The 55,397-nt window shown below is 71.9% G+C and carries 53 protein-coding genes and 1 tRNA gene (1 of these 54 running past the window's edge); 29 read left to right on the plus strand and 25 right to left on the minus strand.

What is annotated here, in order from left to right; translation table 11 throughout:
• Positions 1-198: 198 nt before the first annotated feature.
• Positions 199-1,368 carry a steroid 3-ketoacyl-CoA thiolase gene (locus tag ACZ6Y1_RS34135; protein ID WP_469639263.1) on the minus strand — a complete coding sequence of 390 codons (1,170 nt, stop codon included), beginning with the start codon at positions 1,366-1,368 and terminating at the stop codon, positions 199-201.
• A 242-nt stretch (positions 1,369-1,610) separates the two neighbouring features.
• On the opposite strand from ACZ6Y1_RS34135, the gene ACZ6Y1_RS34140 reads away from it, so the two are divergent.
• Both ACZ6Y1_RS34140 and ACZ6Y1_RS34145 read left to right on the plus strand, forming a co-directional pair.
• Entirely contained in the window at positions 1,611-2,855 is a 1,245-nt protein-coding gene (locus tag ACZ6Y1_RS34140; RefSeq protein WP_469639266.1) for a cytochrome P450, read from the plus strand.
• A 228-nt stretch (positions 2,856-3,083) separates the two neighbouring features.
• Complete coding sequence (locus ACZ6Y1_RS34145; protein ID WP_469639269.1) at positions 3,084-4,502, plus strand: FAD-binding oxidoreductase; 1,419 nt, start codon at positions 3,084-3,086, stop codon at positions 4,500-4,502.
• A 22-nt stretch (positions 4,503-4,524) separates the two neighbouring features.
• Here ACZ6Y1_RS34145 and ACZ6Y1_RS34150 read toward each other — a convergent pair whose 3' ends face one another.
• The gene (locus tag ACZ6Y1_RS34150) at positions 4,525-6,552 is read right to left on the minus strand and encodes a bifunctional glycosyltransferase 87/phosphatase PAP2 family protein (RefSeq protein ID WP_469639272.1); all 2,028 of its coding nucleotides are present in this window, start codon (positions 6,550-6,552) and stop codon (positions 4,525-4,527) included.
• A 133-nt stretch (positions 6,553-6,685) separates the two neighbouring features.
• On the opposite strand from ACZ6Y1_RS34150, the gene ACZ6Y1_RS34155 reads away from it, so the two are divergent.
• Positions 6,686-7,015, plus strand: coding sequence for an antibiotic biosynthesis monooxygenase family protein (locus ACZ6Y1_RS34155; RefSeq protein WP_365179898.1), 330 nt, complete (start codon positions 6,686-6,688; stop codon positions 7,013-7,015).
• Between the two features lie 213 nt (positions 7,016-7,228).
• Here the strand turns inward: ACZ6Y1_RS34155 and ACZ6Y1_RS34160 are convergent, their stop codons facing one another.
• A complete protein-coding gene (locus ACZ6Y1_RS34160) occupies positions 7,229-7,624 on the minus strand; it encodes a nuclear transport factor 2 family protein (protein WP_469639275.1) in 396 nt (131 codons plus the stop codon).
• A gap of 105 nt (positions 7,625-7,729) precedes the next feature.
• On the opposite strand from ACZ6Y1_RS34160, the gene ACZ6Y1_RS34165 reads away from it, so the two are divergent.
• The gene (locus tag ACZ6Y1_RS34165) at positions 7,730-8,227 is read left to right on the plus strand and encodes a GNAT family N-acetyltransferase (RefSeq protein ID WP_469639278.1); all 498 of its coding nucleotides are present in this window, start codon (positions 7,730-7,732) and stop codon (positions 8,225-8,227) included.
• 36 nt (positions 8,228-8,263) lie between these two features.
• On the opposite strand, the gene ACZ6Y1_RS34170 is transcribed toward ACZ6Y1_RS34165, so the two are convergent.
• Positions 8,264-10,333, minus strand: a complete 2,070-nt coding sequence (locus ACZ6Y1_RS34170; protein WP_469639281.1) for a DHA2 family efflux MFS transporter permease subunit — start codon at positions 10,331-10,333, stop codon at positions 8,264-8,266.
• 734 nt (positions 10,334-11,067) lie between these two features.
• Here ACZ6Y1_RS34170 and ACZ6Y1_RS34175 point away from each other — a divergent pair.
• Together ACZ6Y1_RS34175 and ACZ6Y1_RS34180 are read left to right on the plus strand one after the other, a co-directional pair.
• Positions 11,068-11,976, plus strand: a complete 909-nt coding sequence (locus ACZ6Y1_RS34175) for a peptidoglycan-binding domain-containing protein (RefSeq protein WP_469639284.1) — start codon at positions 11,068-11,070, stop codon at positions 11,974-11,976.
• Positions 11,977-12,122: 146 nt separating this feature from the next.
• Positions 12,123-12,839: an HAD-IA family hydrolase gene (locus ACZ6Y1_RS34180; protein WP_469639286.1), complete on the plus strand. Its 717-nt coding sequence runs from the start codon at positions 12,123-12,125 to the stop codon at positions 12,837-12,839.
• A 935-nt stretch (positions 12,840-13,774) separates the two neighbouring features.
• Here the strand turns inward: ACZ6Y1_RS34180 and ACZ6Y1_RS34185 are convergent.
• A complete protein-coding gene (locus ACZ6Y1_RS34185; protein ID WP_469639289.1) occupies positions 13,775-14,356 on the minus strand; it encodes a TMEM165/GDT1 family protein in 582 nt (193 codons plus the stop codon).
• A gap of 528 nt (positions 14,357-14,884) precedes the next feature.
• Between ACZ6Y1_RS34185 and ACZ6Y1_RS34190 the strand changes: the two genes are divergently transcribed.
• From ACZ6Y1_RS34190 to ACZ6Y1_RS34205, 4 genes are all read left to right on the plus strand, one after another.
• Positions 14,885-15,529: an HNH endonuclease family protein gene (locus ACZ6Y1_RS34190; protein ID WP_469639436.1), complete on the plus strand. Its 645-nt coding sequence runs from the start codon at positions 14,885-14,887 to the stop codon at positions 15,527-15,529.
• A gap of 105 nt (positions 15,530-15,634) precedes the next feature.
• Positions 15,635-17,302, plus strand: coding sequence for an alkaline phosphatase D family protein (locus tag ACZ6Y1_RS34195; protein ID WP_469639292.1), 1,668 nt, complete (start codon positions 15,635-15,637; stop codon positions 17,300-17,302).
• A 161-nt stretch (positions 17,303-17,463) separates the two neighbouring features.
• Positions 17,464-18,087, plus strand: a complete 624-nt coding sequence (locus ACZ6Y1_RS34200; protein WP_469639296.1) for a DedA family protein — start codon at positions 17,464-17,466, stop codon at positions 18,085-18,087.
• Between the two features lie 412 nt (positions 18,088-18,499).
• A complete protein-coding gene (locus tag ACZ6Y1_RS34205; RefSeq protein WP_469639299.1) occupies positions 18,500-19,090 on the plus strand; it encodes a hypothetical protein in 591 nt (196 codons plus the stop codon).
• Between the two features lie 273 nt (positions 19,091-19,363).
• On the opposite strand, the gene ACZ6Y1_RS34210 is transcribed toward ACZ6Y1_RS34205, so the two are convergent.
• Entirely contained in the window at positions 19,364-19,597 is a 234-nt protein-coding gene (locus ACZ6Y1_RS34210) for a DUF2277 domain-containing protein (protein ID WP_469639302.1), read from the minus strand.
• A gap of 7 nt (positions 19,598-19,604) precedes the next feature.
• On the minus strand, positions 19,605-20,270 hold the full coding sequence (locus ACZ6Y1_RS34215; protein WP_469639305.1) for a TRADD-N-associated membrane domain-containing protein: 666 nt from the start codon (positions 20,268-20,270) through the stop codon (positions 19,605-19,607).
• 94 nt (positions 20,271-20,364) lie between these two features.
• Here ACZ6Y1_RS34215 and ACZ6Y1_RS34220 point away from each other — a divergent pair, with 94 nt between their 5' ends.
• The 3 genes from ACZ6Y1_RS34220 (at position 20,365) to ACZ6Y1_RS34230 (ending at position 22,573) form a co-directional block, all read left to right on the plus strand.
• Positions 20,365-21,657: a TerD family protein gene (locus ACZ6Y1_RS34220; RefSeq protein WP_469639308.1), complete on the plus strand. Its 1,293-nt coding sequence runs from the start codon at positions 20,365-20,367 to the stop codon at positions 21,655-21,657.
• Between the two features lie 46 nt (positions 21,658-21,703).
• Positions 21,704-21,778: a 50S ribosomal protein bL37 gene (locus tag ACZ6Y1_RS34225; protein WP_099895366.1), complete on the plus strand. Its 75-nt coding sequence runs from the start codon at positions 21,704-21,706 to the stop codon at positions 21,776-21,778.
• A gap of 189 nt (positions 21,779-21,967) precedes the next feature.
• Positions 21,968-22,573: a hypothetical protein gene (locus ACZ6Y1_RS34230; protein WP_469639311.1), complete on the plus strand. Its 606-nt coding sequence runs from the start codon at positions 21,968-21,970 to the stop codon at positions 22,571-22,573.
• Positions 22,574-22,766: 193 nt separating this feature from the next.
• On the opposite strand, the gene ACZ6Y1_RS34235 is transcribed toward ACZ6Y1_RS34230, so the two are convergent.
• Positions 22,767-22,841, minus strand: a tRNA-Val gene (locus ACZ6Y1_RS34235).
• Between the two features lie 65 nt (positions 22,842-22,906).
• On the opposite strand from ACZ6Y1_RS34235, the gene ACZ6Y1_RS34240 reads away from it, so the two are divergent.
• The 3 genes from ACZ6Y1_RS34240 (at position 22,907) to ACZ6Y1_RS34250 (ending at position 25,452) form a co-directional block, all read left to right on the plus strand.
• Complete coding sequence (locus ACZ6Y1_RS34240) at positions 22,907-24,199, plus strand: hypothetical protein (protein ID WP_469639314.1); 1,293 nt, start codon at positions 22,907-22,909, stop codon at positions 24,197-24,199.
• 329 nt (positions 24,200-24,528) lie between these two features.
• Positions 24,529-25,056, plus strand: coding sequence for a DUF4383 domain-containing protein (locus tag ACZ6Y1_RS34245; protein WP_469639439.1), 528 nt, complete (start codon positions 24,529-24,531; stop codon positions 25,054-25,056).
• Positions 25,057-25,230: 174 nt separating this feature from the next.
• On the plus strand, positions 25,231-25,452 hold the full coding sequence (locus ACZ6Y1_RS34250; RefSeq protein WP_469639317.1) for an FmdB family zinc ribbon protein: 222 nt from the start codon (positions 25,231-25,233) through the stop codon (positions 25,450-25,452).
• 24 nt (positions 25,453-25,476) lie between these two features.
• Here ACZ6Y1_RS34250 and ACZ6Y1_RS34255 read toward each other — a convergent pair whose 3' ends face one another.
• Genes ACZ6Y1_RS34255 through ACZ6Y1_RS34270 form a run of 4 tightly spaced genes read right to left on the minus strand, consistent with a single transcriptional unit; the run spans position 25,477 to position 30,651 of the window.
• Positions 25,477-26,139 (minus strand): O-methyltransferase, encoded by a 663-nt coding sequence (locus ACZ6Y1_RS34255; protein WP_469639320.1) that lies wholly within the window; start codon positions 26,137-26,139, stop codon positions 25,477-25,479.
• A complete protein-coding gene (locus tag ACZ6Y1_RS34260) occupies positions 26,136-26,957 on the minus strand; it encodes an HAD family hydrolase (protein WP_469639323.1) in 822 nt (273 codons plus the stop codon). Before ACZ6Y1_RS34260 ends, ACZ6Y1_RS34255 begins: the two co-directional genes overlap by 4 nt.
• Complete coding sequence (locus ACZ6Y1_RS34265) at positions 26,954-29,476, minus strand: phosphoribosyltransferase (protein ID WP_469639327.1); 2,523 nt, start codon at positions 29,474-29,476, stop codon at positions 26,954-26,956. Before ACZ6Y1_RS34265 ends, ACZ6Y1_RS34260 begins: the two co-directional genes overlap by 4 nt.
• 8 nt (positions 29,477-29,484) lie before the next feature.
• Positions 29,485-30,651 carry an HpcH/HpaI aldolase/citrate lyase family protein gene (locus ACZ6Y1_RS34270; RefSeq protein WP_469639330.1) on the minus strand — a complete coding sequence of 389 codons (1,167 nt, stop codon included), beginning with the start codon at positions 30,649-30,651 and terminating at the stop codon, positions 29,485-29,487.
• A 194-nt stretch (positions 30,652-30,845) separates the two neighbouring features.
• Here ACZ6Y1_RS34270 and ACZ6Y1_RS34275 point away from each other — a divergent pair, with 194 nt between their 5' ends.
• Positions 30,846-31,592, plus strand: a complete 747-nt coding sequence (locus ACZ6Y1_RS34275) for a TerD family protein (RefSeq protein WP_469639333.1) — start codon at positions 30,846-30,848, stop codon at positions 31,590-31,592.
• A gap of 76 nt (positions 31,593-31,668) precedes the next feature.
• Here the strand turns inward: ACZ6Y1_RS34275 and ACZ6Y1_RS34280 are convergent, their stop codons facing one another.
• From ACZ6Y1_RS34280 to ACZ6Y1_RS34305, 6 genes are all read right to left on the minus strand, one after another.
• Positions 31,669-32,409 carry a TerD family protein gene (locus tag ACZ6Y1_RS34280; protein WP_469639336.1) on the minus strand — a complete coding sequence of 247 codons (741 nt, stop codon included), beginning with the start codon at positions 32,407-32,409 and terminating at the stop codon, positions 31,669-31,671.
• 99 nt (positions 32,410-32,508) lie between these two features.
• Positions 32,509-33,630: a DUF475 domain-containing protein gene (locus ACZ6Y1_RS34285; protein WP_469639339.1), complete on the minus strand. Its 1,122-nt coding sequence runs from the start codon at positions 33,628-33,630 to the stop codon at positions 32,509-32,511.
• 25 nt (positions 33,631-33,655) lie between these two features.
• On the minus strand, positions 33,656-34,231 hold the full coding sequence (locus tag ACZ6Y1_RS34290; RefSeq protein WP_384579681.1) for a TerD family protein: 576 nt from the start codon (positions 34,229-34,231) through the stop codon (positions 33,656-33,658).
• A 214-nt stretch (positions 34,232-34,445) separates the two neighbouring features.
• On the minus strand, positions 34,446-35,021 hold the full coding sequence (locus ACZ6Y1_RS34295; protein WP_384579680.1) for a TerD family protein: 576 nt from the start codon (positions 35,019-35,021) through the stop codon (positions 34,446-34,448).
• A 102-nt stretch (positions 35,022-35,123) separates the two neighbouring features.
• Positions 35,124-35,582, minus strand: coding sequence for a peroxiredoxin (locus ACZ6Y1_RS34300; protein ID WP_384746165.1), 459 nt, complete (start codon positions 35,580-35,582; stop codon positions 35,124-35,126).
• A 161-nt stretch (positions 35,583-35,743) separates the two neighbouring features.
• Positions 35,744-36,169: a DUF3052 domain-containing protein gene (locus ACZ6Y1_RS34305; protein WP_371678684.1), complete on the minus strand. Its 426-nt coding sequence runs from the start codon at positions 36,167-36,169 to the stop codon at positions 35,744-35,746.
• Between the two features lie 454 nt (positions 36,170-36,623).
• On the opposite strand from ACZ6Y1_RS34305, the gene aceE reads away from it, so the two are divergent.
• Entirely contained in the window at positions 36,624-39,356 is a 2,733-nt protein-coding gene (gene aceE, locus ACZ6Y1_RS34310; protein ID WP_469639345.1) for a pyruvate dehydrogenase (acetyl-transferring), homodimeric type, read from the plus strand.
• A gap of 71 nt (positions 39,357-39,427) precedes the next feature.
• Complete coding sequence (locus ACZ6Y1_RS34315; protein ID WP_469639348.1) at positions 39,428-40,219, plus strand: potassium channel family protein; 792 nt, start codon at positions 39,428-39,430, stop codon at positions 40,217-40,219.
• Here ACZ6Y1_RS34315 and ACZ6Y1_RS34320 read toward each other — a convergent pair.
• Together ACZ6Y1_RS34320 and ACZ6Y1_RS34325 are read right to left on the minus strand one after the other, a co-directional pair.
• Positions 40,200-40,580, minus strand: a complete 381-nt coding sequence (locus ACZ6Y1_RS34320) for a peptidase inhibitor family I36 protein (RefSeq protein ID WP_469639351.1) — start codon at positions 40,578-40,580, stop codon at positions 40,200-40,202. The genes ACZ6Y1_RS34315 and ACZ6Y1_RS34320 overlap by 20 nt on opposite strands.
• A gap of 209 nt (positions 40,581-40,789) precedes the next feature.
• Positions 40,790-42,382 (minus strand): MFS transporter, encoded by a 1,593-nt coding sequence (locus ACZ6Y1_RS34325; RefSeq protein ID WP_469639354.1) that lies wholly within the window; start codon positions 42,380-42,382, stop codon positions 40,790-40,792.
• Positions 42,383-42,501: 119 nt separating this feature from the next.
• On the opposite strand from ACZ6Y1_RS34325, the gene ACZ6Y1_RS34330 reads away from it, so the two are divergent.
• Positions 42,502-43,155, plus strand: a complete 654-nt coding sequence (locus ACZ6Y1_RS34330; RefSeq protein WP_469639356.1) for a TetR family transcriptional regulator — start codon at positions 42,502-42,504, stop codon at positions 43,153-43,155.
• Between the two features lie 417 nt (positions 43,156-43,572).
• Here the strand turns inward: ACZ6Y1_RS34330 and ACZ6Y1_RS34335 are convergent, their stop codons facing one another.
• The gene (locus ACZ6Y1_RS34335; RefSeq protein WP_469639359.1) at positions 43,573-43,695 is read right to left on the minus strand and encodes a hypothetical protein; all 123 of its coding nucleotides are present in this window, start codon (positions 43,693-43,695) and stop codon (positions 43,573-43,575) included.
• A gap of 18 nt (positions 43,696-43,713) precedes the next feature.
• On the opposite strand from ACZ6Y1_RS34335, the gene ACZ6Y1_RS34340 reads away from it, so the two are divergent.
• Positions 43,714-44,943: an alpha/beta hydrolase gene (locus tag ACZ6Y1_RS34340; RefSeq protein WP_469639442.1), complete on the plus strand. Its 1,230-nt coding sequence runs from the start codon at positions 43,714-43,716 to the stop codon at positions 44,941-44,943.
• 135 nt (positions 44,944-45,078) lie between these two features.
• Positions 45,079-45,912, plus strand: a complete 834-nt coding sequence (locus ACZ6Y1_RS34345; protein ID WP_469639361.1) for a DUF4429 domain-containing protein — start codon at positions 45,079-45,081, stop codon at positions 45,910-45,912.
• 119 nt (positions 45,913-46,031) lie between these two features.
• On the opposite strand, the gene ACZ6Y1_RS34350 is transcribed toward ACZ6Y1_RS34345, so the two are convergent.
• On the minus strand, positions 46,032-47,051 hold the full coding sequence (locus tag ACZ6Y1_RS34350; protein ID WP_469639363.1) for an aldo/keto reductase: 1,020 nt from the start codon (positions 47,049-47,051) through the stop codon (positions 46,032-46,034).
• The gene (locus ACZ6Y1_RS34355) at positions 47,048-47,431 is read right to left on the minus strand and encodes a MerR family transcriptional regulator (RefSeq protein WP_469639366.1); all 384 of its coding nucleotides are present in this window, start codon (positions 47,429-47,431) and stop codon (positions 47,048-47,050) included. The genes ACZ6Y1_RS34350 and ACZ6Y1_RS34355 overlap by 4 nt, the downstream gene beginning before the upstream one ends.
• Positions 47,432-47,509: 78 nt before the next feature.
• On the opposite strand from ACZ6Y1_RS34355, the gene ACZ6Y1_RS34360 reads away from it, so the two are divergent.
• Positions 47,510-48,337, plus strand: coding sequence for a serine hydrolase domain-containing protein (locus tag ACZ6Y1_RS34360; protein WP_469639445.1), 828 nt, complete (start codon positions 47,510-47,512; stop codon positions 48,335-48,337).
• A 168-nt stretch (positions 48,338-48,505) separates the two neighbouring features.
• Here ACZ6Y1_RS34360 and ACZ6Y1_RS34365 read toward each other — a convergent pair whose 3' ends face one another.
• On the minus strand, positions 48,506-49,162 hold the full coding sequence (locus ACZ6Y1_RS34365; protein WP_469639369.1) for a pirin family protein: 657 nt from the start codon (positions 49,160-49,162) through the stop codon (positions 48,506-48,508).
• 80 nt (positions 49,163-49,242) lie between these two features.
• Between ACZ6Y1_RS34365 and ACZ6Y1_RS34370 the strand changes: the two genes are divergently transcribed.
• From ACZ6Y1_RS34370 to fabF, 5 genes are all read left to right on the plus strand, one after another.
• Positions 49,243-50,463 carry a PucR family transcriptional regulator gene (locus ACZ6Y1_RS34370; protein ID WP_469639372.1) on the plus strand — a complete coding sequence of 407 codons (1,221 nt, stop codon included), beginning with the start codon at positions 49,243-49,245 and terminating at the stop codon, positions 50,461-50,463.
• Positions 50,464-50,552: 89 nt separating this feature from the next.
• A complete protein-coding gene (locus ACZ6Y1_RS34375) occupies positions 50,553-51,470 on the plus strand; it encodes an ACP S-malonyltransferase (RefSeq protein WP_469639375.1) in 918 nt (305 codons plus the stop codon).
• 19 nt (positions 51,471-51,489) lie between these two features.
• Entirely contained in the window at positions 51,490-52,494 is a 1,005-nt protein-coding gene (locus ACZ6Y1_RS34380) for a beta-ketoacyl-ACP synthase 3 (RefSeq protein ID WP_469639377.1), read from the plus strand.
• Between the two features lie 56 nt (positions 52,495-52,550).
• Positions 52,551-52,802, plus strand: a complete 252-nt coding sequence (locus ACZ6Y1_RS34385; protein WP_354381875.1) for an acyl carrier protein — start codon at positions 52,551-52,553, stop codon at positions 52,800-52,802.
• A gap of 79 nt (positions 52,803-52,881) precedes the next feature.
• Positions 52,882-54,147, plus strand: coding sequence for a beta-ketoacyl-ACP synthase II (fabF, locus tag ACZ6Y1_RS34390; RefSeq protein WP_469639382.1), 1,266 nt, complete (start codon positions 52,882-52,884; stop codon positions 54,145-54,147).
• A gap of 64 nt (positions 54,148-54,211) precedes the next feature.
• On the opposite strand, the gene ACZ6Y1_RS34395 is transcribed toward fabF, so the two are convergent.
• Positions 54,212-54,706, minus strand: coding sequence for a DUF3145 domain-containing protein (locus tag ACZ6Y1_RS34395; RefSeq protein ID WP_030160508.1), 495 nt, complete (start codon positions 54,704-54,706; stop codon positions 54,212-54,214).
• 248 nt (positions 54,707-54,954) lie between these two features.
• On the opposite strand from ACZ6Y1_RS34395, the gene ACZ6Y1_RS34400 reads away from it, so the two are divergent.
• A protein-coding gene (locus ACZ6Y1_RS34400) for an SGNH/GDSL hydrolase family protein (protein ID WP_469639385.1) crosses the window boundary here: on the plus strand, positions 54,955-55,397 show its start. Its footprint extends 454 nt past the window's final position; 443 of the gene's 897 nt are visible here — the first part of the coding sequence; its start codon is at positions 54,955-54,957; the stop codon falls past the right edge of the window.

Genomic DNA, 55,397 nt, shown 5'->3' on the forward strand with positions numbered 1-55,397 from the left:
GACTACATGAACTCCCGCTACGGCAGCCCGGTCGGCGCCTGGAACTTCTGGTCCGCCAACCACTGGTACTGAGCCGCCGGCAGCACAGGCAGCAGGCATACGAAGGCCCCGGCGGCCGGCCTCCCCAGGTCCGGCCCCCGGGGCCTTCTGCATCCCATCCCACAGGGTTCTTCGGCGCCCGCGCACGGGCTCACGCACTCACAGGCGCTGGATGATCGTCCCGGTCGCGAGCGCACCGCCCGCGCACATGGTGATCAGCGCGAACTCCTTGTCACGGCGTTCCAGTTCGTACAGTGCGGTGGTGATCAGCCGGGCGCCGGTGGCGCCGACGGGGTGGCCGAGGGCGATGGCGCCACCGTTGACGTTGACCTTCTCCAGGTCCTGGTCGAAGACCTGGGCCCAGCTGAGGACGACGGAGGCGAAGGCCTCGTTGATCTCGACGAGGTCGATGTCCTTGAGGGACATCCCGGCCTTGCCGAGCACGGCCCGTGTCGCGTCGATCGGCCCGTCCAGGTGGTAGTGCGGGTCGGCGCCGACCAGGGTCTGGGCGACGATGCGGGCGCGCGGCTTGAGCTTGAGGGCCCGGGCCATCTTGCGGGAGGCCCACATCACGGCGGCGGCGCCGTCGGATATCTGCGAGGAGTTCCCGGCGGTGTGCACGGCGGTCGGCATGACCGGCTTGAGCCGGGCCAGGCCCTCCATGCTGGTGTCGCGCAGTCCCTCGTCGCGGTCGACCAGGCGCCACATGCCCTGTCCGGCGGCCTGCTCCTCCTCGGTGGTGGGCACCTGCACGGCGAAGGTCTCGCGCTTGAAGCGCTCCTCGGCCCAGGCGGTGGCGGCCCGCTCCTGCGAGAGCACACCCAGGCGGTCGACGTCCTCGCGGGTCAGTCCCCGGTTGCGGGCGATGCGCTCGGCGGCCTCGAACTGGTTGGGCAGGTCGACGTTCCACTCGTCCGGGAACGGTTTGCCGGGGCCGTGCTTCGATCCGGAGCCCAGCGGGACGCGGCTCATGGCCTCGACCCCGCAGGCGATGCCGATGTCCATGACCCCGCCGGAGATCATGTTGGCGACCATGTGGTTGGCCTGCTGGGAGCTGCCGCACTGGCAGTCCACGGTCGTCGCGGCGGTCTCGTACGGGAGGCCCATGGCGAGCCAGGCGTTGCGGGCGGGGTTCATCGACTGTTCGCCGGCGTGGGTGACGGTGCCGCCGACGATCTGCTCGACGCAGTCGGGCCGGATTCCGGTTCGGGCCAGCAGTTCGCGGTAGGTCTCGCCGAGCAGGTAGGCGGGATGGAGGTTGGCGAGCGCGCCCCCGCGCTTGCCGATGGGGGTGCGTACGGCTTCGACGATGACGGGTTCCGCGGCCATGAGCTCGTCCTCTCCTGCACTGTGCCGGCGCGGCGGGCCGTCCCGGCGGCCCCGCCCGAACTAGTACGCGTTCTAGTTCTCCCCGCAGTTTTATGACCTGGGGGCCCGCCACGCAAGGGTCTTGCACGCGGCCTGCACGGATTCCACACGCAACAGGTGCTGCGCCAAGCCTTGTCACTTCTAGAACTCGTTACTACCTTCGAGCCAACATCTGATGGGCCGTCAGACTTTGGAGTCGCCCGATGTCCTGCCCCGCGCTGCCCGAAGGCTTCGACGCCACCGACCCCGACCTGCTCCAAAGCCGGGTCCCGCTGCCGGAGTTCGCGGAACTGCGGCAGACCGCACCGGTGTGGTGGTGCCCGCAGCCCCGGGGCGTCACCGGCTTCGACGACGAGGGCTACTGGGTCGTGACCCGGCACGCGGACGTCAAGTACGTCTCCACCCACCCGGAGCTCTTCTCCTCCACCCTCAACACGGCGATCATCCGGTTCAACGAGCACATCCAGCGTGATGCCATAGATGCCCAGCGCCTGATCATGCTGAACATGGATCCGCCGGAGCACACCCGCGTACGCCAGATCGTGCAGCGCGGATTCACCCCGCGCTCCATCCGCGGCCTGGAGGACGCCCTGCGCGAGCGGGCCCGGAAGATCGCCGAGGAGGCCGTGGCCGCCTCGGCGGACGGCAGCTTCGACTTCGTCACCCAGGTCGCCTGCGAACTCCCGCTCCAGGCCATCGCCGAGCTGATCGGCGTACCGCAGAAGGACCGCGCCAAGATCTTCGACTGGTCGAACAAGATGATCGCGTACGACGACCCGGAGTACGCGATCACCGAGGAGGTCGGCTCCAACGCCGCGATGGAGCTGATCGGTTACGCGATGAACCTGGCCGCCGAGCGCAAGGAGTGCCCCGCCCAGGACATCGTCACGCAGCTCGTGGCGGCCGAGGGCCAGGGCAACCTCGGCTCCGACGAGTTCGGCTTCTTCGTCCTGCTGCTGGCGGTCGCCGGCAACGAGACCACCCGCAACGCCATCAGCCACGGCATGCACGCCTTCCTCACCCACCCCGAGCAGTGGGAGCTGTACAAGGCGACCCGGCCCTCCACCACCGCGGAGGAGATCGTGCGCTGGGCCACCCCGGTGGTGTCCTTCCAGCGCACCGCCACCCAGGACACCGAACTGGGCGGCCAGAAGATCAAGGCGGGCGACCGGGTGGGCCTGTTCTACTCCTCCGCCAACCACGACCCCGAGGTCTTCGAGAACCCGGACGTCTTCGACATCACCCGCGACCCGAACCCGCACCTGGGCTTCGGCGGCGGCGGTCCGCACTTCTGCCTCGGCAAGTCCCTGGCCGTCCTGGAGATCGACCTGATCTTCAACGCGCTGGCCGACGCGCTGCCCGACCTGCGCCTGACCGGTGAGGGCCCGCGGCGGCTGCGCGCGGCCTGGCTGAACGGCATCAAGGAGCTCCGGGTCGGCCGCGGCTGACCCGTGAACCAGGACGGCAGGGGCCCCCTCCTCCCACGCCCCGGCCCCTGCCGTCCGTCGGGGCCGTCGCAGGGCTGCGGGCCCCCGAGTGGCGGCCCGGACACGACCGGCGGATCCTGACAGGACGCGGCGATCCACCGACGTGGTGCCGGGGCGGACTGCCGATCGCCCCCGGCACCCCGTCGGCGTTCCGCCGCGACCCGCCGTCACTCGGGCGAGGGAGCCGTCATGTCCGCCGTCGTGTCCGCCTTCTCCGCCAGCGCGTTCGACGAGCTCGCCAGAACCTTCCGGGGGCCGCTCGTGCGGCCCGGCGACGACGGCTACGAGGAGGACCGCCGGGTCTGGAACGGCTCCGTCGACCGCCGTCCCGCCCTCATCGCCCACTGCACCGGCGCCGCCGACGTGATCACCGCCGTCCGCTCCGCCGGCCCCTGCGGACCGGCGGCCGGCCTGCCCCTGGCGGTGCGCAGCGGCGGGCACAGCTTCCCCGGCCAGTCGGTGTGCGACGACGGCCTCGTCATCGACCTGTCCCTGATGAAGGGGATCCGGGTCGATCCCGAGGCCCGCACGGTGCGGGCCCAGGCCGGGGTGCTGCTCGGCGAGCTGGACCACGAGACGCAGGCCTTCGGGCTGGCCGTGCCCGCCGGGATCGTCACCCACACCGGGCTGGCGGGACTCACCCTCGGCGGCGGCATCGGCTGGCTGATGCGCAAGTACGGGCTCACCGTCGACCAGTTGCTGTCGGTGGACCTCGTCACCGCCGACGGCACCCTGCTGAAGGCGAGCGCCGACGTCAACCCTGACCTCTTCTGGGGGGTGCGGGGCGGAGGCGGCAACTTCGGCGTCGTCACCGAGTTCGAGTTCCGGCTCAACCCGCTCGGGCCCGTCGTACTGGCCGGTCCGATCGTCTGGCCGATGGCGGATTCGGCGCGGATGCTGCGCTTCTACCGCGAATGGATCACCGACGTACCGGATGACCTGACCACGGCGGTCGTGCACCGCAAGGCGCCGCCGCTGCCGTTCGTCCCGCCGGAACTGCGCGGGGAACCGGTGGTCATGGTGGTGTGCTGCTACGCCGGGCCGGTCGAGGAGGGTGAACGGGTGCTGCGGCCGCTGCGCGCGTGGGGGCCGCCGCCGGTGCTGGACCTGTGCGCGCCGAAGCCGTTCACCGAGCACCAGGCCATGTTCGACCCGTCGTTCCCGCACGGCCGCTGGTACTACTTCAAGTCCTGCGACGTGGACCGGCTCGGTGACGAGGTCATCGACGTCACGGCCGAGCACGCGGCCCGGATCGTCTCCCCGCTGACCGCCTTCCCGATCTTCCAGCTGGGCGGCGCCATCAGCCGCGTCGGCGAGGAGGAGACGGCCTTCGGCGGCCGCACCGCGGGCCACACCTTCAACATCAACGGCACCTGCGAGGACGCCGAGGGCTTCGACCGGGAGCGGGAGTGGGCGCGCGGCCTGTGGTCGGCGCTCGCCCCCCACCGGACCGGCGTGTACGCGAACTTCCTGATGGAGGAGGGCGAGGACCGGGTCCGCGAGGCGTACGGGCCCGGGAAGTACCGGCGGCTGCGGGAACTCAAACGCCGCTACGACCCGGACAACCTCTTCCGCCTCAACCAGAACGTCCCGCCGGCGCCGGCCTGAGCCCGCGGCGCCCGGCGCCCCCTCAGGTGCGCGCGGGCGCCTTGGCCTGCCGGTCCGCGCCGTCCGCGTCCTCGGCGGGGCCGGTCCGCTGCGCCGGCACCGCCAGCTGGAGCCGGCGCGGCCCCGACAGCAGGAACACCAGCCCGAAGCCGGCGGCGACGACGGCCGCCCCGCCCACGGCGTCGAGCACCCAGTGGTTGGCGGTGGCCACGATCGCGCACACCGTGATCAGCGGGTGCAGCACCCCGAGCAGCTTCTGCCAGCCCTTCGGCGCCAGCACCACGATCACGATCCCGCACCACAGCGACCAGCCGAAGTGCAGCGAGGGCATCGCCGCGTACTGGTTGGAGATCGCGGTCATCGCCCCGTACGACGGGTTCGCGAGGTCCTGCGGTCCGTGCACGGTGTCGATGAAGCCGAGCCCGGGCATGAGGCGCGGCGGTGCGAGCGGGTAGAGCCAGAAGCCTATGAGCGCGAGGACGGTGGCGAGGCCGAGGGAGGCGCGGGCCCAGCGGTAGTCGCCGGGGCGCCGCCAGTACAGCACCGCCAGGATCGTCAGCGGGATCACGAAGTGGAAGGAGGTGTAGTAGAAGTTGAAGAACGCCTCCAGCCAGGGCGTGTTCACGACGGCGTGGTTCACGGCCTGCTCGATGTCGATGCCGAGCGCCTTCTCGATGCCGTGGATCTGGCTGCCGTTGCCCTCCGCGAGCGAACGGCTCGTGGGCGCGGCGGCCCGGATGTGCGAGTACAGGGAGTAGCCGACCCGTATCAGCAGCAGTTCCAGCAGCAGGTTCGGGCGGGACAGCACGCGCCGCCAGAACGGCAGCAGCGGCACCCTCGCCCACCGGGCGGCCGCCGGGCGGCCGTAGTCGGTGGGGACGGGCTCGCGCCAGTACGGCGAGGTGCGCGGCAGGAACGGCACCGCGCAGGCCGCCGCCAGCGCGGTCAGCAGCAGCACGTTGTCCCGTACGGGCGCCAGCGCGACCAGGTTCGGCAGCAGCACGTCGCTGGGCAGGCTCATCGCCAGGACCACGGCCACCGGCCACACGGGCCGGTCGGCGGCCCGCTTGCCGACCTTGCCCGCCATCGCGAGCAGCACCCACAGCAGCTGGTGGCGCCAGCCGGCCGGGGACACGGCGACGGCCGTACAGCCGGTGAGGGCGACCGCGAGCAGCAGCTGGCCGTCGCGCGCGTAGCGGGCCGCGCGGCGCAGACCGAGGACGACGACGGTGCCGGCGAGAGCGAGGCAGAGCAGGATCTCGACCGGCCCCGTCAGGCCGAAGCGCAGCAGCGCGCCGTGCAGGGACTGGTTGGCGAGCCCGTCGGGGGCGCCGCCGAGGCCGGTGCCGGCCAGGTGGCTCACCCAGTACGTCCACGAGTCCCGCGGCAGCGCCGCCCAGGACAGCGCGGTGGCTCCGGCGAAGGTCACGGCGGCGGAGCGCGCGGTGGGGCGCCGCCCGGCGAGCCACAGCAGCGGGGCGAACAGCAGCAGGGCGGGCTGGAGGGCGGCGGCGAGGCCGAGGAGGAATCCGGCCGGACGCTCGCCGGGCACCCGGAACACGGCCAGGAGCACCAGCAGCACGGGCAGCACGGCCGTCTGCCCCGGCGAGGCGGCCTCGCGCACCGGCAGCGAGACCATGAGCAGGGCGGTCAGCACGGGAGCGGCGAGCAGCGCGGTGCGGCGCGGCACGGGATCGGGCAGGCCGCGCGCGGCGACGAGCCCGATGGCGGCCACGAACAGCAGCGTCACCGTCGTCCAGGCGACCTCCAGCGAGGGCGCCGCGAGGCCGGTGAACGGCTTCAGGACCAGCCCGGCGAAGGGCGTGCCGGTGAACTGGCCGGCGTCGTACAGCGTGCCGGGCAGGCTGCCGGGCAGGTGGAACCCGCTCAGCCATTCGCCCGGTGGCACGCGCAGCACGGCGGCGGCCTGTCTGACGGCGAGTACGCCGGCCAGCGCCCACAGGAGCAGGCGCGCGGCCGCGAGCCTGCCGTTACCGCCTATGACTCCGGCATGTCCGTGTCCACTACTGTGCTCCGCCGCGTTAGCCACGCCTCGCCGGCCTCCCGCCCAATTGACCGCAACCCCGACTTCGCCTGGCTGCCGCGTTTCATACCGCGTTTCATACCGCGTTGTTCATTACCCGGACGACGATATCCCGGGTCGGATACCTAGGATGGCCCGCATGAGCATCGTGAAGATCAACGCGCTGACCGTACCTGCCGAGCAGCGGGAGGTGCTGGAGCAGCGGTTCGCCTCCCGGGCCGGGGCGGTGGAGTCCTCGGACGGGTTCGAGTGGTTCGAGCTGCTGCGCCCGGTGGAGGGCACCGACCAGTACCTGGTGTACACGCGGTGGCGGTCGGAGGAGGACTTCCAGGCGTGGATGGAGGGGCCGATGAAGGCGGCCCACCAGGGCGGCGGCGAGGGCGGCGGCGAGCGTCCGAAGCCCGCGGCCTCCGGGTCCTCGGTGTGGTCGTTCGAGGTCGTACAGCAGGCGGCTCCGAAGAAGGCTTGAGACGGCGGAAGTCGGACCCGGCGGAACGCCAGGCGCGGCGGAACGCCATGGCGGCGAAGCGCCGGACGCGGCCGAACGCCGGACGCGGCCGAACGCCAGGCGCGGCGGAACGCCGGACGCGGCCGGATGCGGCCGAACGCCAGGCGCGGCGGAACGCCAAGCGCGTGGGGGTGCCCGGGGCGCGTGCCCCGGGCACCCCTTCCGCCCCGCCGCTCAGCTCCAGAAGGCGTCTTCTTCGTCGATGTCCTGCGTGCACTCGTCGATGTCGGTGATCTTGCCGCCGACGATCGTGAAGAAGAGGCCTTGCTGGACCTCGAGGCCCCGGTCGCCGCGGTCGGCCTTGAGCGTGTGGAACGACATGACGTGCCCGCGCCCGTCCGCCAGCACCGCGTGCAGGTCGAGCTGCATGGTGCCTTTCGTCTCCTCCCCGAGGCGGCGGTAGAGGTCGAGGACGGCCTCGCGCCCCTTGTGGTGCCCGGACAGCGGGTTGTCCCCCGGCACGTGGTGGATGACGTCGGCCGTGAACAGGGTGCTCATCGTTTCCAGGTCGCCCTTGGAGAAGGCTTCGTAGCCGCGGCGGACCAGGACGGCGTCGGGATGCTTGGACATGGCGCTCACACCCTCCATCTGGGCGATTTTCCCCTTTTCATATCATCGGTCCGTGCCTGTGGATATTCCACGCGGGAGATCCTCCACCCGCTCCACAATGACGCCATGAACAGCAACGTGATCAAGACGTGGACCGTGACACCCGAGCCCTACGACACCCCTGACGCCGTCGTCCTGCTCCGCGCGTACTACGCGGAGGTCGCCGGCCGGTACTGGAAACGGTCCGTGAGCGAGGCCGAGATCGACCAGGGCGTCCGCGATTTCCCGGCCGACGGGCTCGCCCCGCCGACGGGCCAGTTCGTCGTCGGCCGGCTGGCGGGCGAACCGCTGGCGTGCGGCGGGTTCCGGCTGCTCGACCCGGTGACCGCCGAGCTCACGCGGGTGTACGTCGACAGGCGCACGCGCGGTACCGGCGGCGGGGCGGCGCTTCTGGAGGTGCTGGAGGCGGAGGCCCGCGCGCTGGGCGCTGAGCGGGTCCGGCTGGACACCCGGTCGGACCTCGTGGAGGCGCGGGCCCTGTACGCGCGGCACGGGTACCGGGAAATACCCGCCTACAACGACGGCCCGTATGCCGAGCACTGGTTCGAGAAGCGGCTCGTCTGAGTCCCCCGGACGGCGAGCGGCGAGCGGCGGGGCGGTCTAGCGAGCGGCGTGGTCCCGCCTCGGAAGGCCTTCGTGGGGTTCCTCGGCGTCTGATCCGCACAGCTCCGCGTTGATCTCGCGCACCAGCTTGTCCAGGTCCGTCGGACGGTCCGGCCCCCACCAGTCGCCGAGGAGTTCGGCGAGGGATTCCTGGCGGGCGGCGGCGAGCCTGACGGCGGCCTCACGGCCCTGGTCGGTGAGGACGAGCGGCAGCCCGTCACGGACGGCGAGCCGGCGTTCCTCGACCTGTCGGGCGGCATCCGTGATGGTCGTCAGCGGCACGCTCGTGCGTTCGGCGAGGAGCGCGGGCTCGGCGGAGCCGTATTTGTTGATCCGCAGCAGCAGCCAGCTGGAGGCGGGCAGCAGGTCGTAGCCGGCCTTCTCGGTGATCCTCTCGTAGACGTGGCGGCGGCCTTCCCGGCTGCCGAGGACCGACAGCGCGCGGGCCACCTCGTCCCGGGATGAGCGTTGCACGGGGTTGGAGGCGAGGGTCTCGGAGACGTCGGGCGCGGTGACCGAGGCGCGGAGCTTGTCCTCCTTCAGGAACCACGAGATGAGGAAGGCGACGAGGACGACGGGCACGGCGTAGAGGAAGACGTCCGTGATGGCGGAGGCGTAGGCGTCGAGCACCCGGGGTCGCAGTGCGGCGGGGAGCGCGGCGATCGCCCGGGGGTCGGCCTCCAGCCGCTGGGCGTCGGCGCCGGGCGGCAGCGGAATGCCGGCGAGGGTGGCGACGAGTTTCCCGTCGAGCTGGTTGGTGAAGACCGTGCCGAAGATCGCGACGCCGAAGGAGGCGCCGATGGAGCGGAAGAAGGTGGCACCGGAGGTGGCCACGCCGAGGTCGGCGTAGCTGACGGCGTTCTGCACGACGAGGACGAGCACCTGCATGACGAGGCCGAGGCCGACGCCGAAGACGAAGAAGTAGGCGCTCATCTCCCAGGTGGAGCTGGTGCGGTCCATCTGGTGCAGCAGGAGCAGGCCGATCGCGGTGACACCGGTGCCGGCGATCGGGAAGACCTTCCAGCGACCGGTGCGGCTGACGATCTGACCGGAGCCGGTGGAGGCGATCAGCATGCCGATCACCATGGGCAGCATGTGGACGCCGGACATGGTCGGTGAGACGCCCTGGACGACCTGGAGGAAGGTCGGGAGGTAGACCATCGCGCCGAACATGGCGAAGCCGACGATGAAGCTGATCACCGAGCAGAGGGTGAAGGTGCGGATGCCGAAGAGCTTGAGCGGCAGGACGGGTTCGGCGGCCTTCCGTTCCACGAGGACGAAGGCGACGAGCAGCACGGCGCCGAGGACGGCGAGGCCGACGATCCGGGCCGAGCCCCAGCCCCAGGTGCCGCCGAGGGAGGCGACGAGCACGAGACAGGTGGCGACGGAGGCGATGAGGAAGGTGCCGAGGTAGTCGATGGTGTGCTTCGAGGGCCGCGCCGGGATGTGCAGGACGGCGGCGATGACGACGAGTGCGACGAGACCGATGGGGAGGTTGATGTAGAAGACCCAGCGCCAGGAGAGCTGGTCCACGAACAGGCCTCCGAGCAGCGGGCCGAGCACGCTGGTCGCGCCGAAGACGGCACCGAAGAGGCCCTGGTACTTGCCGCGTTCACGGGGCGGGACGATGTCGCCGACGATCGCCATGGACAGCACGATCAGCCCGCCGCCACCGAGGCCCTGCAGGGCGCGGAAGCCGATGAGCTGCGGCATGTCCTGGGCGAGACCGCAGAGGGCGGAGCCGATGAGGAACAGGATGATGGCGTACTGGAAGAGCCGCTTGCGGCCGTACTGGTCGCCGAGTTTGCCCCACAGGGGGGTGGCCGCCGTGGAGGCGAGCATGTAGGCGGTGACGACCCAGGACAGGTGGGCCATGCCTCCGAGGTCGCTGACGATGGTCGGCAGGGCGGTCGAGACGATGGTCTGGTCGAGCGCGGCGATGAGCAGGCCCAGGAGGAGAGCGCCTATCGAGACGAGCACTTCGCGGGTCGCGTGCTCGGCGCCGGGTCCGGGGTTCTGCGGGCCGGGACCGGGGTCCCGGGACTCCTTCGTCACATCCTGAGTCATCGACTCCTCCTCAGGCCGGATCGGCATCTCCGTCGATCTCCATCGTGAGTGGTGTGTCCGGTTATGGCCTCTCGGGCGCTTGGGAGGGGCCTTGACGCGTCTGGATAATCGCTGGCAGTGGCCAGGGAGGGATTCCAGTGAACGGTGAACACTGTCCGGATTGCGGCGCCGTAGTCGGCGGCGGCTGCCGGTGTGCGCCGGATGTGGGGTTCAACCCCTTGCGCATCCGGCCGTACGTGACGTTGCCCGACCCCGGCGAGACGGAGCCCCCCATCCCCGTGTCTCCGCAGCCGGTGACCGGCGTGGTGACCCCGCAGCCGCAGCACGGCACGCCGCACCACGACATCCCGACGCACGGCAACGGCACGCCGGCACACGGCAACGGCACGCCGGAGGCGATGGCCGGGGGCGGAGCGGGGGCGGTGCAGGGGTCGGCTCTGGGATCGGGGCCGGGGTCGGCGCCGGGATTGGGGTCGGTGCCGGGGTCGGGCACTGGGCCGGTGTCGGGGCCTGGGCCGGGGTCGGTGCGGGGGTCGGTGCCGGGGTCGGGGTCGGTTCCGGGGTCAGGGCTGGGGTCGGGGCCTGGGCCGGTGCCTGGGCCGGGGTCGGTTCCGGGGTCGGGGCCTGGGCCGGTGCCGGGGTCGGGGTCGGTTCCGGGGTCGGGGCTGGGGTCGGGGCCTGGGCCGGTGCCTGGGCCGGGGTCGGAGTCGGTGCTGGGGTCCGGTCCCGCGTCGATGTCCGCCGCGCCGTCGGCGCAGCCGTGGCCGGACGCGCTGGAGCCGCAGCCGCAGCCGCAGCCGGACGCTGCGGAGACGGTCCAGCTTCCGGCGGTGCCGGGGGCCGGGGCGGCCTCGGCAGGCGTGTCGGGCGGGGCGATAGCGGGGGCTGAAGCGCTCGCGGCCGGGGCGGCTGCGGAAACCACCGCCTTCCCGGCGGCGCCGCAGGCCGCGCAGTTCCCGGGTGCACCGGCGACCGCCGCGTACCCGGCGTACCCCGCGTACCCCGCGTTCGCGGAGGCCGCCGGTGACTCGGAATCGGGATGGGGAGGGGGTGGGGGCGGGGGCGGGGGCCCGGAGAAGCGTGGCGGTCGTTCGGCGCGGCGCCTGCTGCCGCTGCTGCTGGGCGCCGCCGCGGTCGTCGCCCTCGGCGGCACGGCCCTCGCCGTGTTCGTGCTGCCGGAGTCCGGCAGCGGCGACACCGCCCTCATGGACGCGAAGGCTTCGGCGCCGGCGGCGATCGCCCCGGCCCCGTCCTCCTCCTCGCAGTCCTCGGCCTCGCCGAGTGCGTCCGCCTCACCCTCGGCCTCGCGTTCCGCGTCGCCGAGCCCTTCGAAGTCCCCGTCGCCGAGCGCGTCGCGTTCCGCGACGTCCGCTCCGCCGAGCCCGTCGGCGAGCGCGAGCCGCTCCCCCGGCCAGTCGAAGCCGCCGAGCCCGTCGGGTCCGACCCTGCGCTACGGGGACTCGGGGCCGGAGGTGGAGAAGCTGCAGCGGTTGCTGGCGGCGAAGGGGCTGTTCCCGTACAAGGTCAACGGCAAGTTCGACTGGCGCGTGGAGAACGCCGTGTCGACGTTCCAGTACAACAACGACATCAACGAGGAGTGGGGCGTCTACGGTCCGCTCACCCGCCGGGCGCTGGAGGGCTGAGGGCCCCGCCGAAGGCGGTTCCCGCCCGTGATTGGCGTCGACCGCCCTTGTTTTGTATCGTGGAGGAACAAAGTGGTTCCGTCCGCACTCCCTGACCGGTGGACGGAACCACTTGTTCTCTTTCCCGCCCGTCTGGAGCCCAGCCGATGCCGGACAGCATCACCGCCACCGCACCTGCACACGCCCCCGGACCCGTACCCGCACCCGCAGTCCTGACCGCCAGGGCCCTGCTGCTGGACATGGACGGGACGATCGTCAACTCGGACGTGGTGGTCGAGCGGTGCTGGCGCGACTGGGCGGTGGCCCACGGCCTGGACCCGCAGGAGGCCCTGAAGGTGGTCCACGGCCGCCAGGGCTACGCCACGATGGCCGTACTCCTGCCGGACCGCCCGATGGAGCTCAACCACGCCGAGAACGCGGAGATGCTGGCCCGCGAGACGGCCGACGTCGACGGCGTGGTCCCCGTGGCGGGCGCCCCCGAGTTCATGGCCGCCCTCGCCGGCCTGCCGCACGCCCTGGTCACCTCGGCCGACGCGGCCCTGGCCACGGCCCGGATGACCGCTGCAGACCTGCCGATGCCGGAGGTCCGGGTCACGGCCGAGTCCGTCCGGGCCAGCAAGCCGGACCCGGAGGGCTTCCTCAAGGGCGCCGCCGCCCTGGGTGTGGCCCCGGCCGATTGCATCGTCTTCGAGGACTCGGCCGCCGGCATCGCCGCGGGCCGGGCGGCGGGCATGCGCGTGATCGGCATCGGCCCCCGCGCTGCCGCCCACACCCCGACGGCCCACGCGGAGGACCTCCGGTCCCTGCGGGTCACGGCGACCCCGGACGGCTCGATAGAAGTGACGGTGGGCACGGCGGCCTGAGGCGGCTGGGGGCGGCGAGGCGTGCGGGTGGGGTGAGGCCCGGGCGCGGCGGAGCCTCGGCCGGCCGGGAGCCAGGGAGGGTTGGGAATTTCCCGTCAGCCCCATAGTCCTTCCGTGGTGGGCCGGCCTGTCAAGGGCGCTCCTTCGTCGCGTCGCTGCGCGATGTCGCTGCGCTCCACCCTTGACAGGCCGGCCCGCCACGGAAAGACAAGGACTGCCGGGAAACCCCCAAAAGAACGGGCCGGGCGGAATGGTTCACAAGCCGGCCGGGCGGAGATGTTCGACCCTGCTTCGGCCAATGGGCCGGATCTCGGCCCGGGTTCCCGTCTCGCCCTCCGAGCTGGGCGACGGCCGAGACCCCTTCACACCTCGGCCACAAGAGCCCGGCGGGAGGATGCGCGCCTCACATCGCTACGCGCTCCTCATCGACGGCGACTGCGGCCCGCCTGGGGCTGGTCTCGCCTCACATCACTACGCGCTTCGCCCTGACGGCGTCCACGGTCGTCTCGGAAGTTGGGGTGTGTGGCTCCGGCTCTCGTTGGTGGGCTCGCGCTGGGGGATACAGCTCAGCAAGGACGAGGATTCGTCCTCCTGGGCCCTTCCCCGGCCCCTTTAGAGCCTCTTTCGTCCCCTTCCCCCAGGCGGGGCCTCCGCCCCAGGCAGGGGTCCAGCCCCAGGCGGGGGCTGAACCCCGCCATTGAGGAGCGCGTAGCGATCGTGGGCGGCTCATGAGCGGACCCGGATCGGGAACCGGAGGCGGGTCCGCGGACGGGGACGGGCCGGGGGCCGAGTCCTCGGACGGGGCCGGAGACCGAGCGGCCGGGCCCCAGACCTGGGGCCAAGCCCGGACCGCGAGGGCCGGGGACCGGGGTCGGGGCGGGCCGAACAACCGCAGGGACGGGGCCGGGGACGGCGCCCCGGGGGGGGGGGGGGGGTCAGCCCGTGATCGCCTCGTACAGCGAGAACACGGCCAGGGCCCCCATCACCGCCGCCGCCACCTTCGTGATCAGCCGCAGCGGCACGTACTTCATCAGCGTCCGCCCGCCCAGGATGCCGATGCCCGCGACCGCCCAGAGGGCCAGCACCGCACCGAGGCCGACCGAGACGGGGTTGTCGTAGCGTGCGGCGAGGTTGGCCGTCATGATCTGCGTCAGGTCACCGAACTCCGCCACCAGGATCAGCATGAACCCGGCCCCGGAGACCTTCCAGAAGGACTGGTCGGCGGGCGCCCTGACCTCTTCCTCCCCGTCGCTCTTCTTCAGGAGCAGCATCGCCGCACCGGCCAGGAACAGGACGCCCACGACCGCCTGGACGAGGCGGTGCGGGAGCAGCGTCAGGACGCTGCCCGCGGCGATGGCCAGCGCCACGTGCACGGCGAAGGCGGCGGCGACGCCCGCGAAGACGTACGAGGCGCGGTAGCGGGTGCCGAGCATCAGGCCGGCGAGGGCCGTTTTGTCGGGGAGCTCGGCGAGGAAGACGACGCCGAAGGCGATCGCCAAGACGGTGAAGCTGAACACGGAGGAGGAACCTCTATCGGTCGGGCAGGACGCCATCGGTACCGAGAGACCTGGGTTGTGTCAGGGGTCGCTTCGGCTCGGCGGCGCCCCGATCGGTTGCGTACGCGCGCACGAACGCGCTTCCGCATGGACAGGACACTGCGGCCGAAGGTCTCGCTGGCGGGCCACGTGCAAACAACGTGGTCTGCCTCCGGGCGCCGGCTGGGATGACCCAGCAGTATGTCGACGGTCCGGCGAAGAGCTACTCCCCTTCTGCTCCGAACAGAGTACGCGACGGCCGCCGCCGCCCGGAATGGGCCTTTGGTCCCGAACCCGTCGGCCGCATCCTCCCGGACACCTCTCACCGCATCGGGGAATCTCAACTTCCGCTTGAAACAAGAGCTTTGCAAAGCTTGATGTGACGTGCACATGTCGCCAGGCTGTCACCTGGCGCCCATCCCCGCGAAACCCGGCGCCGACAGCATGGCCGCGCCCCGCCGGGGCCGCACGGCCACCATCCCCCCACCCAGGGAGCCCCTCATGGCACTCATATCCAACGTCTACGCGCGTCGACTCAGCGTGCTCGCGTCCGCGGCCGCGCTCGCCGCGCTCACCTCCCTCGTCGGCGCGCCCGCCGCCCAGGCAGCCCCGCCCACCCCCATCAGCGCGGCCGCCGCCCGCGCCTACCTGGCGACGGTCACCCCGCAGGCGGAAGGTTCCAGCACCGGCTACAGCCGCGACCTCTTCCCGCACTGGAGCACCGTCTCCGGCACCTGCAACACCCGCGAGACCGTCCTCAAGCGTGATGGCGTGGGCGTCCTCACCGACTCCTCCTGCGCCTCGGTGAGCGGCAGCTGGTACTCCGAGTACGACGGCGCCACCTGGACCGCCGCCTCCGATCTCGACATCGACCACGTCGTGGCGCTCTCCGAGGCCTGGCGCTCCGGCGCCAGCTCCTGGACCACCAGCAAGCGCCAGCAGTTCGCCAACGACCTCACCCGCCCGCAGCTCATCGCGGTCACCGACAACGTCAACCAGGCCAAGGGCGACCTCGACCCGGCCGAGTGGCTGCCGTCGCGGACCGCCTACCGCTGCACGTACGCGCGGATGTGGGTCCACGTGAAGCAGTACTGGGGCCTGAGCATGGACTCCGCCGAGAAGACGGCGCTGGTGAACGTCCTGAACGGCTGCTGACCCTCCTGCCTGCCGTCCCTCCCGTCTCTCCCCCGCCAGGGGGAGGCGCGGCTCCCCCTCCCCGTCGTACCGTGATCCAAGGGGATACGGAGGAGGGGGAGTTGCATGGCCGGGTTGCGTCTGGGGCCACTGCTGCGCCATGTCGACTGGGACACGGGCCGGTCGGCGACCATATGGGTCGAGGCGGACCGCCCGTGCACGGCCGAGGTGCGGTGCGCGGACGGGGCCGGCGGCAGTGCGCGGACCTTCCAGATAGCCGGCCACCACTATGCGCTCGTGCCGGTGACGGGCCTGATCCCGGGCACGGTCACGGAGTACGAGGTGCTGCTCGACGGGGTACGGGTGTGGCCGCTCGCCGACAGCCGCTTCCCGGCCAGCACGATCGGCACTCCGGCCGTGGCCGGCCCGGGCCCGGCCCGGCCCTCGCCCGGGGTGCGCGTCACCTTCGGCTCCTGCCGCCAGGCCGCGCCGCCCGCCGGACGGCACGGGCGGCACGGCCCGGACGCCCTGGACACCCTCGCGGCGCGGCTGGCCGCCGACCCGGAGGCGGTCCGGCCGGACGTACTGCTGCTGCTCGGCGACCAGGTGTACGCGGACGCGCTGTCGGCGGAGACCCGGAAGTGGCTGGCCGCCCGGCGGGACCTGCGGGAGGCGCCGGGCGCACAGGTCGCGGATTACGAGGAGTACACGCGGCTGTATGACGAGTCCTGGCTCGACCCGGAGATCCGCTGGCTCCTCTCCACCGTGCCGAGCCTGCACATATTCGACGACCACGACGTCATCGACGACTGGAACACGAGCGCGGCCTGGCTGGCGGAGATGCGGGCGACGCCGTGGTGGCAGGAGCGGGTGCTCAGTGGGCTGATGTCGTACTGGGTGTACCAGCACCTGGGCAACCTCTCGCCCGCCGAGCTGGAGGCGGACGCGCTCTACGCAGCGGTACGGCGGACCCCTGACGGCACCGATGCGCTACGGGCCTTCGCGTCGGCGGCCGACGCCGATCCGGGCACGGTGCGCTGGAGCTACCGGCGCGACTTCGGCCGGACCAGGCTGCTGATGGTGGACACCCGTGCGGCGCGGGTGCTGGCCGAGGACGGCCGGGCGATGCTCGATCCGGCGGAGTGGGAATGGCTGCGCGACAACGCCCTGGCGGGGCACGGCGGTTATGACCACCTCCTGATCGGGTCCTCACTGCCGTGGCTGATGCCGCCGCTGATCCACGATGCCGAGACGTGGAACGCCGCGGTGTGCCGCGGGGATCGGGGACCGCGGTGGGCGCGGATCGGGGAGAACCTGCGGCGGCGCAGCGATCTGGAGCACTGGGCCGCGTTCCCGGCCTCGTTCGCGATGCTGACGGACCTGATCGAGGAGGTGGCGACGGGGCCGCGGGCGCCGGCGACGGTGGCCGTCCTGTCCGGGGACGTGCACCACGCGTATGTCGCCGAACCTCGGATACCCAGCACGGCCCGGGTGTTCCAGCTGACGTGCTCGCCCGTGCACAACTCCATCCATACCGCCGTGAAGTGGGGTTTCCGGCTGGGCTGGTCGCGGCTGGGCCGGTGGCTGGGCCGCGGCTTCACCCGCCACGGGCGCACGGGCCGCCCGCCGCTCAGCTGGCGGCGTACGGCGGGTCCGTGGTTCGGGAACCAGCTGATGACGCTGGCCCTGTCCGGCCGCACGGCGCGGCTCCAACTCGACCAGGCGCGCAAGAAGGGCCGAACCGGCGCCGAGCTCGAGACCGTGCTGGACCGGGAGCTGACGGAAGTGGTGTAACGGGCGATGCGGCTGACACACCTGAGGTCAGGGGCTGCCCCGGGGGTTCAAGGGGTGGACTCCGGGCGTACGCTGTATGGCTGTCAGCCGCTCCTGCCGCTCCCCCGCGACGTCGCGGCGCTTCATGCCGCAGCACGTCAACCGGACTGGGGAGTCCCGCTTTGTTTGAGACTCTGGGGTCGCTGACCGCGAGCCCATGGATCTACGCCGTGGTGGCCGTGTCCGTCGTGCTGGACGTCTTCCTCCCGGTCCTGCCGAGCGGGGTTCTGGTGATCACCGCGGCCGCTGCGGCGGCGGCTGCCGGGGCGGCGGGCCCCGTGCCGGTGACCACGCAGGTCCCGGACATCCTCGCCCTGCTCGTGATCGCCACGACCGCGTCGGTGCTGGGTGACATGGCGGCGTTCCGGCTGGCCCGGCGCGGCGGGGCCCGGCTGGACCGGGCCATCGCCCGCTCCCGCCGGCTGACCCGCGCCCACGAACGGCTGGGCACGGCCCTGGCCCGCGGCGGTGGCGCCCTCGTCGTGATCGCCCGCTTCGCCCCGGCGGGGCGCTCGGTGGTGTCGCTGGGCGCGGGCAAGACCCACCGCAAGGTGAAGGACTTCCTCCCCTGGTCGGTACTGGCCGGCATGGCCTGGGCCGGCTACAGCGTGTCCCTCGGCTACTTCGGCACCCAGTGGCTGGGCACCCAATGGCTCGGCACGGCCCTCTCCCTGGTGGCCCTGTTCGCTGCGGGCGCCCTGGCCGCGTTCCTCCTCCGCCGCCCCCAGCCCACCCCGGCCACGTAGCGGCCACCGCGCCCAGCCGCCCCAGCCCTCGGGACCGGGGCTCAGCCCCGGGGACCGGGCCCCAGCCCCGGGGACCGGGCCCCAGCCGTCGGGACCGGGCCGCCGGGCAATTGGAGCCGGCACCGGGCCGCGGGCCGCGGGGCTCGGGGCTCAGGCCTCGGGGGCAGGCTCCGAGGCCGAGGGGGCGAGGGCAGGGGGCCGGAGGGCAATCGGCTCGGCCGGGGCTTCGGTGGGGGGCGGTCCCGCGCAGCGGATCGGCTCCCCCGGCCGGAGCAGCGGCTCACCCGTTCACCCGACCCCGCGCGCCGTGCCCCGGCCGGGCTCCTAGCGTCCGAAGCACGGTGCGCAACCGAATCCGCGTCACATCCGTGCCCTGGCCGCGCCGTTTCGAGGAGCCCGAGGAGTTCTCTCCATGCACGCCACGCCGCCGCAGGCCAAGCCGCCGCACACCAAGCCCCCCGCCCACTCGCCCGGCAGCCGGCACGGCACCAGCACCGGCACCGGGCCCGGACCCGGCCCGCGTCGCCGCGCCGCCGCCTTGGCCGGCGCGACCCTCGCCGTCGCCGCCCTCGCCGCCGTCACCCCCGCCACACTGGCCCACGCCTTCCCCTCCGCCACCGTCTCGCCCAGCACGGTCGCGCCCGGCGGCCGGGTGGCCCTCAACCTCGCCGGCTGCAGCAGCAGAACCGGCAGGGCCTCCTCCACCGCCTTCGGCGAGGTGCTTCTGACACCCGGCAACCTGCAGGCCACCAACCTCTCCGCCGGCGCCACCATCTCCCGCAACGCCTCCATCGGCACCCACCGGGTGCTCTTCGAGTGCGGGAGCCCGGCCGGCGACCGCGTCACCGTCAATATCCAGGTCATCTCGGGTGCCGCCCGGGGCGGGACCGGCGGCAGCATCGCCTCCATGAGCCCGGGCATGATCGCCGCGGGCGGAGCGCTGGCCGCCGGGGCGCTCGGCACCGGCGTGTGGCTGCTGCGCCGCCGCTCGGCAGCCGGCTGACCTCCCCCGCACCGCCCCTCCGGCGTCGCGGGGGTGGCCGTCGGTCCCCCCTGCCCGCGCCGCCTGCCCCTGGTCGTCGTACTGCGAACCGCCGCACCGCCGCCCGCCTGGGACCCGTACGGCCTGCTCATGCTCGGGGTGAACGGCCCGAGGCCCGCCCCGGGTGCACGACGGGACCGGCGGGGTCCGCCTGCATCCGTACACGGAGCGCGACTCCGTAGGAGGGCGCCGCCCCCCGCGCCGCCGCATGACGGTCGTCGGGAACCCCGTACCTCAGGCCGAGGCCGTGGCGGACGCCTGTCCCCGTACCTGGAGGCCGTCGAGCAGCGCTGCCGTGGCCTCGGCGACGGCGTCCACGGCGGCCTCGAAGACCTCGTGGTTGTGCGCGGCGGGCGCTCTGAATCCGGAGACCTTCCGTACGTATTGCAGTGCGGCGGCGCGGATCTCCTCCTCGGTGGCCTTCTCGGGGATGGCGGGCGGGCGCAGGGTCTTGATGGAACGGCACATACCTCCACTATGCCGGGGGCAGTTCCGCCCCGGACAGCTTCATGATGAGCCCGGCCTGTATCCGTGCCCGCAGTTGCCGGTCCTCGACGGCGTCGAGCAGTCCGATGGCCTGCTGCATGGTCTCGGCGGTCCGCCGGTCGTCGCGCAGCGAGGCGGTCTGGTCGGTCATGTGCCGGAGCGCGATGTCGGCCCGGCGGTGGAACAGCTGCCCGATGAGGGTCACGACCAGTCCGACGGAGCCGGTCACGATCCCGAGGTAGAGGTCCCCGGTGCTCTCGGCCTTCCACACGGCCGATCCCACCCCGGCAAGCAGGATCAGTGCGCCCGCCGCGGCGAAGCGCTGGCTGGTCGCGAAGCTGCTGCGGGCCTGTGTCAGCCCGTACGCGTAGTACTCGACGAGGAGCGGCGTGAACTCGTCCCGCCGCGCTTCGGGCAGCCCGGCGGGCGGCCGTACGGCGCTCACGTCCTCGAACTTGGTCGCCCCGGGCCGTGCCGCGGGCACGACGGCGAGGGGCGCTCCCGCGGGCTCGGCGAGCCCCGCGAGCAGCCGCGCCCGTTCTTCCTCCCGGCGCTGCTCGAACCGCGTCCCACGGATCCGTTCCAGCACCACCAGCACCACCGCGACGACCCCGGCAGCCCCGGCAGCCCCGCCCCACGCCAGCCACTCGCCCATCCCCCGACGATCCCACGGCCCCCGGACGGCGCCAAGGGGCCGGAGCGCTGTGGCACAGTGACGCCATCGATCGGGACACTCGGGGGGCGGGCACATGGCGGTACTGGAAAAGGGCGGCAACACACCCGTCACCACGGATCCGCTCACCGCCTCCCTCCTCCACGCCGGCGCCCCCGTGGACCTCAGCGCCCTGCTGGTCACCGCGGACGGCAGGGTCCGGTCGGACGACGACCTGGTCTTCTACAACCAGCCGTCCGCCGAGTCCGGGGCGGTCCGCCACCTGGCCGCCGACGCCTCCGGGCCCGAACGCGTCGAGGTGGACCCGTCCGCCCTGCCCGCCGAGGTGGACCGGGTGGTCCTGGTCGCGAGCTGCGACCCGGACGACGCCGCCCGCACCTTCCGCGAGGTGAGTGACGTACGGGTGCGGGCCGCGCAGGCCGGCACGGAGCCGGTGGAGTTCCGCGTTCCGCCCCTCACCGACGGCGAACGGGCCGTACTGCTGCTGGAGATCTACCGGCGCGGCTCCGGCTGGAAGCTGCGCGCCATCGGCCAGGGGTACGCGAACGGCCTGGCGGGCCTGGCCACGGACTTCGGCGTGACGGTGGCTTCCGAGCCCCCCGCCCAGGCCCCGACCCGCAGGCCCGAACCCACACCCGCCCCCACCCCCGCACCCGCACCCGCACCCACACCCACCCCGGCATCGGCACCGAACGCCCCCAGGCCCTACCCCCTCGGCAAGATCAGCCTGGACAAGGGCGGCCGGGCCTCCATCAGCCTGGACAAGCAGGACCGCGAACTGGTGGTGACCGCCACCCTGGAGTGGGACGGCGGCAGCGACCAGCGCCGCCGGCGCGGCGCCGACCTGGACCTCTACGCCCTGTTCGTCCCCGCCTCCGACGTCCAGCGCGGCACGGCCGAACCGGGCACCCTGGTCAAGACCGGCCCGACCAGCGCCAAGAACTCCCAGGCCGTCTACTACAAGCAGCTCGGCTCACTGCACGAGCCCCCGTTCATCAAGCTGGACGGCGATGCCCGCAAGCCCGGCCGCGAAACCCTGCGCATCACCCGCCCGGAGCAACAGGGCTACGTCCTGCTCTGCGCGTACTCAGCGCTCAGCAACGGCTTCGGCTCCTTCCGCAGCTTCGGGGCCCATGTGATCGTCACCGACGGCCGCGGCTCCACGGTGACGGTCCCGCTCTACGAGAACACCAAGACCCGCTACTGGGTGGCGATAGCCCTCGTCGACTTCACGGGCCCGGACGGCGCGGCGATCCGCCACATCGAGGCGTACAGCGGCCGCATGACCGAACGCCGGCCGGTCCTCCACCCGGATGGAACCATCCAGATGAACGCAGGCCCTGTGGAGTTCAAGCGCCCCGGAACCTAGACTGACGGGGCCATGAAAGATCCCCGAATGCAGGGAGATGTCCCGTATGGCCAAGCGAGGTAACAAGAAGCGCGCCCGCAAGAAGAAGAAGGCCAACCACGGCAAGCGCCCCAACGCCTGACCGAAAGGCCCCCCGCCGAGCCCGGCGGGGGGCCTTCGCACGGCTCCCGTTGACGTCATCGGTGGAGGTGGGACACGGGTCCCGTGCGCGGTCCGTGCTCCTGTGCACTCTTGCGCGCCTGGCCTGCGGCCCACACCGTGAGGAACGTGCGGCTCGGCGTTTTGACCACGCAGGGGGAGGGCGACACACGTGAGTTCAGCGACACCTTGGGCCACCAGGACGTTCGGCGCCTTGGCCGGCCGGCTGGCCGAGACCATCCCGTCCTGTCTCATGGAAGCCCACGACAGGGCCCGGCACGGACACGAGGGCGTCCACACTCAAACCCTGGAAGCGTACGGCCACGGGCTCCACGCAGCGCAGTACGAGGCACTCGCAGCCGGTCTGGCACCTTTCGAGGGCGCGACCTCGCGTCGACTGCAGGGCCGCAAGGTGATGATCATCGGCGGCAACGCGGTCTACCCGATCCGCTATGCGAAGAAGGACGTGCCGGTCACCGAGGCGCGGCTGCGGAAGGCTGCCGGCTTCCGGGCCGACCTGATCCGCCGCCACGGCCCACAGCCGATGCAGCAGACGTTCGACCTCGGCCTGGACGAACTGAACGAAGAACACGTCCATCCGGACGTGGCTCTCCTGCCACATGACCTTCGCCTGATCATCGTGGCGTATGCCTGCTCCATGGAGCGGGGCGTGATGCGGATCGAGTGGGGCGACGCCGAGCTACGGCGCGAGGACCGCTACCTCATCTGGCACCACCACGAGCCCATCCACCCGCCGGCCACCCCTCGCGCGGCCTAGCAACAGCGCCCGGGCCGGCCACGACATGCGCCCCGCCGCCGACACCCCTGGTCCCATCAGCGCTTGTGTGCCCTGTACCGCTCGGCCCTTGCGGTGCCTGGGCAGAGCACCACGAACCGAAACCGGGCGCTGCGATGCCGTCGAGGACTACCGTCAAAGGCCCCCAACCATGATCGGTTGGGGGCCTCTGCACTGGTGGGCGCGGACGGTTTCGAACCGCCGACATCTGCTTTGTAAGAGCAGCGCTCTACCCCTGAGCTACGCACCCGTGGACGAGTGGACAGCCTACATGGCGGGCACACCCCCCACGCAAACCCGTTCCCGTGAGGGAGAATGGGCCGGGGCAGGGCTGGCGCGGACGCGTACGGGAGAGGGATTGTGACGACGGCATCCCGGCGGTGGTTCGGCGGGCGGGACGAGAGTCGGCGGGCGGACGCGCAGGCGGCCAAGGACGCCGCCGCCGCGGCGTTCTACGAGCTCGACACCGCGCAGCGGGATCTGCGGATCTCCATCGAGACGATCGCGGCGGCGGACGGGTCGCCCGCCGCGCGGCAGGCGATCGACGGGTTCTCCGCGCTCGGCCGGCGGATCGACCAGGTCAGCCACGTGTACATCGAGGCGGTCGACGCGCACGACCTGGACCGGGCCGAGCTGGAGGCCTCGGTGGCCGCGCGGGCCCGGGAGCAGCTGACGCGGGCCCGGGACGAGCTGGTACGGGTCAAAGGGGAGCTGGACCGGTTCGCGCAGGGACTGCAGCCGCTGCTGGACAGGGCGGAGACGCAGCTGGCGCGCGTCGCGCCGGCCCGGGAGCGGGCGAAGGCGGCGCTGCTGGCGGCCAGTGACGCGCTGGATTCCGTACGGGCCAAGGGGATGCGGGCCGACGAGCTGGCGGCGCGGCTGGCGGCGCTGGGGCCGGAGCTGACGAAGCTGAACCAGGGCGCGGCCCTGCACGGGGTGCAGGAGACGGTGCAGCGCGCGGACCGGATCCTGCGGGACGCGGAGGCGATACGGGCCGAGGCGGAGCGGCTGCCGGAGCGGGCAGCGGAGATCGACCGGCGGCTGGTGAGCCTGCGCACGCGCGCGCAGGCGTTGCGCAACCGGGCGGACCGGGTGGATCCGGTGCTGAGCGAGCTGCGGCGGAGGTTCTCGGCGGCGTGCTGGCAGGACCTCCAGCACGTTCCCGACCAGGCCGTACGGGACGTGGCGGAGGCCGAGGACCGGTTGTTCGAGGCGGGCCGGGCGCGGGACGAGCAGCGCTGGGCCGATGTGTCGGCGCTGATCGACGCGGTGCGCGCCTCCCTGGACGCGACCGACGAGGCGGTGTCGGCGGCGCAGGACCGGCTGACGCGGCTGGAGGCCGTGGCGCGGGATCCGCAGGCGGAGGTGGACCGGACGCGCTTCGCGATCCGCGACGCCCAGCGCCTGGCGATGGCGGGGCGCAGCGTGCCCGATCCGCGGCACGCGGGGCCTCTGGACCAGTCGGTGGCCAGGGTGGAGCGGGCGCTGGCCGGGCTGGAGGGGAGGCATCCCGACTACTGGCACTTCCTTCAGGAGATGGAGGAGGTCCGGCAGGCGGTGGGCCGCGTGGTGTCGGACATCCGGGACGGGCGCGCCGCCGCCGGATGACCTTCCGTACCGGACTCGCAGACTCCTGTTTTCGGATTTGTCCCGATGTGTTCTGCGGCGGATGCTGGAGGTGCCCGGGTTGCCGGGCACGGAGTACCGGGAACGGAGCAGAGGAGGGCGGTATGGCTGCCCACGCTTTTCACTCGTCCCATCGGTCTCGTGCGCTCCGGCGGGAGCGGCGGGCGCCCGTGCCCGTGCCCAGCGGGAAGACCAGCGAGGAGTACGTGACGCACGCGCTCTATGGGTGCACCGAGCCTCATGAGAACTACGCGCCGTACGTGCCCCACGAGTCCTACGTGCCCAGCACGCCACGGGTCTCCCACGACTGGGTGAGCCGTGCGCTGCACCCCGTCAACGCCAAGCTGGACGAGCACCTGCCCGCCGACCACAAGCTCAGCAAGGTCTACCGGGTCGGCGCGGGTCTGACCGGGCTGCTGCTGGTCGTCTTCGGGGTCCTGGGGCTCATCGACCAGATCGGGTTCTTCGACACGGGCGGCGACACGGTGCTCGCCCTGAACACCAACGGTGCGCTGAGCGTGCTGTCGATCTGCATCGGCGTGCTGCTGTTCGTCGGGATGGTGATCGGCGGAACCTTCGCATCCAAACTCAACATCGTGCTGGGGGTGGCGTTCATCCTGAGCGGTTTCGTCAATCTGGCGCTGTTGGACACGGAATTCAACTTCCTCGCCTTCGAGATCCAGAACGTGCTGTTCAGCTTCGTCGTCGGCGTGATGCTGATGTGGTTCGGGATGTACGGGCGGGTGGGCAGCGCCCTGCCGCACGACAATCCGTACTGGCGCGCCCGCCATCCCGAGCAGGCCGCCCGGGAGCAGCGGGCCGCGCACGCCCGCCGGTGAGCCCCTGAGGCCCAGAGCCGGTCATCCCCAGAGCCGGTCATCCCCAGAGCCCGGTCATCCCCAGCGCCCGTGAGCCCCAGCGCCCGTGAGCCGCCGAGCCCGTGAGCCCCCAAGCCGCTGAGCCGCTGAGCCCGTGAGCCGCTGACCGGGCCCCGCAGCACCTACTCTGTCCGCATGCCTCGATACGAGTTCCGCTGCCGCACCTGTGACGACACCTTTGAGGTCAGCCGGCCCATGGCCGAGTCGTCCGCCCCCGCCGACTGCCCCGCCGGGCACGCCGACACCGTCAAGCTGCTCTCCGCCGTCGCCGTCGGCGGAACCAGCAGCGCCCCCGCGCCCGCCATGCGCGGCGGAGCCGGGGGCGGCGGCTGCTGCGGTGGGGGCGGCTGCGGCTGAGCCGCCCCCGGCCGCGGGGCGTGTCTAGCGCTTGCGGGAGAGGGTCAGGCCGTCCGAGATCGCCAGCAGGACCGACTCCATGCGGGTGTCCGCCGAGACGTGGTCGTTGAAGGCGCGGACGCCCGCCGCCGCGGCGCTGTGGTCCGACGCGTCGACGACCGTGCCGTGGAAGAGGGTGTTGTCCGTGACGATCAGGCCGCCGGTGCGCAGCCTCGGCACGAGTTCCTCCCAGTACGCGATCTGGCTCTGCTTGTCGGCGTCGATGTAGGCCATGTCGATGTGCGGTTCGGCCGGCATTCCCCGCAGGGTGTCCAGCGCCGGGGCGATCCGCAGGTCGATGCGGTCCGCGACGCCCGCCCGCTCCCAGGCCTCGCGGCCGTACGCCGTCCACTCCTCGGAGACGTCGCAGGCGATGAGCCGGCCGTCGGCGGGGAGGGCCTGCGCCATGGAGAGGGTGGAGAAGCCGGTGAAGGTGCCGATCTCCACGATGTGCCGGGCCCCGGTCAGGCGGACGAGGAAGGCCAGCAGCGGTCCCTGCTCCTGCGCCGACTGCATCCCGGCGACGTCGGGGAACTCGGCGTACGTCGTCGCCACCAGCCCTCTCTGGACCTCGTCCAGCGGCGGGTTGTGGTCGAGCATGTACCGGTAGAGCTCGTCGGTGATCTTGGTCGAATTGCCCTTGGTCATGCGCTCAGTGTCGCAACCGTCCGGCCGAACGCGCGGACGATCTCCTCGCCCGCCGCGACGCCGGCGGCCGTCAGGGCCGTCACGTTCGGCGCGGTCCAGGCCGCGTCGGCCAGTTCTCCGTGGCCCGGCCGCCAGGCCCGGTCCGCCGCGAGCAGCAGGTCCGCGTCCAGCAGCGAGTCACCGGCGGCGAGGGTGGTCGTGGCGCCGGTGCGGCGGGCCACCTCGCGCATGGCCGCGCTCTTGGTCAGCGGGCGCGGGACGGCGTAGATCTTCCGGCCCTGGAGCGAGATCGTCCAGCCTCGGGCCTCGGCCCACTCCGTCAGCGCCTTCAGCCACTCGTCGGGGACCAGGGCCCGCTCGACGACCAGGTACGCGAACAGGTCCTCCGCCACCCGCGTCTTGCGCAGCCACGCCGGGTCGGCCGCCGCCAGCAGGTGCCCGTGGACCTCCTCCAGCGGCGCGCACTCCTGCGCGAGCCGCTTCGCGACCGCCCGCCGCCAGTCCCGGTCGGCCACCCCGTCGACCAGCAGCTGGCCGCCGTTCGCGCAGATCGCGTACGGGGCCGGGCGGCCGGGGAAGCGGATGCGCTGGTACTGCTTGCGGGTGCGGGTCGTGGTGGGGACGAAGACGACCGCCGGGTCCTCCTTGAGCTCCGCCAGCAGCTCGGCCGCCGTCTCCGTCATGTAGGACAGCGGCTTGCTCTCGTGCACCTCGACGCACAGCAGCCGGGGGGCCGCCGGGTCGGGCATGCTCAGGGCCAGGGCGGCCGTCGAGTAGATGAGCGTACGGTCGAGATCACTGGCTACGAGGACAGTCACTTCGAGGCCACAGCCTTTCCGTCGGCGCCCGTGGCGCCGCGCGTGTATCGGGGGTGGATGAGTCCCACACACGTGTAGGGGAGCCCGTCCACCTCTTCCACCGGGACCCCGCGCTGCTCGGCGAGCAGCCGTACGTGGTCCAGGTCGGCCCCGGCGCCGCGCTGCGCCAGGATCTTCCACGGAACCCGGCGCAGGAGCACGCGGGTGGTCTCGCCGACGCCCGGCTTGACGAGGTTCACGTCGTGGATGCCGTACTCCTCGCTGATCCGCTCCACCGCCGCCCAGCCCTCCCAGGTGGGGGTGCGGTCGGCCGCCAGCAGCTCCTTGACCTCGTCGTCGACGGCGTCGGCGACCTCGTCGAAGCGGGCGGCGACGGTGTCGACGAAGTCGACGGAGACGTCCGCCCCGGCGAGCTCGCGGTAGTACTTGGCGCCGTGGAAGTCTGCGGGCCCGACCAGGTCGGACCTCAGCACCGTACGCGAGATCAGACCGGAGACCGTGGAATTGAGACAGGCGGAGGGGATCAGGAAGTCCTCCCGGGTGCCGTACGTGTCCACGCAGGAGCCCGGGTCGGCGAGGACCACGATCTCCGGGTTGAAGCCCTCGAAGTCGGCGAGGGCGGCGCGCAGCTCGCGGGTGATGGCGCCCTTGCCCGTCCAGCCGTCGACGAAGACGACGTCGGCCGGGTCGTGGTGGGCGGCCAGCCAGCGCAGGGCGTTGGCGTCGATGCCGCGGCCGCGCACGATGGAGACGGCGTAGTGCGGCAGGTCCAGGCCGTGGCGGGCCCGGGCCCAGCGGCGCATCAGCACGCCGACGGGGGTGCCGGCGCGGGCGAGGGACACCAGGACGGGCGACGGGGTGCGCTCGGCGAGGACGGTCTCGGTGACCGTGCCGACGGCCTTGGCCATGCGGGCGGCGGAGGCCTCCAGGGCGCTGCGGTAGAGCTCCTGGTACCGCGGGGACGGCTGGTATTCGACGGGCAGGGACTCGGCGTAGTGCGCGCCGCCCGCCTGGATGGCCTCCTCGCGCTCCTCCGTCGGGGCCTCCAGCTCGACGTCGGAGAAGTCCTGGAGCAGCCAGCCGACGTCCTCGGGCGCGTACGAGGAGAAGGCGGGGCCGCGCAGGGGCTCGGGCATGATCGGCTCCTGCCGGTCGGGTGTGTACGAGGGGACGACGGCCAGGACGACGCGGCCCGTGTGCGGGACGAGGGCGTCGAGCAGCCCGGTCCGGAGTCCGGGGGTGTCGCCGGCCGAGTCGACGACGGCGACGACGGCGTCGAAGCCGGCTCCGGCGACGTTGTAGGCGTACCGGTCGCCGGGGCCGTCGGCGGGGGTGTCGTGGGCCGGGAAGACGAGCCGGGTGCGGATGGCGTAACCGGGGTCGTCGACGGCGAGCACCGGCGAGCGGGTGGTGGTCGAGAAGCGGACCTCGTCGGCGGCGCCGGCCTCTTCCAGGGCCTTGGCGAGGCGCAGGGGCGCGTACATGAGCTCTTCGTTGCCGAGGACGAGGACGCGGCCGGGGTTCGGGCCGAGCGCTGCCGCGAGCTGGGCGGTGAGGTGCGGGAGGGCGGCCTCCAGCCCTTCCCCGTGTGCCGCGGTGAAGCCGTGGCGGCCGCCGTCCGGGACGCCGGCGGGCCAGTCGAGGGCGACGCGGACGACCGGCTGCGGGCCGTCCGCCGGGGCTCCGCCCCGGACCTCGCTCCTCGAATGCCGGAGGGGCTGGATCCGCTCCGCTGCGGGGGCGGCGTCCTTCCCCTCCCACTCCTCCACCAGCGCCTGGCCCTTGGCCAGGACGCCCTCGGGGAGGGTGACCGTGCCGGAGGCGAGGGATATGAGGTCGACGCGGGCGCCCAGTTCGGCGGCGAAGGCCGTGAGGCGGGCCCGGTCGGCCGGGGAGCGCATGTCGACCAGCGCCACGACCACGTAGTGCGCGCGGGGGTGGCGGGCGTGCAGGTCGCGGATGGTGTTCAGGACCGTGTTGCCGGTGGAGAACTCGTCGTCCACCAGGACCAGCGCCCCGGAGCCGGCGAGCATCCCCGGGTCCTGCGGCAGCAGCAGGTGCGAGGTGGCGTGCGAGTGGGACTCCTCGAAGCCGCCCGCCGGCTCCACGCCCGGGACGGGACGGCGGGTGGAGTGCAGGTAGGGGGCGGATCCCAGGCCGTCGGCGACGCAGTGGCCGAGCCCGGTGGCGGTCTCCGCGTAGCCGAGGACCACCGCGGAGGCGGCCGCCTCCTCGCCGAGCAGCGCCCGGACCCGCTGCCCGAGCCCGTACCCCGCGTCGTACACCGTCCGCGGGGACTGCGGGACGTGCTTGCCCAGCACCTGTGAGACCAGCAGGTGCGCGCGCTTGGGATTGCGCCGCAGGGCGAGCCCGAGGAGTTCGCCGAGCCGCGGGCCGCCGGCCGCCTCGCCGGCGCCCTCCCCGGCGTCCTCAAGTCGCACGCCCAGACGGTCCGCGACCCACGTTCCCGACCACACGGTGTCGATCTTCTTGCCTTCCCTCGTCGTCGGCCTCGTCACAGGCCCGCTCACACCTGGAGCCCGGCCGTGAGGAGGTCGACGAAGCCGACCTCCTCCTTCGCCACACCGAAGACCTCGGCGCGCAGCATGGTGCGCTCGGCCCAGGCCCGGTGGGGCTTCACCTCGTTCATTTTGTTCGTGTAGGCGGAACGCATCACTCCGCCGCCGCCGCGCTCGGGGCGCAGGATGTCCTGGGCGTCGCTGAACTCCTCGTGGGAGACCACGGACAGCGCGTGCACGGGTGTGACGTGGGCCGGGTGGATGCAGGTCTTGCCGAGAAGTCCGTTGGCCCGGTCGAGTTCGATCTCGCGCAGCAGTCCGTCCAGGTCGTGCTCGATGAGCGCAGTACGCAGTTCCTCGACGCCCTCCTCCAGGAAGGGGCTGCGGCGCAGCTGGGGCTTGAAGAGGCGCTGCTGGCTGCGGAAGTACTCCCAGACGGGGCCGGTGACGGTGAAGCCGGTGCCGTCGGCCCGGCTCAGTACGTTCACCACGTCCGCGATGACGCCCGCCACGATCTGGACGTCGTAGGCGGTCATGTCGGGGGTGCGGCGCAGGCCGTAGGCGGAGCAGAAGTCGGTGACGCCGAGCCGCAGGGCCAGGACGCGTTCGCGGTGGGCGTTCACGGTGCGGGAGATGCCGGCGAGCGCCTCGATGCGGGTTTCGAGGTGGAGGAGGTCAGGGGTCTCCAGCACGGGCATCGCGTACAGCCGGGGCAGTCCGCTCGCGGCTTCCGCGTCGGCGACGGCGTCGAGGAAGGCGGTGCCGCTGCTCTCGGTGAACTTGGGCAGCACGAATCCGGCCAGGTGCCGCACCGTGTCCCCCAGGCGGCGCACGAGGTCGGGTATCTGGTCGGGGGTGCGGACCCGGATGAAGAGCAGCGGGTGCTCGGCGTCGTCGGCGCCGAGCGCGGCGAACTGCTGGACGAGGTTCTCCTCGGCGCCGAGTACGTCGGCGTCGCTGATGGAATCCTCCAGGCAGAGGACCATGGAGACGACTCCGCGGCCGGCCTGCTTGCGGATGTCCGCGGCGAGGGCGGGGCGGGTCGCCGGGCTGTAGAGGGTGGCGCCGAGGGCCGCCGCGAGGATCCGGGCGGGCGAGGCCTTGGTGAACTCCGCGGGCTCCCGGTGGAAGAGGTCCTTACGGACGCTGGGCGATATGTGCCCAAAGTGACGCATGTGCTTCCCCCGTACTGCCTCGGCGGCCCAACTGGCGTGGCCGGTAATAGTACGTACGAACACGAGTCAAAAATTCCCCAAGCACATGAAATTCAGGTAACCCCCTTGCACCATGCCCACGTCTTTCGATTGAGACAAGGCCTTACGGGGGGCCGCATTGTCGCGCTCCACCCCGGGAAGGCAGGATGACGGGCATGACGCACTCGATGCAGAAGGGCTCGAACATCCCGGTGACCGCGGTGGCGGTCCGGGCGGTGCTGCGCTGGACCGGCGGCCCCGAGGTACCGGACGTGGACGCCTCCGCGCTGCTCGTGGGGCCCGACGGCCGGGTGCGTTCGGACGAGGACTTCGTCTTCTACAACCAGCCCCGGCACCCCTCCGGCGCCGTCTGGCGGCTCGGCAAGAAGCAGCTCGGCGACGCCATCACCGACGCCGTGCAGGCGGACCTGCGTTCGGTGACCCCGGGCGTGGACCGGATCCTGGTGGTGGCCTCCGCCGAGGACGTGCCGTTCCACCGGGTCCGCGACCTGCGGATCCTGCTCTACGACGCCTCCCCGGGCGGCAGCTCCGACCCGCTGGCCTACTTCGACGTACGGCCCGAGACCGGCGCCGAGACGGCCCTGATGTGCGGGGAGCTGTACCGGCGGGGCGACGGGTGGAAGTTCCGCGCGCTGGGCGAGGGTTATTCCAACGGGCTCGTCGGGCTGGCGACCGACCACGGGATCTCGGTCGACGAGAACGCCCCCGAGGCCGAGGCGCAGCCCGCCGCGGGGCCGACCTCCGAGCAGACCGCCGCGATGGCGCCGCCCACGCAGGCCCCGCCGGCCGTCCAGCCCGCCTACGGGTACCCGCAGCCGGTGTCCCCGGCGCCGGTGCCCGGTCCCGGCGGGGACCCGACGTTCCGGCTGCCGGTGCAGGGCCCGCAGTTCATCCGGCGCTGAGCCGCCGGGGCGCCCGGCGAGGCGCCCGGCGAGGCGCCCGGCGAGGCGGCGCCGGGGCCCGTACGGCGCCCCGGCGTCAGTTCTTGGCGCTCTTGTAGCCACGCCCCCACTGGAGCCCCCAGCCGTACAGCCGGTCCAGCTCGGCCTGGAAGCCGTAGACGAACTTCACCTCGCGCCGCACGATCAGCTCGCCCTTGACCTTCTCGAAGGACACCACCGCGCAGGAGCGGGCCTCCGGATGGCGTTCCTCCAGTGCGATCTCGATGCGCGGTCCGGCGCTCGGGAAGAGGGTGACCATGGCGTGGGTCCGGTCGAACGCCGGGGTCTGGTCGTAGATGTAGACGAAGAACAGCAGCCGCTTGATGTCGTCGGCGTGGTCGAGATTGACGTAGAGGGTCTCGCCCGAGGCCGATCCGAAGCGGTCGTCGCCGCTGAGTTTGACGTACGGCGGGTCGTTGATGTCGCCGAGGAGGTTGCCCAGCGGCTGCACGGCGCCCCGGCTGCCGTCGGTGAGCTCGTAGAGGCAGCCCAGGTCCAGGTCGACGTTGACCATGCCCTGGGTGTGCGCCTGCACCATGTCGGGCTTGAAGAGCTTGAACGGGTGCCGGAAGAGCTGCCCGCTCTGGCCGGAGCGGCCGCCGATGTCCGAGGTGCGCATCCGCCAGGACAGGTTGACGCGCAGATTGCCGTGGACCGCCCCCTGTTTGGTGAGCGACACCGTCGGATGTCGCCTGGTCAGCTCGATCGCGTTCGACGAGGCGTTGCCCGACTGGAACTGGCCGGACCGGCTGCCCAGGATGCCGTCGAAGAATCCCATCCCCTACCCCCCTGATACGTACGGAAGCGGGGCGGCCCGCCGGGTCCGTGGACCCGCCCGGCCGCCCCGCACATGGAGCGTTCCGCATTACCGCGGCGGTCATGCCTCCGCGGCGGAAGCCTCCGGCTCCAGTTCCAGCTTCTTGTTGCGCCGCACCGAGGACCAGAAGGACCAGGCGATCAGCACCACGCCGATGAGGCCGGTGATGACCTCGTTGATCTCGTACTGGATGGTGACGAGCAGGAGCACCGCGAGGGCGCCGATGGCGTAGTGCGCGCCGTGCTCCAGGTAGACGTACTCGTCGAGGGTGCCCTGGCGGACCAGGTAGACCGTCAGCGAGCGGACGTACATGGCACCGATGCCGAGGCCGAGGGCCATGAGCACGATGTCGTTGGTGATGGCGAAGGCGCCGATGACCCCGTCGAAGGAGAAGGAGGCGTCGAGGACTTCCAGGTAGAGGAACATGAAGAAGGCGGCCTTGCCGGCCATGGCGACGGCCGAGACGGGCTTGCCGCTCTTCTTCGCCTCCTCCTCGGCCTCGTGCTCGGCCTCCTCCTCTTCCTCGAGCCGGTTCTCGAAGTAGCCGGAGAGGCCGCCGACGATCATGTAGGTGATCAGGCCGAGGACGCCGGAGATCAGGACGGTCTGCGCCTTGTCCACGTGGACGCCGCCGTGCTGGTGGGCCTGGGTGGCGACGGTCATCGAGGCGATGACCAGGACGATCAGCGCGACGCACGCGGACAGCATGTCGATCTTGCCGAGCTTGGCGAGCGGGCGCTCCAGCCAGGCGAGCCACTGGATCTCACGCTCCTCGAAGATGAAGTCGAGGAAGATCATCAGCAGGAACATGCCACCGAACGCGGCGATGGACGGGTGGGCGTCCGTGACGAGCTGCTGGTACTGCTCCTTGTCGTTCAGCGCCAGCTGGACGGCCTCGATGGGCCCGATCTTGGCGCTGATGGCCACGATGACGACGGGGAACACCAGTCGCATACCGAAGACCGCGATGAGCACACCGACCGTGAGGAAGATCTTCTGCCAGAAGGCATTCATCTTCTTCAGGATTCCGGCGTTGACCACCGCGTTGTCGAAGGACAGCGAGATCTCGAGGATCGTCAGGATCGCCACGATGCCGAAAGCGGTCCACCCCCCGTAGAACACCGCTGCGGCCAGACCGAGCGCAGTGACTGCGAACGACCAGCCGAAGGTTTTCAGAACCACTGGCACCCCATCGTCTTGTACGGCTTTACGAAACGTTGACCCCGAAGTCTAGAGCGATGCCCCGGAGGCCCGACGCGTACCCCTGCCCTACCGCCCGGAACTTCCATTCACCCCCGTAGCGGTAGACCTCGCCGAAGATCATCGCGGTCTCGCTGGACGCGTCCTCGGAGAGGTCGTAGCGGGCCAGTTCCTGGCCGTCCGCCTGGTTCACCACGCGGATGAAGGCGTTGCTGACCTGGCCGAAGCTCTGCCGGCGGACGTCCGCCTCGTGGATGGAGACCGGAAAGACGATCTTGTCGACCATCTCCGGCACCTTGGTGAGGTCGATGATGATCGACTCGTCGTCGCCTTCACCCTCGCCGGTGAGGTTGTCCCCCGTGTGTTCGACGGAGCCGTCGGGGCTCCTGAGGTTGTTGTAGAAGACGAAGTAGTCGTCCCCGAGTACGCGGCCGCTGTTGCACAGCAGCGCGCTGGCGTCGAGGTCGAAGTCGGCTCCCGTGGTGGAGCGCGCGTCCCAACCGAGGCCGATCAGAACCCGGGTGAGGTTCGGTGCGGCCTTGGAGAGGGAGACATTGCCCCCCTTGGCGAGTGTGACGCCCATGTTGTGGTCCTCCCCGGACGACGGTGTGACGGCGGTGCGGTGACGGCGGTGCGGCGGTGCGGTGTTGCCATGGTGCGGCGGTGCCGTGGTGGCGGTGGTGCGGTGGCGGTGCCGTGACGGCTGCGCCGCGGCGGCGGGTGGTCCGCCGGCGGCAAAGCCGGTCCGGCGCCGTACACACAGTGCACGGCGCCGGACGGTTGGACTGCTCTCGGGGTCAGACGTTGACGCCGAAGTCCTGAGCGATGCCGCGCAGGCCCGAGGCGTAGCCCTGGCCGATGGCGCGGAACTTCCACTCCGCACCGTTGCGGTAGAGCTCGCCGAAGACCATGGCGGTCTCGGTCGAGGCGTCCTCGGAGAGGTCGTAGCGGGCGAGCTCGGAGTTGTCGGCCTGGTTCACGACGCGGATGTACGCGTTGCGGACCTGGCCGAAGCTCTGCTGGCGGGCCTCGGCCTCGTAGATCGAGACGGGGAAGACGATCTTCGCGACATCGCCCGGGACGCCGGCGAGGTTCACCTTGATCGCCTCGTCGTCGCCCTCGCCCTCACCGGTGGTGTTGTCACCGGTGTGCTCGACCGAGCCGTCGGGGCTCTTGAGGTTGTTGAAGAAGACGAAGTTCGCGTCGGTGGCGACCTTGCCCTGGTCGTTGGTCAGGATCGCGCTCGCGTCGAGGTCGAAGTCGACGCCGGTGGTGGTGCGAGCGTCCCAGCCCAGACCGACGATGACCGCCGTCAGGTTAGGCGCGGCCTTGGTCAGCGAGACGTTGCCGCCCTTGCTGAGGCTGACTCCCACTGGTCCTCCATTGGGTTCTGTGTGGGGCGGGGCCCCGTCGTGCGGTTGCAATCGGATCAACGTTTCGATCCTAGTGACGGGTTCCCGGCCCACAGGGGGTTTTTAGAGGCTGTCGAGCGCCTTGATGTACTCGTTCAGGTCACGGGCGTCGGGCAGCCCGTTGACCACGGTCCAGCGCACGACGCCGTCCTTGTCGATGATGAAGGTGCCGCGCACCGCGCAGCCCTTCTCCTCGTCGAAGACTCCGTAGGCGCGGGAGGTCTCGCCGTGCGGCCAGAAGTCCGACAACAGCGGGTAGTCGAGGCCCTCCTGCTCGCCGAAGACCCGGAGGGTGGGCACGGAGTCGTTGGAGACCGCGAGGAGCTGCACGTCGTCGTTCTGGAAGCGGGGCAGCTGGTCACGCAGCTCGCACAGCTCGCCCGTGCAGACGCCGGTGAAGGCGAACGGGTAGAAGAGCAGCACCACGGCCTTCTCCCCCCGGAAGTCGGAGAGCCGCACCACCCGGCCGTGGTTGTCCTTGAGCTCGAAGTCCGGGGCCTTGTCGCCGACCTCGATCGCCATCTCTCGCATCCCTTCGTTCCCGCATCCCTGCGTTGGGCTGTTCGGGTGAGTCAAAGCCTAGGCCCTGGGGCCCCCGGAGCCGGGAACGCACACACCCCGCCGACCGGGGGTCACCTGGTCGGCGGGGTGTGGGTGCGTCTCCGCTCGGCTGCGGGTGCGGCTCAGCGCTTGGCCTTGGCGGCCTTCGGCGTCACCAGCTTGGTAGAGGTCCACTCCTTGCCGACGGGCAGGCCCTTGGCAAGCGAGAGGCCGGCCGTCTCGGCGGCCTCGCTGATGTCGCTGGCCTCGACGTAGCCGTCACGGCCCGTCTTGGGGGTCAGCAGCAGGATCAGTGCGCCGTCCTCGACCAGCTCGGTCGCATCGACCAGGGCGTCCGTCAGATCGCCGTCCTCGTCACGGAACCACAACAGCACCGCGTCGGCGACGTCGTCGTAGTCCTCGTCGGCGAGCTCGCTGACGAGCTTCTCGACGCCGTCACGGAATTCCTGATCGACGTCGTCGTCGTAGCCGATCTCCTGGACCACCTGTTCGGACTGGAAACCCAGCCGGGCGGCCAGGCTCTCCGCGTGGTCCGCGGTCGCGCTCACGGGGTGCCTCCTGCTCATGTTCGGTGAATGTTCTTCGGCGGCGCGCGTACGCGCAGCATTGGGCGTAGTCCACACGGGAGCGGCGGATCGCGCAAGTACCCGGCCGCCGAGACCGTCGAAACGGTGACGATTGCGGCCGTCTCGCCGCAACTTTCAGCCTTCCCGCGCGGACCTCTCGTGATTCATCCCACACCATTCCAGCTCATTCGGCATCGCTTGAGGACTTTCCTACCTGTTTGAGGGACGAACGGCCTTGCGAATGCGCTGTCCGGCTTGGGCGTAAGGTTGCGATCTGTCCGGAACCGCCGCCGGTCCCGCCGCCGCCCGCCCCCTACGTTTCCTGCCGACGCCAGGGGTTACCCGGTGGTACAGATGACGATCACGGCCGAGAGTAAGACCATGGGAGGCGGCGCACCCGGCCTCAGCACGACTCCCCCGACAGCGAAGGAACAGCGTGGCTTCCGCATCCGATCGCAATCCGATCATCATTGGCGGCCTCCCGAGTCAGGTCCCGGACTTCGATCCGGAGGAGACGCAGGAGTGGCTGGACTCCCTGGACGCAGCGGTCGACGAGCGGGGCCGCGAACGCGCCCGCTACCTCATGCTGCGCCTGATCGAGCGGGCCCGCGAGAAGCGCGTGGCCGTGCCCGAGATGCGCAGCACGGACTACGTCAACACGATCGCCACCAAGGACGAGCCGTTCTTCCCCGGCAACGAGGAGATCGAGCGCAAGGTCCTGAACGCCACCCGCTGGAACGCGGCCGTCATGGTCTCCCGCGCCCAGCGTCCCGGGATCGGCGTCGGCGGCCACATCGCCACGTTCGCCTCCTCCGCCTCCCTCTACGACGTGGGCTTCAACCACTTCTTCCGGGGCAAGGACGAGGGCGACGGCGGCGACCAGATCTTCTTCCAGGGCCATGCCTCCCCCGGCATCTACGCGCGCGCCTACCTCCTGGACCGGCTCACCGAGCAGCAGCTCGACGCCTTCCGGCAGGAGAAGTCGAAGGCCCCCTACGGCCTTTCGAGCTACCCGCACCCGCGGCTGATGCCGGACTTCTGGGAGTTCCCGACCGTCTCGATGGGCCTGGGCCCGCTCGGTGCGATCTACCAGGCCCGGATGAACCGGTACATGGAGGCGCGCGGGATCGCGGACACCTCCAAGTCCCACGTTTGGGCGTACCTCGGCGACGGCGAGATGGACGAGCCGGAGTCGCTCGGCCAGCTGTCGATCGCCGCCCGCGAGGGCCTGGACAACCTGACCTTCGTCGTGAACTGCAACCTGCAGCGCCTCGACGGCCCGGTCCGCGGCAACGGGAAGATCATCCAGGAGCTGGAGTCGCAGTTCCGCGGCGCCGGCTGGAACGTGATCAAGCTGATCTGGGACCGCTCCTGGGACCCGCTGCTGGCCCAGGACCGCGACGGCATCCTGGTCAACAAGATGAACTCCACCCCGGACGGGCAGTTCCAGACGTACGCCACCGAATCGGGTGCGTACATCCGTGAGCACTTCTTCGGCGGTGACCAGCGGCTGCGCGCGATGGTCGAGAACATGACCGACGACCAGATCCTGCACCTGGGCCGAGGCGGCCACGACCACAAGAAGGTCTACGCGGCCTACGCGGCTGCCAAGGCCCACAAGGGCCAGCCGACGGTGATCCTGGCGCAGACGGTCAAGGGCTGGACGCTCGGCCCGAACTTCGAGGGCCGCAACGCGACGCACCAGATGAAGAAGCTGACGGTCGACGACCTCAAGCGCTTCCGCGACCGCCTGCACATCCCGATCACGGACCAGCAGCTGGAGAGCGGCGCGCCGCCGTACTACCACCCGGGCCGCAACTCGCCCGAGATCCAGTACATGCACGACCAGCGCAGCGCGCACGGCGGCTACGTGCCGACCCGTGTGGTGCGCGCCAAGCCGCTGCAGCTGCCGGACGACAAGACGTACGCGGCCGCCAAGAAGGGCTCGGGCCACCAGTCGATCGCGACCACGATGGCCTTCGTCCGCATCCTGAAGGACCTGATGCGGGACAAGGAGATCGGCAAGCGGTTCGTGCTGATCGCGCCGGACGAGTACCGCACCTTCGGCATGGACGCGTTCTTCCCGAGCGCCAAGATCTACAACCCGCTGGGGCAGCAGTACGAGGCGGTCGACCGCGACCTGCTGCTCGCCTACAAGGAGTCCCCGACCGGCCAGATGCTGCACGACGGCATCTCGGAGGCGGGCTGCACGGCCTCGCTCATCGCCGCGGGTTCGGCGTACGCGACGCACGGCGAGCCGCTGATCCCGGTCTACGTCTTCTATTCGATGTTCGGTTTCCAGCGCACGGGTGACCAGTTCTGGCAGATGGCCGACCAGCTGGCGCGCGGTTTCGTGCTGGGTGCGACCGCGGGCCGGACCACCCTGACGGGTGAGGGGCTCCAGCACGCGGACGGTCACTCCCAGTTGCTGGCCTCGACGAACCCGGGCTGTGTCGCCTACGACCCGGCCTACGGCTACGAGATCGCGCACATCGTCCAGGACGGTCTGCGGCGCATGTACGGGCCCGAGGCGGAGGACGTCTTCTACTACCTGACCGTCTACAACGAGCCGATCCAGCACCCGGCGGAGCCGGCGGATGTCGATGTGGACGGCATCCTCAGGGGCATCCACAAGGTGTCGACGGGGACGGCGGGCGCGATCGGGGCGCAGATCCTGGCCTCGGGCGTGGCCGTGCCGTGGGCCCTGGAGGCCCAGCGGCTGCTCGCCGAGGACTGGAACGTCCGGGCGGACGTCTGGTCGGCGACCTCCTGGAACGAGCTGCGCCGTGAGGCCGTCGAGGTGGAGGAGCACAACCTGCTCCACCCGGAGGAGGAGCAGCGCGTCCCGTACGTGACGCGGAAGCTGTCGGGTGCGGAGGGGCCGTTCGTGGCGGTCTCCGACTGGATGCGCTCGGTCCCGGACCAGATCTCGCGCTGGGTGCCGGGCACGTACACCTCGCTGGGCGCGGACGGCTTCGGCTTCGCCGACACGCGCGGTGCGGCGCGGCGCTTCTTCCACATCGACGCGCAGTCGGTGGCCCTGGCGACGCTCACCGAGCTCGCCCGTGAGGGGAAGATCGACCGCTCGGTGCTGAAGCAGGCGGTCGACCGGTACCAGCTGCTGGACGTGGCGGCGGCGGACCCGGGCGCGGCGGGCGGCGACGCGTAGCCTTCACCCTTCCGTGGGGGTGCTGGGACACCTGTCCCAGCACCCCTTACGTGTTCTTTACGATGCTTTGCATGAAGGAACCCTCACGTCAGGTGCGCTGGGAGCGCTGGACGCAGACCCCGCTGCTGGTCCTCGCCCTGGCTTTCGCCGTCGCGTACGCCGTGCCCATCGTGGCGCCGGACGCGGATCCGGCGGTGCACCGGGCCTGCACCCACGCGGAGTGGGTGGTGTGGGGGGCCTTCGCCCTCGACTACCTGGTACGCCTCACCCTGGCCCCCGCCCGGAAGCGGTTCATCCGCACGCACTGGCTGGACCTGGCGGCCGTGGTGCTGCCGCTGGTGCAGCCGCTGCGGCTGCTCCGGCTGGTCGCCACCCTGATGCTGGTGGGGCGGCGGGCCCGGATGGCGCCGCAGATCCGGCTGACGACGTACGTGGCCGGGGCCGTGGTGGGGCTGCTGATGTTCGGCTCGCTGGCGGTGCTGAGCGTGGAGCGGGACGCGCCCGAGGGGAACATCAAGAACCTGGGCGACGCGGTGTGGTGGTCCTTCACCACCATGACGACGGTCGGGTACGGGGACCACTCCCCCACCACCGGCATGGGCCGGGTGCTGGCCGTCGGGCTGATGCTGTCGGGCATCGCCCTGCTCGGTGTGGTCACCGCGAACATCGCTGCCTGGTTCATCGCCCGGTTCGAACGCGACGACCGGGTGGAGCGGCTCCAGTTGGTCGCCCTCCAGGAACTCCAGGCGGAGGTGCGGGCGCTGCGCGCCGAGGTCGCCCGGCTGGGCGGCGGGGGCGCCGACCAGCCGGGGGCCGCCCCGGCGCCGCGCGAGGCCGCGCCCTCTAGTGCTCCCACACCTTGAACGCCCGTACCTGGTAGGGCGACTGGGGCAGCCAGACCCCGTCGCCGGAGTAGGTCTGGAACTCGCCGGTCTCGCCGCATTCGGCGGACTGGTAGGTGGTGACCGGGCGGCCGGTCCGGTTGGCGAGGGACTGGGCGCTGGTGCCGGCGGGCAGGGCGGTGCAGCTCTCGATGTCGAGGCCGCTCAGCTCGTAGGTCTGCCGCTTGCCCTTGAACTCGGCCTTGCCCCACAGGCAGAGCTGCCCGGTGGCGCAGCCGTTCAGCGTCGGCGGGCCGGCCGCGTGTGCGGGGCCGGCTGTGCCCGGGATGAGGGCGCTCAGGGTCAGGGCGAGCACGGCGAAAGTGGTGTTCCACGTACGCATGACGGGTCAACTCCTTGCTGACGGGCGGCGCCCGGACCGTTTCCGGGGCTTCGCCGCTACCCACGCTGACCTGCGAGGACGGCCGGACGGAAGGGGGCTCCGGCAGCTCCACCCTGATAGGCGACAGCCCCGCCGGAACCGTCCGGCGGGGCTGCCGTGCGTACGGAGTTGACGCCTCCGGGGCCGCGGGGGCGCCCGGGAGCGGCGGCTCAGATGTGGGCCGCGCCCGCCCCCTGGGAGGCGTTCTCGCCGCGCTTGGTGAAGCAGGCGACGACGGCGGCGAGGACCGCGACGACGCCGGCGACCGTGAAGGCGGTGCCCATGCCGTCCACGAACGTCTCGTGGGCGACGTCGGTGATCCGCCGGGCGATCTCGGCCGGGACTCCCTGGGGCACCGGGGCGATGCCCACCTGGACCCCCTTCTCGGCGAGCCCGGTCTGCTCCGGGGTGAGCGGGGGCAGTTGTGCGGCCCGCCAGTTGTCCCCGAACGAGTTGCCGACCGTGCCGGCCATGACCGCGCCGAGGACCGCGGTGCCGAGGCTGCCGCCGACCTGCATGGCGGCCTGCTGGAGCCCGCCGGCCACGCCGGACAGCTCCAGCGGGGCGTTGCCGACGATGACCTCGGTGGCGCCGACCATGACGGGCGCGAGACCGAGGCCGAGCAGGGCGAACCACAGCGACATGGTGAGGGTGCCGGTGTCCGGGGTGAGCCGGGCCATCCCGAAGCAGGCGGCGGCGGTGGCGACCATGCCGGCGACGAGCGGGACGCGCGGGCCGACCTTGGTGATCGCGGCGCCGGCCAGCGGAGAACCGATGATCATCATGCCGGTCAGCGGGAGCAGGTGCAGGCCGCTGTCGACGGGGCTCATCCCGTGCACGTTCTGCAGGTAGAAGGTGACGAAGAACAGACCGCCCATGAAGGCGAAGGCCATCAGGACCATCAGCACGGTGCCCGCGGACAGGGGCAGGGAGCGGAACATGCCCAGCGGGATCAGCGGCTCGGAGACCCTGGTCTCCCAGAAGGTGAAGAGGAAGAAGCCGAGTGCGGCGCCGGCCAGGAAGAGCAGCGTCCGGGAGTCGCCCCAGCCCCATTCCGCGGCCTTGATCAGGGCCCAGATGAGGGAGAACATCGCCGCCGACAGCAGCAGGATGCCGAGGAGGTCGAAGGAGCGCGGGGCGTTCTCCGCACGGTGGTCGACCAGGATGAACAGGCCGAAGAGCAGCGCGACGATCCCGACGGGCACGTTGATGAAGAACACGGACTGCCAGCTGACGTGCTCGACGAGCAGGCCGCCGACGATGGGGCCGGCCGCCGTCGAGGCGCCGATGACCATGCCCCAGATGCCGATGGCCATGTTGAGCTTCTCGGCGGGGAAGGTGGCGCGCAGCAGGCCGAGCGCGGCGGGCATCAGCAGCGCGCCGAACAGACCCTGGGCGACGCGGAAGCCGATGACGAGCTCGACGCCGGTGGACAGGCCGATCGCGGCGGAGGAGAGCGCGAAGCCCGCGATGCCTATGAGGAAGGTCTGGCGGTGGCCGAAGCGGTCGCCGAGCTTGCCCGCGGTGATCAGGGAGACCGCGAGGGCCAGCAGGTAGCCGTTGGTGATCCACTGGACCTCGGCGAGCGTGGCGCTGAGGTCCTGCTGGATCGCGGGGTTGGCGACGGCGACGATCGTGCCGTCGAGGGTGACCATCATGACGCCGATCGCCACGGCGAAGAGGGTCAGCCAGGGGTGGCCGCGCAGCCCGGGGCGGGCCGCGGCGGGCTCCGATTCCTTGGCCAGGGTGATCTGACTAGTCATGCGGACAGGCTAGTGACAGTGGCTGACACTTCGCGGACGGGTTAACGAGACAGTAACTGTCAGGTCGGTCACAGATAGCCTGACCCTTCACTCAGCGTCAGAGAGGACCCCCTGCGGTGATGACCGACTCGGACGCCGGAGCCGCCGGCGGACTGCGCGAGCGCAAGAAGCGGCGTACCAGGGACGCGCTGCTGCGCGCCGCCCTGCTGCTCTTCCTCGCCCGGGGGTACGAGCGGACGACCGTCGACGAGATCACCGAGGCCGTGGACGTGTCCCAGCGCACCTTCTTCCGCTACTTCGCGAACAAGGAGGAGGTCGCCTTCGCCGTCCAGGACCTCGTCGAGTCGCACTTCGTCGCGGCGCTGCGGTCCCGGCCGCCCGGGGAGGGCCCCTTCGAGGCGATGCGGGCGGCGGTCCTCGACGCGTGGGACACCCTCGACGAGGCCCTCTCGGAGGTGGTCCCGGTCGACCTCTACATGCGCACCTACCGGATGATCGAGTCGACTCCGGCACTCCTCGCGGTGCACCTGAGGCGCTCGGCGGACCTGGAGGAGCTGATCGCCCGGCTGATCGCGGAGCGCGAGGGGCTCGACGTCGACGCCGACCCGCGGCCGCGGGTGGCCGTCGCCGCCTTCACCGGAGTGATGCGGGTCACGGGGCGGCTCTGGGGGCAGGGTGAGGACACCAGCGTGGCCGCGATCCGCCGGATGACCGAGTCGTACCTCGACCAGATCGGCCCGGCCCTGTCGGCCCCTTGGCGCGGCTCGGCCTGACGACACCACCACGCCTGCGGCGAGCCCACCCCGACCCGCGGCAGCCCGACACCCCCGCCACCCGAGACCGGCCGACCCGAACCAGGCCGAGCGGCGCCGGGCCGAGCCGGCCCGGGGCGGGCGGTCGGGAGCGAGCCGGCCCGGGGCGGGGCGGGGCGGCCGAGCCTGGCCGGGGCGGGGCGGGGCGGCCGAGCCGGGGCGGGGCGGGGCGGCCGAGCCGGGGCGGGGCGGCCCAGCCCGGCCGGGTCGGCCGGGCGGGCGAGCCGGGCCGGGTCGGCCGGGCGGGCGAGCCGGGCCGGGTCGGCCGGGCGAGGTCCTGGGGAGTGTGTCCTCGTCCTCACGCCTGCGGGCACCGCGCCGTGCGCTGGGCCACACGGCGGCAGAGGTGCGGTGCCGGCCGTGCGCCCCGGGCGGCGGTCAACTCCCGTCCGCCGTACGGGCCGTGCGGCCCCGTCCGGCCGGGCCCGCCGCGAGGCGCACCGGCACCCGGTCGGCCGTGAGGCGCGTCACCCGGCGCGTCCTGGCGGGAAGACGTCTCATACGCTGGTCGTAGTGAACGTGCCCGGCCTCGCCCACCCCACCGCTCCCGGCGCCGACCCGCGCCCCGCCGCCCTGCGTGCCCTGCTCGCGCTCGCGGTCGTCTTCGTCCTGCTCGCGACCACCGGCTGGACGGCCGTGCACCGCCCCGAGGGCGGTACTCCGCTGCGGGCGGCCTCGCTGGCCGCCTGGAAGAGCGCGCGGATCGACGGCCGCCCGGTACCGCCCGCGGACGCGGACGCCTCCACCGTGGCCCGCTTCTTCGCCGGCCTCGACCCCGCCCAGCGGTCCGACCTGGCCGAAAGCTACCCCCTCGTCGTCGGCAACCTCGACGGGGCCCCGGCCGCGACCCGCTACCGGGCCAACCTCCTCGGCCTGCTGCAGGCCGTACAGGTCGAGGACGCGCGCAGCCGCGACGTCGCCCTCACCCCCGCCGACCGCGCCACGGCCGTCCGCCGGGCCCACCGCTTCGCCTCGCTCGCCGAACCCGGGCGGCAGATCCTCGCCTTCGACCCGACCGGCACCGGCCTGGTCGCCGAGGTCTTCGGCGACCTCGACCGGGCCCGCCGGGTCTCGGTGATCGTCCCCGGCGTCGACACCGACGCGCTCACCTTCGAGCGCACCCAGCGTTACTTCACCGCTCCCGTCGGCATGGCCGAGTCCCTGTACGAGGCCGAGCGCGCGGCCGCGCCCGGCAGCCGGACCGCGGTCATCGCCTGGGCCGGCTACACCGCCCCCACCGGGGTCGGCATGGACGCGGCCACCGGCCACATGGCCTTCGACGGCGCCGTCCGCCTGAAGGCGCTGGCCGGGGCGCTTCCCGGCGATTCGAGCGTGGCCCTGTTCTGCCACAGCTACGGATCGGTGGTGTGCGGGGTCGCGGCGCACGAACTCCCCGCCCGGGTCACGGACATCGTGGTGGCGGGCAGCCCGGGCATGCGCACGCAGAACGTGGCCGGACTGCACACCTCGGCCCGGGTCTGGGCCACCCGCGACCAGGGCGACTGGATCGCCGACGTACCGCACCTGGAGGTCGGCGGGCTGGGCCACGGCGCCGACCCGGTCTCCCCCGGCTTCGGCGCGCGGCTGCTGTCCTCGGCCGGCGCCAGGAGCCACACCGGCTATTTCACGCCGGGCACGGACTCGCTGCGCAACTTCGCCGGGGTCGGAACCGGTGCGTTCGGTTCCATCATCTGCGCGACCGGGGCGGACGGGTGCGGACGCGGAGTCTCCGGGTCGGAGCAGGACTGACGCACGCGGATGGGCGCGTAGCCACGCGGAGGGGCGCGTAGCCACGCGGACGGGCGCGTAGCCACGCGGAGGGCGTGAAAACGGGCCACGCAGTGAGGGGGACGCGCGGGGGCGGCTCCCTTTACGATGTGCCGCATGGGTGACGTACTGGCCGGAAACCATGCCGTCTGGGAGTTCGACTCGGACTCGGTGCTCATCCGCTTCGCACGGGGGATGCGAACGCCAAGGCTCTTTCACGCCCTCGGCCCGCGCCGGGTCCCCCTGGAAGCGGTGTCCGGGGTGACCTTGACCCCGGGGAAGCGGGACACGGTGGTGCTGCGCGCCGTCCCGCGGCCCGGCGCGGATCCGCTGGTGGAGGCCGCCGCAGGGCAGCTGCGGGAGGCCTGCGACCCGTACCGGCTGGTCCTGCCGGGCGAACGGGCCCCGCAGGCCGCCGCCTTCGCCGACGCCCTGCTGGCCCGGCTGGGTCCGGATCCGGCCGAGCCGGCCGAGCGCTTCCTGGTCGGCGTACCGCGGCCGGCGCTGCTGAAGGCGTACGACGGCCGGGTGGGCTTCGACGGGTCCGCGATCACCTTCCACTGGTCCCGTACGGGCGCCACGAGCACCAAGTGGAAGGCCTGCGACCAGCGTTACCCGCTGTCCGCGCTGACCGGGGTGGAGTGGCGGTCCCCCGAAGGGCCCGGCGGGCACCTGCGGCTGCTGCTGCGGGACTCCGTCGGGGATCCGCGCCCGGACCACGACCTGGCGGCGGCGGTCTTCGGCATGGGGTACGGGGCGGTGCACGAGTCGCTGCCGTTCGCGGCGGGGGTGCTGGCCGCTGTGCGGGGGCGGGCCGCGGTGTCGTCGGTGCCCCGTGCGCGGGACTCCGGTGAGCGGCTCCACCACCTGAGCGAGCTCCACAGTGCGGGGCTGCTGACGGACGCCGAGTACGCGGCGCTGCGGGATCGTTTCACCGCGGAGTCCCTGTAGGGCGGGCAGGGGCGCAGCCGCTGCGCGGGGCCGTCCCCTGCCCGCCCTTCCCCCGTTCCCCGGGCTCCGCCCGGACCCGGTCCTCAAACGCCGGACGGGCTGGATTTTCCCGCCCGGGGTCAGGCCTCCCGGGCCAGCGACGTGAACGTCATGTCGGGGTAACGGTCGCCCGCGACCTCCGCGGCGATCGGCTCCAGCAGGGCCAGTTCCGCCGCCGTCAGGGTGATCCCCGCCGCCGCCGTGTTCTCGCGGAGGCGCCCCGGCTTGCGGGTGCCGGGGATCGGGATCACCGTCAGGCCGTGCACCTGCGCCCGCTGATGCACCCACGCCAGGGCGATCTGCGCCGCAGTGGCGCCGCGCCCGGCCGCCACCTCCCGGATCGGGGCCAGCAGCGCGGCGTTGGCTTTCGCGTTGTCCCCGGTGAACCGCGGCTGGCGGAGCCGGAAGTCGCCCTCCGACAGCTCCGCGGCGGCGTCCGCGAACGCCCCCGCCAGGAAGCCCCGCCCCAGCGGCGAGTACGGCACGAAGGCCACGCCCAGCTCCGCCGCCGCGCCGACCGCGCTGCGTTCCACGTCCCGGCTGAAGAGCGACCACTCCGACTGCAGGGCCGCGATCGGGTGGATGGCGTGCGCTTCGCGCAGCTCCGCGCCCGTGACCTCGCTGAGCCCGAGCCGGCGGACCTTGCCCTCGGCCACCAGCTCCGCCATCTCCCCCACCGACTCCGACAGCGGCACGGCCGGGTCGCGCCGGTGCATGTAGTACAGGTCGATGACGTCCACGCCGAGCCGGCGCAGGCTGCCCTCGACGGCCCGCCGGATGTAGGTGCGCTCGTTGCGGATCCCCCGGTACGTCGGGTCCTCGTTGCGCTCGATGCCGAACTTCGTCGCGAGGGTGATCTCGTCGCGGTGCGCGGCCACGAACGGGGCGAGGAACTCCTCGTTCCGCCCCTGCCCGTAGACGTCCGCCGTGTCGATGAGGGTCACCCCGGCGGCCAGCGCCGCCTCCAGCGTCTCGCGGGCCGCCGCCTCGTCGACGGCCCCGTAGTGCTCGCTCATGCCCATGCAGCCGAGGCCCTGGACACCGACCAGGGGCCCGCCCTTGCCGAGCTCGACCTGTTCGATCTTCTTCTGCTCCGTCACGATCGTGCCTTCCCCGAGTAAATGCCGATCTTGTAGTCCAGTACGGCGAGCGCGTCGGTCAGCTCCGAGAGCCGCGCCCGCACCTCGCTCCGCGTCCGTTCCAGCAGCGCGCGCCGCTCGTCGACCGTGTGGTCGCCCTCCCGCACCAGCTCCGCGTAGCGGACCATGTCCGCCACCGACATGCCGGTGGCGCGCAGCTTGCCCACGAAGGACAGCCAGTGGAGGTCCTGGTCGCTGAAGCGGCGCTGCCCCGAATGGGAGCGGTCCACGTGCGGCATCAGCCCGATCCGCTCGTACCAGCGCAGCGTGTGCTGGGTCAGACCGGTGCGGGCCTCGACCTCGCTGATCGTGTACCGCGTCTGCGTCAGGCTCTGGCTCATGGCCCCACGCTAAAACCCTTGAGTGCACTCCAAGCAAGTAGGCTCGGCGGCATGGAGAGCGTGGAGGGCGTCAACAGCATGGAAAGCCTGCGGATCATCGAGACCTGGCCGGTGGGGACCGCCGCGGCGGCCGTCGTGCGCGCCGACGGCAGCCCGGCCGGTTCCCACGGGCCGGTGGACCACCGTTTCGCGCTGGCCTCGGTGACCAAGCCGCTCGCCGCGTACGCCGCCCTCGTCGCCTACGAGGAGGGGGCCATCGAGCTGGACGAACCGGCCGGGCCCGAGGGGTCGACGGTCCGTCACCTCCTCGCGCACACCAGCGGTCTGGCCTTCGACGAGCACCGGGTGACCGCCCCGCCCGGGGACCGCCGGCTGTACTCGAACGCCGGTTTCGAGGTGCTCGGCGACCACATCGCGAAGGCCACCGGAATCCCCTTCGCCGAGTACCTGCACCAGGCCGTCTTCGAGCCGCTCGGCATGACCTCCAGCAGCCTGGAGGGCTCCCCCGCCAAGGACGGCGTCTCCACCGTCGCCGACCTGCTGCGGTTCGCCGCCGAGCTGCAGGCGCCCCGGCTCCTCGACGTCCGCACGGTCGCCGAGGCCACCTCCGTCGTCCACCCCGGCCTCAAGGGCGTCCTGCCGGGTTACGGACACCAGTCCCCCAACGACTGGGGGCTCGGCGTGGAGATCCGCGACGGCAAGTCCCCGCACTGGACGGGCGCTTCCTCCTCGCCGCGCACGTTCGGCCACTTCGGCCAGGCGGGCACCTTCCTGTGGGTCGACCCGGACGCCCGCGCCGCGTGCGTGGCGCTCACGGACCGGGCCTTCGGCCCGTGGGCCGTCGCGGCCTGGCCCCCGTTCACCGACGCGGTCCTGGCCGAGCTGCGCTCCGGGCGGGCGGCCTAGTGCCGTGACCGGAAAGATTCACAAGGTCGCGCTGCCCGGCACGGCACCTCGCCGCGTTGTCGGACCACGGCGGTACGTCCAGTACGAGCCGTGGCCCTCCGCCTTGCGACGCACCGCACCGGACAACGCGACCCGGCAAACCCTTCCGGTCACGGCACTGGGCACGGCTCAGGCGGGCAGTTCGAAGATCAGCAGCTCCCCCGGGGAGCCCGCGGTGATCTCCAGGTCCTTCTCCCCGGTGATCCGCACCGAGTCGCCGGGACCGAGCTCTGCCCCGTCCAGGCGCAGGTCACCGCGCACCACGTGCAGGTAGACCCGCTCCGCCTCCGGTACGGGGACCCGCTCGCCCGCGCCGGGCCGCCGGACGCGCAGGACGGCGCCGGCCGCGGGGATCGCGTACGGCGTCGCGTCGTCGATGCCGGTGACCACCTCGTACGAGGGCTCCCCGCCGGCGGTGAGGGGCGCGAGCCACGTCTGCACGAAGCGCAGCCGCTGGGCGCCGTCGTTGCGCTCGACGTGCCGCGCCCCGGAGCCGGCGCCGAGCCGCTGCACGTCCCCGGGGCGGACCACGCCCTGTTCGCCGGTGCTGTCCTGGTGGGTGAGCTCGCCCTCGACGACCCAGGTGACGATCTCGGTGTGGCTGTGCGGGTGCTCGTCGAAGCCGGCGCCGGGGGCGAGGGTCTCCTCGTTGCAGGCCAGGACGGGCCCGAAGCGCAGGTTGTCCGGGTCGTAGAAGGACCCGAAGGAGAAGGCGTGGCGGCTGGTGATCCCGGCGTCCGGGTCCCCGCCCTCGTACCGGTCCGTACCGCGGCGCACATCAATCATGAGGGCCACCGTAGCGCCGGGGCGGCGCCGTGGACGGGACCGGACTCCGCGCAGCCCCGTCGATAAGGCAGTCTTGTCCCGTGCCCCAACCCGAACGTGAGCATTCCCCCGCGACACAGGCCGCGCCCCCCGCGGCTCCCGCCCATCCGCACGCCGCGACGCTGCGCCGACTGGAGAAGTCCTCCGGGCGGCTCGCCGCGAACGCGATCGCGCGCATGGACGAGACACTGCCGTGGTACCGGGCGATGCCCCCGGAGAACCGGTCCTGGATCGGCCTGGTCGCGCAGGCCGGTATCGCCGCGTTCACGGAGTGGTTCCGGCACCCCGAGACCCCCCAGGCGATCTCGACGGACGTCTTCGGTACGGCTCCGCGCGAGCTGACCCGGGCGATCACGCTGCGCCAGACGGTGGAGATGGTCCGCACCACGATCGAGGTGATGGAGACCGCGATCGAGGAGGTGGCGGCCCCGGGCGACGAGTCGATCCTGCGCGAGGCGCTGCTGGTGTACGCCCGGGAGATCGCCTTCGCGACGGCCCAGGTGTACGCGCAGGCCGCCGAGGCGCGCGGCGCGTGGGACGCCCGGCTGGAGTCCCTGGTCGTCAACGCGGTGCTGTCGGGCGAGGCCGACGAGGGCGCCCTGTCGCGTGCGGCGGCGCTCGGCTGGAACTCCCCGGAGCACGTGTGCGTGGTGCTGGGCACCGCGCCGGAGGGCGACAGCGAGCTGACGGTCGAGGCGATCCGGCGTGCGGCCCGCCACCACAAGCTCCAGGTCCTGACGGGCGTGCTGGGCGACCGCCTGGTCGTCATCGCGGGCGGCAGCGACAACCCGCTGCAGGTCGCGAAGTCCCTGATCGGGCCGTTCGCGGCCGGTCCGGTGGTGGCCGGGCCGGTGGTGCCCGACCTGCTGAACGCGACGAAGTCGGCCCAGGCCGCGGCGGCCGGGCTGAAGGCCTGCACGGCCTGGCAGGACGCCCCGCGACCGGTTCTGGCGGACGATCTCCTGCCGGAGCGGGCCATCGCCTCGGATCCCGCTGCCCGCGAGCAGTTGGTGGAGGAGATCTACAGACCGCTGGAGGAGGCGGGGTCGGCGCTGCTGGAGACGCTGAGCGTCTACCTGGAGCAGGCGAGCAGCCTCGAAGGGGCCGCGCGGATGCTGTTCGTGCACCCCAACACGGTGCGCTACCGGCTCCGACGTGTGACCGACGTCACCGGATGGTCGCCGTCGGATGTCCGCTCGGCGTTCACGCTGCGGATCGCCCTGATTCTGGGGCGCCTGGCCGACGGGGATCCTCAGTCCTAGACTTTTGTCGGACATCAACAATTACCCCGACCGTTCTTGGTCCCTGTCCCCACGGGCGGCAGGGACCATCCACAAGAGAGAGTGTGAGGGTGCTCGTACTCGTCGCTCCCGGCCAAGGCGCTCAGACGCCCGGCTTCCTGACTCCCTGGCTGGACCTTCCCGGTGCCGCCGACCGCGTTGCCGCGTGGTCGGACGCCATCGGGCTGGACCTCGCCCACTACGGCACGAAGGCTGACGCCGACGAGATCCGCGACACGGCGGTGGCCCAGCCGCTGCTGGTCGCCGCGGGTCTGCTGTCCGCGTCCGCCCTTGGTTCCGCCTCCGCTTTCGGTGCGGTCTCCGGTCACAGCGTCGGTGAGATCACCGCCGCCGCGGTCGCGGGCGTGCTGTCCGAGGCCGACGCGCTGTCCTTCGTGCGGACGCGCGGTCTGGGCATGGCGGAGGCCGCCGCGGTCACCGAGACCGGCATGGCCGCCGTCCTCGGCGGCGACCCGGACGTCGTCGTGGCCCACCTGGAGAAGCTGGGCCTGACCCCGGCCAACATCAACGGAGCGGGCCAGATCGTGGCCGCCGGCACCATGGAGCAGATCGCTGCCCTGGAGGCCGACAAGCCCGAAGGCTCCATGAAGGTCGTCGCCCTCAAGGTCGCGGGCGCCTTCCACACGCACCACATGGCCCCGGCGGTCGCCACGCTGGAGGAGGCCGCCAAGGCCCTCTCCCCGGCGGACCCGGCGCTGAAGTACGTCTCCAACAAGGACGGCGCCGTCGTCACCTCGGGTGCCGACGTCGTCGCCCGCCTGGTCGGCCAGGTCGCGAACCCGGTCCGCTGGGACCTGTGCATGGAGACCTTCGGCGAGCTGGGCGTCACAGGAATCATCGAGCTCTGCCCCGGCGGTACCCTCACGGGCCTGGCCAAGCGCGCGCTGAAGGGCGTTCCGAGCGTGGCCCTGAAGACGCCGGACGATCTCGACAAGGCCGCGGCGCTCGTCGCCGAGCAGTCGGCCTGAGCGAAGGAGCCCACACAGCATGTCCAAGATCAAGCCAGGCAAGGGCTCCCCGTACGCCCGCATCCTCGGTGTCGGCGGTTACCGCCCGGCCCGGGTGGTGCCCAACGAGGTCATCCTCGAGACGATCGACTCCTCGGACGAGTGGATCCGTTCCCGGTCCGGCATCGCGACGCGCCACTGGGCCTCGCCCGAGGAGACCGTCGCCGCGATGTCGGTGGAGGCCTCCGGCAAGGCGCTGGCCGACGCCGGTGTCTCGCCCGAGCAGATCGGTGCGGTGATCGTCTCGACGGTCTCGCACTTCAAGCAGACCCCGGCCGTCGCGACCGAGATCGCGCACCGGGTCGGCGCCGTCAAGCCCGCCGCCTTCGACATCTCCGCCGGCTGCGCCGGGTTCGGCTACGGCCTGACCCTGGCCAAGGGCATGGTCGTCGAGGGCTCGGCGCAGTACGTACTCGTCATCGGCGTGGAGCGGCTCTCGGACCTGACCGACCTGGAGGACCGCGCGACGGCCTTCCTGTTCGGTGACGGTGCCGGCGCCGTGGTCGTCGGTCCTTCGGAAGAGCCGGCCATCGGCCCCACGGTGTGGGGTTCGGAGGGCGACAAGTCCGAGACCATCAAGCAGACCGTGCCGTGGGACGAGTACCTCGGCAAGGACGGCGGCGAGAAGTTCCCGGCCATCACGCAGGAGGGTCAGGCGGTCTTCCGCTGGGCCGTCTTCGAGATGGCCAAGGTGGCCCAGCAGGCGCTCGACGCCGCCGGGATCACCGCGGACGACCTGGACGTCTTCATCCCGCACCAGGCAAACATGCGGATCATCGACTCGATGGTGAAGACTCTGAAGCTGCCGGAGCACGTGACGGTCGCCCGTGACGTGGAGACCACCGGCAACACCTCGGCCGCCTCGATCCCGCTCGCAATGGAGCGGCTCCTGGCGACCGGAGCGGCGAAGAGCGGCGACACCGCGCTCGTCATCGGCTTCGGGGCGGGACTCGTCTACGCCGCGACGGTCGTTACCCTCCCCTAGGGCCGGGATCCGTTTCCAGCCCTGTTCCACCTCAGTAGCTATAGAAGGAGCGCCACATGGCCGCCACGCAGGAAGAGATCGTCGAGGGTCTCGCGGAGATCGTCAACGAGATCGCGGGCATCCCGGTCGAGGACGTCGAGATCGGCAAGTCCTTCACCGACGACCTGGACGTCGACTCGCTGTCCATGGTCGAGGTCGTCGTCGCCGCCGAAGAGCGCTTCGACGTCAAGATCCCGGACGAGGACGTCAAGAACCTCAAGACGGTCGGCGACGCCGCCGACTACATCCTGAAGCACCAGGCCGCCTGAGCCTGACGAGCGTTTGTCGCCACCCGGCGGTGGCGCCGTGACAATTCAGCACCCCCTGAGACGTGGAGAAAGAATTCCTGTGAGCCCGACCAATCGCACCGTGGTCGTCACCGGTATCGGCGCAACCACTCCGCTGGGTGGCGACAGCGCTTCGACCTGGGAAGGTCTGCTTGCCGGCCGTTCCGGCGTGAAGCCCCTGGAGGGTGAGCGCTTCGCCGAACTCCCGGTCCGTATCGCCGCCCCGGTCGCCGTGGACCCGAGCGAGGTCCTGCCCCGCCCCCTGGCCCGCAAGCTGGACCGCTCGGCGCAGTTCGCCGTCATCGCGGCCCGTGAGGCCTGGGCCGACGCGGGTTACACCGCCCCGGCCGGCGAGGACGAGTCCGTCGTCCCCGAGCGCCTGGGCACCGTCATCGCCTCCGGCATCGGCGGCGTGACGACCCTGCTCGACCAGTACGACGTACTGAAGGAAAAGGGTGTGCGCCGGGTCTCCCCGCACACCGTCCCGATGCTCATGCCGAACGGCCCCTCGGCCAACGTCGGCCTCGAGGTCAACGCCCGTGCGGGCGTGCACACTCCGGTCAGCGCCTGCGCGTCCGGCGCCGAGGCCATCGGCTACGCCGTCGAGATGATCCGTACCGGCCGCGCCGACGTGGTCGTCGCGGGCGGCACCGAGGCGGCGATCCACCCGCTGCCGATCGCCGCGTTCGCCAACATGATGGCGATGTCCAAGAACAACGAGAGCCCGACCACGGCTTCCCGCCCGTACGACAAGGCCCGTGACGGCTTCGTGCTGGGCGAGGGCGCCGGCGTGGTGATCCTGGAGTCCGCGGAGCACGCCGCCGCGCGTGGCGCCCGGGTCTACTGCGAGGTGCTGGGCCAGGGCCTGTCCGCGGACAGCCACCACATCGCGCAGCCGGAGCCGACGGGCCGCGGTGTCGCGGCCGCCGTGCAGAACCTGCTCGACAACACGGGTCTCGACCCGGCCGAGCTGGTCCACGTGAACGCGCACGCCACGTCCACCCCGCAGGGTGACACGGCCGAGATCAAGGCCCTGCGCAAGGTCCTGGGCGACGACCTCGACCACATCGCGATCTCCGCGACCAAGTCGATGACCGGTCACCTGCTGGGCGGCGCGGGCGGGATCGAGACCGTCGCGACCGTGCTGGCGCTGTACCACCGCCTGGCCCCGCCGACGATCAACGTCGACGCGCTCGACGACGACATCGACGCGGACATCGTCGTGGGCGAGCCGCGCAAGCTGCCGGCCGACGGCCCGATCTCCGCGATCAACAACTCCTTCGGCTTCGGCGGTCACAACGTGACGCTCGCCTTCCGCAGCGTGTGATGTCGTAGGACATGGAGAAGGGGCCCCGCCCGGCGACTGCCGGGCGGGGCCCCTTCTCCATGTCCTAGACCACCTGGTGGAGCCAGCGGACCGGGGCGCCCTCGCCCGCGTAGCGGAAGGGCTCCAGTTCGTCGTCCCAGGGCTTGCCGAGCAGCTTGGCGATCTCCGCCTCCAGGTCGGTCTCACCGCGCGCCGACCGGGCGAGGGCGGCGCGCAGCCGGTCCTCCGGGATGAGGATGTCGCCGTGCATGCCGGTGACGGCGTGGAAGATGCCCAGTTCCGGGGTGGAGCTGTAGCGCTCGCCCTCGGCGGTCGGGCACGGTTCCGCGGTCACCTCGAAGCGCAGCAGGTGCCAGCCGCGCAGTGCGGAGGCGAGCTTCGATGCGGTGCCCGCTTCGGCCTGCCAGGAGAACTCGGCTCTCCAGGTTCCGGGGGAGGCGGGCTGACGGATCCAGTCGAGGTTCACCCGCACCCCGAGCACTCCCGCAACAGCCCATTCCACGTGCGGGCAGAGCGCACGCGGTGCGGAATGCACGTACAGAACTCCACGTGTCGTCACCGGGACCTCCAGTGTGGGACGAGGTCGGGAATAAACTCCAGAAAACGGACAGTATGTGACGTGATGTAATGTAACGGAAATTATTTGACATTGCGCTACGGGACTTGCGGCCGAAACGCCACGGGAAAAAGCTACCGTGCGCCAGGGGTCCTGGTGTGACGTACGGTCGCTCCGGAGCCCGCGAACACAGAGCTTTCACTCAGCAGGACCCCCGTGGGGCACGGGGACGACCAGGAGGGGACCTTCCCATGCGCACCACCCCCGCACGCCGCCGCGCACGCCGCGCATTCGCGGGCGCGGGCGCGACGGCCGTGCTGCTGACCGGCGCCGTGACGGGGTGCGGCCCGGGCGCGTCGGGCGGCGGGGGCAAGCGGGAGGCGCACGCCGGGCCGCGCTGGAACACGGCTCCCGCCTCCATCGCGGCGGTGGGCGACTCGATCACCCGTGGTTTCGACGCCTGTTCGGTACTGGCCGACTGCCCCGAGGTCTCCTGGGCCACGGGCAACGACCCCGCTGTGCGCTCCCTGGCCACGCGCCTCATCGGGGACGTGGAGGCCCCCGGGCGCAGCTGGAACTTCGCGGTGACCGGCTCGCGCATGGCGGACCTGCCGGGGCAGATGGCGGAGGCGGCCCGGCACAGGCCCGACCTGGTCACGGTCATGGTGGGCTCGAACGACGCCTGCCGGCCCAC

It is taken from the genome of Streptomyces sp. NPDC053432 (assembly GCF_055585365.1).

Excerpts from the sequence above, each read along its gene's own strand:
- ACZ6Y1_RS34135 (WP_469639263.1), bottom strand. The coding sequence starts at position 1,368 with ATGGCCGCGGAACCCGTCATCGTCGAAGCCGTACGCACCCCCATCGGC.
- ACZ6Y1_RS34140 (WP_469639266.1), top strand. The coding sequence starts at position 1,611 with ATGTCCTGCCCCGCGCTGCCCGAAGGCTTCGACGCCACCGACCCCGAC.
- ACZ6Y1_RS34145 (WP_469639269.1), top strand. The coding sequence starts at position 3,084 with ATGTCCGCCGTCGTGTCCGCCTTCTCCGCCAGCGCGTTCGACGAGCTC.
- ACZ6Y1_RS34155 (WP_365179898.1), top strand. The coding sequence starts at position 6,686 with ATGAGCATCGTGAAGATCAACGCGCTGACCGTACCTGCCGAGCAGCGG.
- ACZ6Y1_RS34160 (WP_469639275.1), bottom strand. The coding sequence starts at position 7,624 with ATGTCCAAGCATCCCGACGCCGTCCTGGTCCGCCGCGGCTACGAAGCC.
- ACZ6Y1_RS34165 (WP_469639278.1), top strand. The coding sequence starts at position 7,730 with ATGAACAGCAACGTGATCAAGACGTGGACCGTGACACCCGAGCCCTAC.
- ACZ6Y1_RS34170 (WP_469639281.1), bottom strand. The coding sequence starts at position 10,333 with ATGACTCAGGATGTGACGAAGGAGTCCCGGGACCCCGGTCCCGGCCCG.
- ACZ6Y1_RS34175 (WP_469639284.1), top strand. The coding sequence starts at position 11,068 with ATGTCCGCCGCGCCGTCGGCGCAGCCGTGGCCGGACGCGCTGGAGCCG.
- ACZ6Y1_RS34180 (WP_469639286.1), top strand. The coding sequence starts at position 12,123 with ATGCCGGACAGCATCACCGCCACCGCACCTGCACACGCCCCCGGACCC.
- ACZ6Y1_RS34195 (WP_469639292.1), top strand. The coding sequence starts at position 15,635 with ATGGCCGGGTTGCGTCTGGGGCCACTGCTGCGCCATGTCGACTGGGAC.
- ACZ6Y1_RS34205 (WP_469639299.1), top strand. The coding sequence starts at position 18,500 with ATGCACGCCACGCCGCCGCAGGCCAAGCCGCCGCACACCAAGCCCCCC.
- ACZ6Y1_RS34210 (WP_469639302.1), bottom strand. The coding sequence starts at position 19,597 with ATGTGCCGTTCCATCAAGACCCTGCGCCCGCCCGCCATCCCCGAGAAG.
- ACZ6Y1_RS34215 (WP_469639305.1), bottom strand. The coding sequence starts at position 20,270 with ATGGGCGAGTGGCTGGCGTGGGGCGGGGCTGCCGGGGCTGCCGGGGTC.
- ACZ6Y1_RS34220 (WP_469639308.1), top strand. The coding sequence starts at position 20,365 with ATGGCGGTACTGGAAAAGGGCGGCAACACACCCGTCACCACGGATCCG.
- ACZ6Y1_RS34240 (WP_469639314.1), top strand. The coding sequence starts at position 22,907 with ATGGGCCGGGGCAGGGCTGGCGCGGACGCGTACGGGAGAGGGATTGTG.
- ACZ6Y1_RS34250 (WP_469639317.1), top strand. The coding sequence starts at position 25,231 with ATGCCTCGATACGAGTTCCGCTGCCGCACCTGTGACGACACCTTTGAG.
- ACZ6Y1_RS34255 (WP_469639320.1), bottom strand. The coding sequence starts at position 26,139 with ATGACCAAGGGCAATTCGACCAAGATCACCGACGAGCTCTACCGGTAC.
- ACZ6Y1_RS34270 (WP_469639330.1), bottom strand. The coding sequence starts at position 30,651 with ATGCGTCACTTTGGGCACATATCGCCCAGCGTCCGTAAGGACCTCTTC.
- ACZ6Y1_RS34275 (WP_469639333.1), top strand. The coding sequence starts at position 30,846 with ATGACGCACTCGATGCAGAAGGGCTCGAACATCCCGGTGACCGCGGTG.
- ACZ6Y1_RS34280 (WP_469639336.1), bottom strand. The coding sequence starts at position 32,409 with ATGGGATTCTTCGACGGCATCCTGGGCAGCCGGTCCGGCCAGTTCCAG.
- ACZ6Y1_RS34290 (WP_384579681.1), bottom strand. The coding sequence starts at position 34,231 with ATGGGCGTCACACTCGCCAAGGGGGGCAATGTCTCCCTCTCCAAGGCC.
- ACZ6Y1_RS34300 (WP_384746165.1), bottom strand. The coding sequence starts at position 35,582 with ATGGCGATCGAGGTCGGCGACAAGGCCCCGGACTTCGAGCTCAAGGAC.
- ACZ6Y1_RS34315 (WP_469639348.1), top strand. The coding sequence starts at position 39,428 with ATGAAGGAACCCTCACGTCAGGTGCGCTGGGAGCGCTGGACGCAGACC.
- ACZ6Y1_RS34320 (WP_469639351.1), bottom strand. The coding sequence starts at position 40,580 with ATGCGTACGTGGAACACCACTTTCGCCGTGCTCGCCCTGACCCTGAGC.
- ACZ6Y1_RS34325 (WP_469639354.1), bottom strand. The coding sequence starts at position 42,382 with ATGACTAGTCAGATCACCCTGGCCAAGGAATCGGAGCCCGCCGCGGCC.
- ACZ6Y1_RS34330 (WP_469639356.1), top strand. The coding sequence starts at position 42,502 with ATGACCGACTCGGACGCCGGAGCCGCCGGCGGACTGCGCGAGCGCAAG.
- ACZ6Y1_RS34335 (WP_469639359.1), bottom strand. The coding sequence starts at position 43,695 with ATGAGACGTCTTCCCGCCAGGACGCGCCGGGTGACGCGCCTCACGGCC.
- ACZ6Y1_RS34345 (WP_469639361.1), top strand. The coding sequence starts at position 45,079 with ATGGGTGACGTACTGGCCGGAAACCATGCCGTCTGGGAGTTCGACTCG.
- ACZ6Y1_RS34355 (WP_469639366.1), bottom strand. The coding sequence starts at position 47,431 with ATGAGCCAGAGCCTGACGCAGACGCGGTACACGATCAGCGAGGTCGAG.
- ACZ6Y1_RS34360 (WP_469639445.1), top strand. The coding sequence starts at position 47,510 with ATGGAAAGCCTGCGGATCATCGAGACCTGGCCGGTGGGGACCGCCGCG.
- ACZ6Y1_RS34365 (WP_469639369.1), bottom strand. The coding sequence starts at position 49,162 with ATGATTGATGTGCGCCGCGGTACGGACCGGTACGAGGGCGGGGACCCG.
- ACZ6Y1_RS34380 (WP_469639377.1), top strand. The coding sequence starts at position 51,490 with ATGTCCAAGATCAAGCCAGGCAAGGGCTCCCCGTACGCCCGCATCCTC.
- ACZ6Y1_RS34385 (WP_354381875.1), top strand. The coding sequence starts at position 52,551 with ATGGCCGCCACGCAGGAAGAGATCGTCGAGGGTCTCGCGGAGATCGTC.